The organism is Peribacillus sp. NPDC097895, from assembly GCF_050277555.1.
Classification (GTDB): Bacteria; Bacillota; Bacilli; order Bacillales; family DSM-1321; genus Peribacillus.
Window position 1 is genome coordinate 57,672 of record NZ_JBNNSH010000001.1, and the last position, 57,671, is coordinate 115,342.

Below are 57,671 nucleotides of genomic sequence, written 5' to 3' on the forward strand. Positions count from 1 at the left end.
GCATGGGGCTGTTTTCAGTTTATGTTAATATAAGGATAACATACCCCAATTTTAAAGTAAATATTCAGACACTGAAAAGGGGTGTTACTGAAGCATTATTGCAATAACGTTTAGTTAGCTCTGGAAATGCTGCGTGGCGGTTTTTGTTTTCTTGGGAAGTATCCGTTGCATCACCTCTTTTAAATTCTAAATAAAACATATGATTTACATGCCATTATAAAATATGAAAAAACATTGACTATTTATTACTTATATGGTATGTTAATTCCAATCTAAGAAAAGGTGTGGTGTTTTATGTCGGGAGTAGGTATCAACTAATTTAGTTGAATAAGGTATTTAATCACTGATTGGTCAGTGCATTAAGTATGCCTTTTTTTACAGTGCAATTCTGCATTGTAAATACCTACCTTAAGACTGCTTCCTTTTCCATAAATCGTGTAACATGTAGGTGTTACGACGAAAAGCATGGTGGGATTTGTCCTACCATGCTTTTTTTGTTGTAAGCAGGTCTATTTAGATCTGCCGAATTTGTTATCGATTTTAGGTCTTTATAAGGCCGTGCCCGCAGGAGCTTTCTACTCAAATGGCTTGTTCATTTGTAAAGGTAGGGGGACTTTTGCGGGCATTTTTTGGATTTAAGGAAAATCGCACACTCATTCAAGGAGGATCATGATATGAATTTGATGACATATGAAAAACTACAATATATACAACTGAAAGAAATGGTGAAAAACCATTGTGTAAGTGGTTTAGGAAAAGCATTATTGGATCAGTTAAAGCCAAGCAGCATTTTGAACGTTGTTAAAAATCGGTTAAGCGAGACGACGGAGGCAAGGAATTTGCTGAATGCAGAAAGCCATATTCCCTTAAAGGGCATTTCCCATGTGGGCTACCATATCGACAAACTGGAAAAGGGAATGATTTTGGAGCCCACTGAGTTGGTGGCGATAGCAGACTTCTTAAGAGGCTGCAGGAATATCAAGAAATTCATGAGCGATAAAGAGTTTTTTGCTCCTACCCTGCATTCCTACGCCCGCTCAATGACAGAATTCAGGAGCATCGAGGAAGAGATCCAATTTACCATAAAGGGAAATATCGTCGTTTCCGAAGCCAGCAAGGATCTGAAACGGATTCGGAACCAAATCATCAAGACGGAAAGTAAAATAGAGGAACGGTTGAATAAGTTCTTGAAGAGCGGGGCCAATAAAGAGTTCATTCAGGAGTTTTTCATCAGTAAAAAAGATGATCGCTATACAATCCCGATCAAAGCCTCTTATAAAAATCAGGTGGCCGGAACGATCGTGGAAGTTTCTGCAAAAGGGGCTACCGTGTTCATGGAACCGGCCACGGTGACGAAGTTGAATGTAGAATTGGCTAGTTTAAAAGCGGAAGAATCGATGGAAGAGTATCAACTTTTGGCCACATTATCTGGCACGGTTTTCGAACAGCTGAAGCCGATCAAGATCAATATCGAGCTAATCAGTCAATATGACATGATCTTCGCAAAAGCCAAGTTCAGTAAAAGCGTGGATGCCATCGAACCGAAAATCAATGATCATGGTTATATTCAGTTAAAAGGCTGTAAACATCCTCTTTTGCCACAAGACAGTGTACCTTTGGATTTTGAGATCGGTAAGGATTATCGCAGCTTGATCATTACTGGTCCAAATGCCGGGGGTAAAACAGTCGTCCTGAAAACGATCGGCATCCTTACGTTGGCCGTCATGTCAGGGCTTCATGTTGCCGGAAAAGAGGGGACGGAGCTTGCCGTCTTCGATCAGGTATTCGTCGACATCGGTGACAATCAAAGTATTGAAAATGCGCTGAGCACGTTTTCATCGCATATGAAAAACATCTCGGAAATCATGGGGGCAATAACCAATAACTCCTTGCTGCTGTTCGATGAAATCGGGAGCGGAACGGAACCGAATGAAGGTGCTGCTTTAGCGATTGCCATCCTTGAGGAATTTTATCAGAGGGGCTGCATAACCGTTGCGACGACCCATTATGGTGAAATCAAGCGCTATTCGGAAATACACAGTGATTTCATGAATGCGGCCATGCAGTTCAATAGTGAAACACTTGAGCCAAAGTATAAGCTGTTGATCGGGCAATCCGGGGAAAGCAATGCCCTGTGGATCGCGAAAAAGATGAATGTTCGTGAAAAGGTTTTGCAAAAGGCAAAGCTCTATATCGATAATAAAGACTATGACTTGGGTCGCGTTCAGGAAGGTAAAATCAAAAAAGCGAAAGCGGCAGCCGTTTCAAAAAAAGCTTTGTATGAATTTGAAGTAGGTGACAAGGTAAAGGTAAGCGAACTTGATGGATATGCGATCGTTTATAAGAAGAAGGATTCGTTCAATAATGTCGTTGTGCTTTTTGAAGATACTTTCAAGGAGGTTCATGCCAATAGGCTGGAGCTTGAAATAAAAGCCGTCGACTTATATCCGGAAGGCTATGATCTGAATACCTTATTTGTCGGTTATAAAGAAAGGAAATTGGACCGGGACTTAGAGCGGGGATCGAAAAAGGCGTTAAAGAATGTAGCGGCGGATATACGGAAAAAGCTTAGAGAATAATACAATAATGAACATGAAGGGGAGAAACTTGTTCAACCCAAAAAGGTAGACATCATTAGGGTATGGGTTCTAGCCCATACCCTTTAATTTTTCCTTGATTTCTCTTGTGACTCGTTACCAGTCACGCTTGTAGCGCAGAGAGCTCTTCCGAAAAATTGAAAACATCAAAAGATTGTTAAGGAAAATCAATTAAAAGGTAGATTCAATCCTAAGAAAGAGGATAAGACAAACAATGTATAGAGTGAGTTTTAATAGAGTTGAACGATAAAATAAGAAAGGGATACAAACAATCGAAATAAGGTTGTTAGTATCACCTGAATATTTAGCTTCTTACATTTTTGGAATGATCAAACATCTTTAAAATAAAAATTGCACTTAGAACAAGTACTGGAATTCCTACAACAAAGTAATAAATACCTTTAGGCATATACATATCAAAGAAATATAAAAATAATACTACCCAGATAAATAGGACAATAAATTTTTTTGATTTTTTCATTATTAATCAACCATCCTTTGAATTTAATGAAAATCTATCCAACCATTATTAGGTCTTTTATCTCATTTATCAAGTTGTTTTGCAATTTGAGTTCCTACATCTAAATAATTCAGTGCAATAGTTACACAAGCACCTGTTTCTAAAGCTAATTTTGCCAAAACTACTTATAGATGTTAGTGAACTACACAATAATATTAAAACTGTTAGTATTGAAACCTTCTTAAATAATGACATTTTACTCCCCCTTTAATAAATTATTTAACCCAAAAAAATCTAAGAAATATATTTTGACGGAGCTTTCAGGGGTAAACAGTTAACACAAATGCCTAGAATGATAATCACATGTTTACTTATCCTTGTTTCCACAATAAACTATTTTTTTTAGTTGGTAAGTTTCAAAAATGACCAGTGAAATTTCAGAAATGATACGGCCCTCCATGTTTAGTGGGAGCGATGTCGTCGTGCTTTTTGAAGATACTTTCAAGGAGGTTCATGCCAATAGGCTGGAGCTTGAAATAAAAGCCGTCGATTTATATCCGGAAGGCTATGACCTGAATACCTTATTTGTCAGTTATAAAGAAAGGAAATTGGGCCGTGACCTTGAAAGGGGATCAAAAAAGGCGTTAGGTGAGGAAAAAGAGTTTGCGGTTTTTTTCAGCTTGAGTTAAAATCAATTACAGATATTAAAAGTCTGTAATAGTTTTAATTATGAGGTGCATCAATGAAGTATTCAAAGGCAACCAATTATGCACTCCATACAATGGTGCATTTAACGATGGAACCAAAAGGTCAGACGGTAAGCGTGGATCAGCTGGCGTACATGCAGGATTTGTCTCCGACCTACTTGTCGAAGATTTTGACGAAGCTTGTGAAGGCAGGATTAATTGAATCAGTGCCAGGTGCAAAAGGCGGCTACAGTATTTCACGACGCGCGCAGGACATTTCGTTTCTGGATGTTATAGAAGCGGTGGAGGGTCAGTCGGTGCTGTTCAACTGTGGGTTTGACCATGACGAAAGCGAATGTTTAATTGAGCGCGTGATGATCGAGGCGGAAGGCAACATGAAGAAAGAACTGGCTGAACGAACGATTCAAAGCATTGCGGAGCAGATAGAAAAAAGACATTGTCATGAGAAAAAAAAAGAAAAATAAATTTTTTTACACAAATTAAAGATATTAAGGGTCTTTAATAGATTTTATAAAGAAGGAGTGTTTCATGTGTTGGATTGTGTAATTATTGGTGGAGGACCTGCTGGACTGAATGCCGCGTTGGTCATGGGGCGTGCTGGACGGAAAACAATTTTGTTTGATGAGGATAAACCCCGAAACCGGGTGACGCAGGAGTCGCACGGATTTATCACACAGGATGGGGTAAAGCCTTCAGAGTTCAAGAAGCGGGCAAGAACGGATGTCCAGAAATATCCGTCTGTCTCCATTAAGGAGGAGAGGGTGGAGATTATTGAAAAAGCCAGTGGTGTGTTCCAGATTCAAACGAAAGGCGGAACGGATTACACGGCGAAAAAAGTGCTTCTTGCAACAGGTCTTCGGGATGTTTTGCCGGAGATTCCAGGCATTCAGAGTGTATACGGAACGAGTGTTTTTGGCTGTCCGTTTTGTGACGGCTGGGAAATGCGGGGCCAAGCATTGGCGGTGCTTGCGGAAAATGAACGGGCAATTCATATGGGAAAATTGCTGTCAAACTGGAGCCGAGATGTAATTGTGTTTACAAATGGCTATCAGGTGCTTGATGAGGAGAAGGATATCTTGGCTCGGCAGCACGTGAAAGTCGTGGAAGAAAAGATTGAAGGTCTTAAATCGAATGGAGGGCAGCTGACATCGATCCGGCTGCAAAACGGACAGGAAATCCAAAGGGAGGCAGGAATCGTGGTGACAGACTTGGTGCAGTCTGCTCCTTTTGCGGAACAGCTCGGCTGCGAAATCACTCCAAACGGCGGGATTAAAGTGGATTCATTTGGACGAACAACGGTTGAAGGAGTATATGCATGCGGAGATACATCACTCAGCACGCCATCTCAGCTGGTGATTGCGGCGGCGGAGGGCAATAAAACGGCGGCAGGAGTCATCATGGATTTTGTTGAAGCTGCATTTCTTTTGGAGGCATAAAATCCTGGATAAGAGTATTTTTTGCTGCAAGTTTTAAAGGTACAAAACCTTTTAAAATTCCATAAATGCTGTTCACAGCAAATTAAAGAAGTGGATGAATAGGTTTGTTTAATGGTATTGAATAGATCAGAAACTATATGTACTGGTTCAAATGGCTGGCCCTATTAGGAAATGATAAAGAAGCAATGAAGGTAAAGAATTTTATGGTTCCATGTAACGTAGTCCATGCTTATACAAAAACAGCAGATTTTAAAGAAAGAGGGCTAATATTTGTAAAGGAGATTGAGGTATGACAGAATTCTGGGAATCAAGTTTTATAGAAAATCGAATGATGTGGGGATTTGAACCTTCAGACTCCGCAATCTTGACAAAGGACTTTTTCCTTGAGAATAAAGTTAAGGATATTTTGATTCCTGGTATTGGATATGGAAGAAACGCAAAGGTTTTTATTGATAATGGAATAAATATAACAGGTATTGAGATTTCAAAAACAGCGATTGATTTGGCAAGGGAAAATGGGATTAATTTTAGTGTTTTTCATGGTTCAGTAACCGATATGCCTTTTGATAACAAACTTTATGATGGTATATTTTGTTATGCGCTTATTCACTTATTGAATAATCGTGAGAGAGAGAAGTTTATTAAAGATTGCTATAATCAGTTAAAGCCAAACGGCTATATGATTTTTACTACTATTTCAAAAGAAGCCCCAATGTTTGGAAAGGGTAAACAACTGGATAAAGACTATTTCGAGATAATGGAAGGGGTAAAAATGTTTTTTTATGATTCCGATTCGATAAAACAAGAATTTGGAAAATGTGGATTGATAGAATCTTCGGAAATTTTCGAGCCACATAAGAATATGGAAAATAAACCTCCATTTAAATTTATAATGGTAAAATGTCAAAAAGAATTATAGTTAGACATCGGCAGGGTATGAGTTCTGTATTAACAGAGCTTATACCCTTTAATTTTGCTTTAATCCTTATGGTAGTTTTACTTTCGATGACCGTACTACATACTTTTGCTTTACATTAGCCAGATCTGACTCAATGGTGACTTTTTTCTCCTGTATAACCATCACCCTAATCTATCGATCATCAGGCAATGGACGGCCTAAATCCGGCAAAAAACTGAAAAGAATGGAAATTCTAATTATTTGTTTTTTATCTGCTATAATTCTATTATCTATCAAATTGCACTTTATAGGGTGTCTACAATGAAAATCATAAAGAATTTGTTTCAATTTATTAACCAAAGCATTACGAGAAAATACTTATATATCTTTACATTGGTTTTAATTATTCCAATTATTTTGATCTACAATCTTATAATCGGATATGCGGAGCAAACAATAAAGAATGATATCGTTGCACAAAACCGTTCAAGTACGGATATGATTGTAAAGAGACTAAATACCGAAATGACGGATGTTGTATTACAGCTCCAGTTGATAGCTGGAAAAGATACGGATACACAACTTGATTTGGATCGAATGTATACTCAATCAAAGCAAGCGATAACACAAAGTTCTATTATCCATTCTATCTACTTTTTAGACCAAAGCAGAAAGTTAAGGTTTGAAGCTCCCTTTGATCAAAAGCCGTCTCTTCTATACTATGATTATCCGAATTTTGAGCAAGTGCGCTGGAGCCATAATTATGCTGTTTCAGATAATATTCAAAACTATTGGGGAGTTAATGTGGTAACAATTTCAGTTCCAGTTTTTTCGGAAAATAAAGAATTTCAGGGAGTGCTGATAGCAGAAGTCAGTAAAGATTACTTGTCAGAAGTATTGAAAAGTGTAAGTTTGAGCAAGGGACATTTTAGCTATATTGCCGACAGCTCAGGAAATGTCATTGCTTCGACGACAGAGAATCAAATTGGTCAAAATTTTTCTTTACAAGTGTTAAGCGGCTTTTCAGAGTCGATGGAGATCGATTGGCAAAAAGAACGAAGTGTTGCCGCGTATCAAGCAATGCAAGATGGATGGGACCTCGTCTATGGGGTGCCGGAACAAATAGCCTTTGAACCCATCCAGAAGCTTTCATTTGCATTAAGGATTAGCTTTATTACCATTTTGGTTTTATGTTTATTTTTTACTTGGCTCGGGATGAAAAGTATTTTGTATCCAATCATTCGTTTGACTGATTATGCTCGAACATATCATCCACTTCGTACGTATATCCCTTTAAACGAGAATAAAAAGGAACGGCCAGACGAACTTGGACTGTTGACTAATACGATTATAAATATGGGGAATAGCAATTACGAAAAGCAAAAGATGCTGGAGGAGAAAGAGCGTTATCTTTACGACGTCCTTGAGGGAATTCCTTATGGTATCATCACCATTAATCAAGAGAGTGTCATCACATATGTAAATGTGCAATTTGAAAAAATGGTCCACCATAAACGAAATGACATGATTGGAATTCATCTTAGTGACTTGCCTATCAAATCTGAAACTGGGGACTTTGTCTTATTGCAGACAGTAAACTCTGGAAAACAGGGTGAAGAAATGGAAAGCAATATTGTTGATTCACAAGGCAACAAGAGAATTATTAAAATTACGACCTCTAGGTTTTACAATGAAGACTTGCAAACGATTGGTATTATTGCTGTCATGCAGGATATTTCACAAATGAAACTACTGGAGGCCAGATTAAAACAAAGTGACAAACTGGCATTGATCGGTCAAATTACAGCAGGACTTGCCCATGAAATAAAAAATCCACTTGCTATTTTATACGGATCGGCCGAGATGTTATTGGAAGAAGCAGAGGAAAGCGAATGCTCAGAAGAAATCAAGGAATTATCGGCTGATATTTATGTTGTTATAAATAGAATGAAAGACATTGTAGAGAATTTTCTTAACTTTGCCAAAGTTAATAAGAAACAAAGAGAAAATATATCTCTGCAAAGTATTCTGGAAGAAATTATCCATCTACTGAGAGTAAAGCTAAATGAAACGAAGATCCAAATCATCAAAAATTATGAGGAAGATTCTTATATAAAAGGAGCTTATGATCAATTAATACAAGTATTCTTGAATTTAATTTTAAATGCAATCGAAGCAATGCCTGATGGTGGATCGATTATCATTACGATAAGGGAAGAAAATATAAACGGCCATGGTAATGTATGTGTCATCATTGAGGATACTGGCATTGGAATTAATGAACAAGATTTAGAATGGTTATTCAATCCTTTCTTTTCCACAAAGGAAAGCGGATCAGGTCTTGGACTTACGATTGCCCGAGACATTTTGGCCGAGCATGACGGCGAACTTGGAATGGTAAGTTCCATAGGAAAAGGAACCATCACGACTTGCCGATTTATAAAAGAAGAAATAACGCAAACCACAAATGGAAACATATAAATCTTTGCACAAGCGAGGAGGAGCACAATGACAGTTACTTGGAATGTATTAATCGTGGATGATGAAGGGCAATTATGTAAGTTGATCGCCCGTAAATTACAAAAGGCTCATCTGCGTACTTTTGTTGCACAAAATGGACAAGAAGCTTTAAATATCATAAGTAAAACAAACATCGATGCCGTTATTTTAGATTATATGCTGCCAGATATGACAGGGATAGATGTCTTAAAAGTCATTAAAAAGGAAAAAGATATACCAGTTATCATGTTGACTTCTTATGGAAATGTTGAAAGCGCTGTCTTGGCGATGAAGCTTGGAGCAACTGATTATTTAAATAAGCCGATTGAACTTGAGGAACTAAAAAATATTGTCGTTAAGGTATGTCAGCAACCTCGGGGGGATGACGGTGTTAGGGTGAGTACTCAAAGGTTTGTTTCCCAAAGTGAGAAGATGAATAAAGTGATGGAGCTGGTACAACGTGTAAAGGATACAGAGGCAAGCATTCTTATTCTTGGAGAGAGCGGTGTTGGAAAAACGGCCTTAGCAAAATGGATTCACGAAAACAGTGTTCGTAAGGACAAGCCATTTGTAGCGATTAACTGTGCAGCAATTCCAGAAACGTTACTGGAAAGCGAGTTGTTCGGTTTCCGAAAAGGATCCTTTACTGGAGCGACATCCTCACAAAAAGGTAAGTTTTTGGCAGCAGATGGGGGAACGATTTTCTTGGATGAAATCGGGGAAATATCATTAAGTATGCAAGTTAAACTCCTCCATGTTATTGAAGAAAAGAAAATAATGCAACTTGGGAGCAATGAGTACCATTCATTGGATGTAAGAATTATTGCCGCTACAAATAAAAGCTTGAAAAAATTAGTCCAAGAACAGAAGTTCAGGGAAGATTTATATTACCGTCTTAATTTGATGGAAGTTGAAATTCCTCCATTAAGAGAACGCAAAGAGGATATCATCCCGCTTGTATATCACCAAATTGAAAAACTAAATAAAAAATATAAAAAACAACTTGCGATTCATCCAAAGGTGGTGCAACAATTGTCATCACACCTTTGGCCGGGGAACATTCGGGAGCTTTTAAATACCATAGAGCGGATGCACATCCTAAAGCGTATAGGAACGATCGATTTAGCCGATTTAGAGGACAGCTATACTAACAAGCAATTAATCCATGTTGATCACACACCAACCATCCACAATGAGCAAAAGGCGATAAGCAATAATCTTTCACAAGTATTGGAAGAGGTAGAGGAACAAATGATTAAAAAAGCACTTAATGAAACGAATGATAATCAAACAAAGGCGGCAGAAAAGCTGGGAATTGCACGTCATACTCTTATTTATAAAATGAAAAAAATGGGGATTAAACCATGACTCTTATATCGAGGAAGAGGATATCTTGAGCAGTTTTTTTAAAGTGTGCAGAGTTTTCGTGATGTTTATATGCTGCCTATTTTTATTGTCCTGTAACGACTCCCATTCAATAGATTCAACGAAAAAAGAAAACCAGCTAAAACCAGAAGAAGCATCCGAAAAGCCAGTTATACAGATCGGGTCCAAATCCTTAACAGAACAATATTTGCTAATGAAAATGACTGCATTGCTATTAAAATATGAAGGTTTTAGGGTAAAAGAAATTCGCTTTCTAGACAGTCCTTCCATTAGACAAGCGCTTGAACAAGGATATATTGATATGTACTGGGAATACACAAATACAGCTAGAATGTACTATCATAAAAAGTCTCCTGTTTATAATGGGGATCAATTATATAATCTCGTAAAAGAAGAAGATGCGATGAGCGGGATCACCTGGTTAAATCGCAGTGACTTTAATAGTAGCTGGAGACTTATCGTTACCCGTAGCTTCGTGGAAAAACATCATATTCATACCATTAGCGATCTGATGAAATATATACAAAGAGAAGAAAAGAAAATAAAGATTGCAACAAACGAAGAGTTTTTGATTAGAGAAGACGGTTTTAAGCGTTTAAACGAAGCTTATCATATAGACATGGGGAAAGAGAATGTGATTGCCCTTGATTCGAAAATTCTTCCATTGGCAGTAAAAGAGGGAAGAGTGGATGTGGCTGTAGGGATGGGATCAGACAGCCATATTGAGGAATATGGTTTAGTTGTATTAAAGGAGGATAAAGTGGTGTTTCCACCTTATCATGCTGCGCCGGTCATGTTAACGAAAACAATGAAAGAATATCCTATCGTTAGTGAAAAATTAAACGGCCTTTCAGCAGAATTAACAAATGAAAAGATACATCAATTAGTCTATAAAGTAGATATTCTTCATCAAGATGTATCTAAGGTAGCCTATGATTTCTTAGTTGCAAATGAATTGATTCAAAAATGAGCCTGCAAATGCGAGGCTTATTTTTTTTGAGTACGGATTTGCAGAAATCAATTTTTTGTAGAGAACATATACACTGTAGGAATTTTCTACAGTCATTGTGTAGAAAATTTATACAATTCGAAGTATTTGTACTAATCAAGGCTGATATGGCGCCACACAAAAAGTTGGCATGGTACTTGCAATATTAATTTGGCAAAAAGACGTTCATAGGAGGCGTAAACATGAAAATTACAGGTATTGAGATCAAGCATTATTTATTGCCACTAGATCCACCATTTAAGGCAGCGTGGGATCCGGAACCGAGAAAAAAGTTTGCATCAACTGTGGTGTATGTTCATACGGATGAAGGCATTACCGGTGTTGGATCTGGAGATCTAATGATGGGGTTTGAGGGTCATGAGCATTTATTTATCGGTCAAGATCCATTTGCAATAGAACGCCATTCACAAGTCATTCAAAATATAGACTTTCATTATGGACGTTGTTGGCCTCTGGATTTAGCACTTTGGGACTTAATTGGAAAAGCGACAGGACAACCAGTTTATAAATTACTTGGTGGTCGTTCAAATAAATTGCTCGCTTATGCTTCGACAGGTGAAATAGTCACCCCGGAAGAGCGTGCAGAACGTGCCGTTTCTTTTGTGGAACAAGGTTTCAAAGCAATGAAAATTCGCTTTCACCATAAAGACGTAAAAGATGATATTAAAGTGGTGGAAGCTGTACGAAAAGCAATTGGGAATAAATTGGAAATTATGGTTGATGCGAATCAAGGTTGGAAAATGCCATGGGATGTTGAACGCACCTGGGATTTGAAAATGGCCTATCAAGTCGCAAAAGAGCTTGAACAGTTAAATGTTTTTTGGTTAGAGGAACCACTTCCATCACATCATTTTGAATTAATGGCAAAATTGCGTGACATGGTCGGAATTCGTATCGCAGGCGGAGAAATGAATCGAAATTGGCATGATTTTAGAGAAATGAATAAGAGTCATTCACTTGATGTATATCAACCGGATGTTGCTTTATCAGGAGGAATTACACAAACGAAAAAAATTGCGGAGCTTGTACAAGGAAGTGGTGCGTGGTTCAGTCCCCATACGTGGACTAATGGCGTTGGTCTTCTAGCCAACTTACATCTAGCTGCAGCAATTAGTCATTGTCCATATTTGGAATTTCCTTATGATCCGCCAGCATGGTCGAATGACCGCCGCGATTATATTCAAAAGGACCGCTTAATGATTGACGCCGAAGGCTATCTAGTCGCTCCTGAAAAACCAGGCTTAGGGATTGTGTTAGACGAAGAAGCATTAAGCAAGTATGAAGTGAATCATTTTTATGTAGGAGAAAGTCATAAAGTCTCTATTTAATATGGTATTCGCTTTCTAAATATGAAACTACGAAAGAAGGGTGAACAGAAACGTGAAACAATACCAAGCATATATTCAAGGACAATTTATCCATAGTGAAGACTATATGGATGTCACATACCCGGCAACTGGTCAAGTAGTTGCTCAAGTTTCATCTTGTACAAAGGAAGAAGCCGAACAAGCCATTCATGGTACAAAACAAGCGTTTCCTTCATGGAAAGGGTTACCTTCATACAGAAGAGCAGAGTTCGTCATGAATCTTTTAAACGAAATGCGAAAAGAAGGACCATTGACTGAAATTGCCACAGCTATTACTCAGGAGATGGGAAAACCACTGTCTGCTGCAAAGTCGGAAGTCTACTATGCAGCGGATTTAGGTGAATACCAAGCGCAGTGGGCACGACGCATTGAAGGGGACGTAGTTGATAGTGATAATACAAATGAAAAAATCATTTCCTATAAGGAACCGCTTGGTGTTGTTTTAGTCATAGTTCCATGGAATTTTCCCATTTACGTATTAATGAGAAAGATCATTCCAGCACTTATTTGCGGTAATACGGTTGTCATCAAACCGAGCGTGAAATCACCCTTATCCGCCTTAGAACTTGCACAATGCATTCATCAAGCAGGCTTCCCGGAAGGGGTTATTAATATCGTGACAGGGACTGACGATGTTGTAGGTGAAACATTAAGTTCTTCGGATCAAATCAATATGGTGACTTTTACCGGAAGTACGAGAGTAGGAAAAAGCATCATGGAAAAAGCATCTCGTCAAATGGTCCGTACCTCGCTCGAACTTGGCGGTAAAGCACCTGCCATTGTGATGGAAGATGCGGATATAGACTTGGCTGTACAGGCCATAAAGGGCGGCCGGCTTGCAAACTCTGGTCAAGTCTGTAATAACACCGAGCGTGTATATGTCCATCGGGACATTAAAGAAACATTCACAAAAAAACTAGTCGAAGCTTTTCAATCCGTTCGAATGGGTGATGGGCTTATCGATCCTGATGTTGAAATGAGTTGTTTAATAAGCGCTCATGACGTTTTGCGTGTTCACAATATGGTACTAAGGGCCGTTGATGAAGGAGCCGCAATTTTATGCGGTGGCAGCTTAGTAGAAGGAATGACTGATAGTTTTTATCCTCCAACCCTTTTAGATCACTGTACTCAGCAAATGAATATCGTTCATGATGAAATTTTCGGCCCTGTGCTGCCGATTATTACTTTTGATACGTTAGAAGAAGTCATAGAATTGGCTAACGACTCACAATATGGCTTAACGGCAAACGTGTACTCAAACAATTATCAATATGTGATGGAACTAACAACGAAGTTAGAATGTGGCGAAGTATATGTAAACCGTCAACAAGGCGAAGCATATCAAGGGTATCATGCAGGTTGGAAGCAATCAGGTATTGGCGGCGACGATGGAAAACATGGGTTTGAAGAATTTTTACAAATCAAAACGGTTTATCTTAAGTTTTAATTGATGAAGCTTTAATAAATGGACAAGGTGTGCATTTTGTAAGTAAAAGGATCGAACCTGTAAGATGCACAGTTCCTTTTTTTTGAAAGTGAAGTGCAAGGCTTTATCGTCGTAAAAAATAGTAGGAATCATAACCAAACCATTCGTTCACCAGATGAATGGATGAGCCATCAAAGATGAAAAAGTAGGAGGTTATATCGTGAGTATTTCTTTTGAATTCATACCTAAAACGCAGATTGCATTCGGAATTGACCGCTCTTTACAAATTGGAACAGATGTAAAAAGAATGAGTGGTCAGAATAAAGTTGTTCTTATTACAGACCCCGGTGTAATGAAAGTTGGCCTTTCTGATATCATCTTGAAGGCCCTCGAGAATGATGGTGTAGAAACCCTTGTCTTTAGTAATGTGCAAAGTGATCCAACAGCAGCGTCTATTGATGAAGCGGCAGAACTTATTCGCCGGTCCGGTGCTAAATGTGTAATTGGTCTGGGTGGGGGTTCTGCAATGGATGTAGCAAAAATGGCCTCACTTGTAGCAGGAGCAGAACATCCGACAATACATTATGCGCTTATGGCACATCCATTTGCACCAAAGAGCATTAAAGCGATTATGATTCCCACAACTTCTGGAACAGGAGCAGAAGTGACAAGTACGGTTGTCTTTTCTACGGACGAAAAAAGAAAGGTATGGGGATGGGATGCGGATATGGCACCGGAACTGGCCATTTTAGAACCGAAATTCACTGTAGCCTTGCCGGACTTTTTAACAGCGGCTACAACCCTCGATGCCCTTGTTCATTCGATTGAAGCCTGCGCTGGAAAAAGATCGAATCCATTTATTGAAGCATTAAGCTTACAATCGATTCGATTAATTGCCAAACATTTTGAAACAGCGCTGCAAAACCCTGCCGACCTAGAGGCGCGAGGAAATCTCGCACTTGCAGCAACCCTCGCAGGCATGGCCATCGAGCAAGGTGGTACCGGAATTGCTCATTGCATCGGTCATGCGCTCGGAACTCTAGGAAGGATTCATCATGGACGTGCTGTCTCCATTGCTTTAACTGCTGCATATTCTTGGAACGCAGAAGAATCCACCCAAATCCATGCTGAAATCGCCCGTGCTCTCGGTGTTAAAGAAGAAGGATTGACAGAGAAAGAACTAGCTCTTGCAGGAGCAAATGTGTTTAACCGGTTAGTGGAAAACAGCGGATTAAAGATTTCACTTCAAGATGATGGTTTAAGCTTTGCTGACATTGATCGACTTGTTGAAATCGCCTTATCAAAGGAAAATACGCCAATGCGTTTAAATAATTGCCGCGTGGCAACTAAAGAAGAATTGAAAGAGTTTGCCAGCAAGATCTTAACACCTTCACCGGTTAATGCATAAAAAGAAAATTGGTATTTTGGAAGTTTCTTATTTTTATCATTTCGAAATGGATGAATCTAATGCATCCATTTCGAAACGGGAGATGTAAGCGTTTTCTGCGTAGATGGATTAGGAGGGGAAATATGAAAAATATCCGACACTTAGTGTTCTGGCCGCCGTTTTTATTACTGTTAGGTGCCGTTATACTTAGCTTTACCAATAAAGAAGCGTTTATAAAAATAACGACCGATGCAAACAATTGGGTCATTGCAAACCTAGGAGGAGTATTTAGTATAAGCGGGTTACTCATGGTAATAGCGTGTATCGCCACTTACTTTTCTCCACTAGGAAAAGTTAAAATTGGCGGTGCAAATGCTAAACCCATCTTGAGTTTCAAAAACTGGTTTGCCATCACATTAACCACAACCATTGCTTCTGGTTTAACATTCTGGGGTATCGTTGAGCCTGTGTACCATGTATCAGCACCACCAGAATCCTTGGGAATTGAACCAAATAGCCCCGCAGCGGCTATCTTTGCCATGTCAACGATGTACCTTCATTGGACAATTACACCTTATGCCATCTATTGTGTACCAATTATTGTTTTTGCGTTTACTTATTATAATATGCGCAAACCATATAGCTTATCGTCTACATTATCACCTGTTCTAGGTAAGAAATTGGAAGGGAAAAGCGGACAAGTGATTGATGCCGTCTGCCTATATACTTTGGCTTTGGGGATGGCAGCTTCCATGGGTACAAGTACGATGAGTCTAGCAGGTGGAATCAAAAGCCTGACTGGAATACAAAGTACACCCGTTGTTTGGGGAATTATTACTCTTGTCGGAACAGCCATTTTTATTGTTTCTGCATCAAGTGGATTGACAAATGGAATCCGAATTTTATCGAATATTAACGTTAAAGCTTTCTATGCTGTTGCCTTATTCCTTCTTATTGCAGGCCCGACTTCTTATATGTTGAATTTAGGAACGGAATCATTCGGTTACTACTTAACACACTTCTTTGAGAAGAGCTTATTTACAGGAGCTGCCGCTGGAGATCAATGGCCACAATGGTGGACAACGTTTTATTGGGCTAACTGGTTTTCATGGGCAGCGATTACGGCTTTATTTCTAGGGAGGATCGCTTATGGATATACGGTAAAAACAGTAATCTTTGTCAACTTTATTTTGCCGGCGTTATTCGGCGGCATCTGGATGACGATTTTTAGTGGAACATCGATTAAGATGCAAATGGAAGGGGGAGCACTCGCAGGAGTATTGAATGACAGTGGTCCTGAATCGGTTTTATATGCCGTATTTGAGGCGCTGCCTTTCGCTCAAATTGTGATTCCTTTTTATTTATTCATCGTATTCCTTTCCTTTGTTTCGGGGGCGGATGCAAATACCGCAGCAATGGGTGGCATCAGTTCGACTGGCATCTCTCCAAAAAGTCCCGAACCAGGACTTTTAATTAAAGCTACTTGGGGAATAACCGTAAGCTTTGTTTCATGGATGATGATCAGCTTTGCGAAAATTGACGGGATTAAAATGCTCTCTAATCTTGGTGGTGTACCAGCTCTTTTATTGGAGCTCGGTGTATTGATTGCACTATACAAAATCGCAAAATCTCCTGCAAAATATGATGTTACTGATCAAAAGAAAATCGAAGAAGACCAAGACTTAATAGATTTAGAGAAAAAAAGTGAAGTCAGTTAACCAACTATAAAAGTGAAGAAAACCGAGGCAAGGATGCTGCCCCGGTTTTCCTGCGTAAAATGGAATGGGATAATTGATTTATCCTTCTTTTGCTTACAGACACGGTTTTGCCAAAAGTCCATATTACTGAATTCTTTTACTTCTATCATGATATAGATTAATTAATTCTGCATTTTGCTTATTCATTTTTTTTACATTCTTATTAATCGTGGCCAATTCCCATAGTACAGCTAATCCAAAGATTAGTATAAGCGTTAATAAATCCATTGTTGCCCTCCTATTAATGTTGTGTACCTTTAATTAAATGATTTTTTTCAATTTCCTTGGATTCAATTTCTCAACTTGGGAAGGCAAGTTTTTTCTTTGATAATAATTGTTTTGAAACAATGCATATGTCACTAAAAAAGTTCCCAGTAATTCGAATGATGATAGTGATTTTCCTTGGATAAAAACGATGACCAACGTGGTTATTGGAACTAAATTGATAAATAGGATCCCGTTGATCGGCGTTAGAAGTTTAATACCTAAATTCCAGCTTAGAAGGGCTATGGCACCGGGAAAAATAATCATGAAAATCATCTCGCCATAAATGGATTGCATAACCTCTGCTGTAGGGACTGACAGGCCCATTGCAGTTGCGAAGAATGTTATGATTGCGGACACAGTTGTTCCTAAAATGCACGTTAAAGTCGAATAGCGGAGTGTTGACCATCCATTGAATTGGTCGCCGCCCATCGTATAAATAACCCATCCTATAACCCCGATAAGAATGAAAAGGATAGGGATGATGCTATCTTTCAATAAAAATAGGAATGATATGTTGCCATTGGTAATGACAAGAATGGCCCCGATCAAGGCAAGGAACATGCTGGCGATGGTATATTTCATGGGTCTGGCATTTTTGAAAACCCACATTATTAAAATTGAAATCATGGGCATTAATGATTCCATGATGGAAGCAACAATTACCCCGTTATGTCCCAGTAAGTCTTGACCGGCGAAAATGAGAAAGTTGTATACAGTAAACGCCATCGTTCCAAAAAACAATAATTTCTTACCTTTCCCTTCCAGGCTAAATGACTCCTTCCCCTCTTTAATTAAAAGCAATATCCCTAAAATTACGCTAACAGCTAAATATCGCAGAAAAGAGAAATAAAAAGGATCAATATACATTAGGGCCCTTTCTGCAACTGGAAACATGGCTCCCCAAGAAATACTGGCTATCAAACATAAAAGTGCACCGATTAAAACTTGATTTTTTTTCATAAAAGCTTCCCTTCAAAAATAATGATTGATTAAATTCCTATACACACCTTATGATAAAGTCATTATCATGTAAAATGACTTAAAATGAATATAATCATCATTATTAATGATAGTTGAGAAAGGGGTCACTTTTTTGGAAATGCGGGATTTACAAATATTCCAGTGCGTCGCTAAATATGGAAGCGTAAGTAAGGCGGCTGTTGAGTTGAATTACGTCCAATCCAATGTAACGGCGAGGATTAAGCATTTAGAGCAGGAGTTACGGACGCCTTTATTCAATCGACATAAACGTGGTATGTCTTTAACTGCAGAAGCTAGAAAAATGCTGGAGTATGTAAACAAAATTTTGCTTGATGTGGAAGAACTCAAGCAAGTATTCCTGGATAGTGAAACACCTACAGGGATATTGAACATCGGTACAGTTGAAACGGTCAGCGGCCTTCCTATGATTCTAGCCTCTTATCATAAACAGTATCCAAATGTCGATTTATCCATAAAGGCGGGATTAACCGAAGACCTAATTAAAGATGTCATCGAACATAGGCTGGATGGCGCTTTTGTTACAGGACCAATTAAACATCCGCTCATTCAGCCATACGATGTATGTACTGAAAAACTTGTATTAGTTACAAGAAATGAAACATTTGACCTTGAAGAAATAATAACAGAACCATTTTTAGTATTCAGTCAGGGTTGTGGATATCGCCATAAACTGGAACAATGGCTGAAAGAAGAAGAAGTGATGCCCAAAAGGATCATGGAGTTCAATGTATTGGAAACAATCTTAACCAGCGTAACACTGGGCCTTGGCATTACCCTCGTACCACAATCAGCGGTAACTCACCTTGCAGCCAATGAAAAAGTGCACGTGCATGCAATTCCGGAAGAATTCGGCAATATCTCGACTATCTTCATACACCGTAAAGATGCTTATATGACAAACTCCATGCAAAGCTTCTTACAAACGATTGAAGCTCATCATGACAACCGATTTAATCTTGGAACAATTCCTGAGCTAATATGAGGGAAGGGGGGCGGCATAACTCTTTACATAGAAGGATAGAGGATCGCTGAAACCGTTGATTATTAGGATGCGAAACTATTAGGGGTGGCGAAAACGTATGGATGAAAAAGATTGTTTAATTTTGCAATATTTATATAAAGATCAGAATCTAACAAAAGCTGCAGAACGACTTTACATGACCCAGCCTGCCTTAACGTATCGCGTAAGACAAATTGAAAAGGAATTTCAGACAGAGATATTGTCCAAAAATGGAAAGAATATTAAAATGACTCCTGCTGGTGAATATTTGGTAAGCTATGCGAAAAAAATACTCATCGATTTGCGCCATACAAAAGAATATGTATTGAATATGGGAAGTGAAACGAAGGGGAGTTTGAAATTAGGCATAAGCAGCCATTTCGGGCTTTATAACCTACCTTCCATTTTAGAAGAGTACATGGTCAATTATCCTATGGTCCATTTAAATGTTGATACGGGCTTTAGTACGGAAATGATGGAATTGCTCATCCAAGGGGAGATTGATGTTGCGATTGTAAAAGGCGATTATGAATGGTTCGATGAAAAGTATCTTCTGGCGGAAGAAAAAATATGCATCATTTCAAAAGATGAGATACCTGTTGATAGCCTTCCAGAATTTCCGATGATTAATCGCAAAGAACCGAATGTCTTGCTAAAATATAGAAATATATCGCAAATTCCCTCTGAAAAAGGTATAGACTATTGGTGGAATGAAAGGTTTACATCACCTCCTTTCATGATGATGCAAGTAGATAGCTATGAGACATGCAGGGAAATGGTAAAAAGAGGGCTTGGGTATTCCATTATTCCCCGTGTGTTTCTACAAAAAAATGATGGCTTGTACTCCCATGATTTGGTTTTAAAAAATGGTGAAGAACTAAAAAGAAGAACTTGGATGCTATACCGACAATCATCCTTACAATTAGCCAGTGTTTCCAAGTTTGTGAGTGAGATCAAAAAGCTATTTTACTAACATATATATACAAAGGAGAACACCTACTTTTGGTTGTTCTCCTTTTTGTGTTTGTGACCAATGAATTTATAAATATTCATGATGATTATTATTTAAACTATAAAAATTTTTTTTAGTTTCATAAAAAAACCTTAATTTTACTTATCAATAAAGTGAACGTAATATTATAAAAAAGAAACACTTAATTTTCTGAATTTTTTGGAGGTTGTATATTTATGTCAATGCATGTAGTGGAAGGAAAGAAATCGATTCAATCCGCGGTTGACGCCCGTGATGCTGAATTACGTGAGCTTGCATTAAAGATTCATGCTCATCCAGAACTTAGTTTCCATGAATACGAGGCAATGAAATGGTTGATGGAGCCATTAGAGACAGCAGGCTTCTCGATTGAAAAAGGTATTGCAAATTTAGAAACTTCATTCAGGGCAACATGGGAGGGGCACCCTGGTGGTCCGACGATTGCCATTTTAGCTGAATATGATGCACTGGCAGGGCTTGGTCATGGATGCGGCCATAATATTATTGGGACATCAGCCATTGGCGCAGCATTGGCACTGAAAGATGCCCACCCTGACCTTCCGGGGAAAATCATCGTATTAGGGACGCCTGCAGAAGAGGAAGGCGGAGGGAAAATTTTAATGGTAGAGGATGGGGTTTTCGATCATGTGGATGTAGCCATGATGTGTCATCCGCAAAAACAGACCATGGTATTACGTGGTGGATTAGCATGTGTGGATGCATCCTTTACGTTTCATGGAAAAGCATCACACGCGTCTTCTGCTCCCGAAAAAGGAATTAGTGCTCTGGATGCAGTCATTAATACTTTTGTTGCCGTCAATTCGTTGCGTCAGTTTTTTAAAGATGATGTAAGAATCCATGGAATCATAACAAAAGGCGGGGATGCAACAAATGTAGTTCCTGCTTATTGCGAGGCTGAGTTTTTACTGAGAGCCAGTACTGTGGAAGAATTAAATGTCGTTCGTGAGAAAGTATATGCTGCAGCTCGTCATGCTACAGAAGCTGTAGGTGCAAGAATCGAGATAACCGAAGGTCTCGTATATGCGGAACGAAATAATAATAAAGCACTAGCCGCCTTATTTAAAGACAATCTAGAGATGTTAGGGGAGGTAGTATGCGACCCGCCTGCAAAAGGAGGAATCGGTTCATCTGATATTGGTAATGTTGGACAAGTAACTGCAACGATTCATCCGTACATCAAAATAACGGATGACGCAATCACCCATACTCCGGAGTTTGTACAAGCAGCAGCTTCAGAGAAGGGGATGATCGGTTTAAATAAAGCAGCAAAGGCTTTAGCAATGACGGCATATGAAGTATGTATGAACCCTCAATACATTCATGAAATTCGAGAAGAGTTCGAAGTCTGGAAAGCTAATAAATCATGTAAATGAAGATAAGGGAAGATTCCGTTTTGCGGGGGATCCAGGTAAAAATAATGTAAAAGGTGGTACAAAAAGTGAGTAAAGCTAGTGCTGAAAAAATAAAGAGTGAACCCCCATTCAAAAAAAGTAAAATGAAAATGCCACACACATTTGTCATTATTATTTGTATGATCCTAGTTGCAGCAGCATTAAGCTATTTAGTGCCCGCAGGTGAGTTTGACAGAGTGGAAGATAAAAAAACAGGGAATACGGTAGTAGTCGAGAATTCGTACCATTCGGTAGAGGACAACCCCATTGGCATATTTGAAATTCCTTTAGCCATTGTACATGGCCTTATTGATGCAAGTGATACTGTATTCTTTATTTTCATTGTCGGCGGAGTATTTCAAATCATTAATTCCACAGGTACGATTGAGGCCGTGGCTGCAAGGGTTGGAAAGACTTTCATGAACCAAGGAATTGTCATTATTCCTATTTTTTTAACTTTATTTTCAATAGGGGGATTCACCATTGGCATGTCGGCTGAAGTCATGGCGTTTGTACCAATTGGCATTGCGATTGCAAGGTCATTAGGCTATGATGCCATGACTGGAACTGCCATGGTGATGCTCGGTGCAGCAGTAGGCTTTACAGCTGGTCTTCTTAATCCTTTCAATGTAGGAATTGCTCAAGCCATTGCTGAAGTTCCGATGTTCTCCGGGATGTGGTTACGTGGGATCATCTTGGTTGTATTATTAATTGTCACGAGCATTTATATCATTAGATATGCAAAAAAAGTGAAGAATAATCCACGTGCCGGTATTGTGTATGACTTAGAAAAAGAAGAAAAGCATGAGAATTTGGATATATCCTCTTTATCTTCCATGAATCCTAGACATTACTTAACGATTATTGTCGTGTTGATAGGATTTAGCTTCTTGATTTGGGGCGTTTCCAAAAAAGGCTGGTGGATGGAAGAATTAGCTGCATTTTTCTTATCTTTAGGTGTTGTTGTTGGGTTTTTATCAAAATATGGTCCGAGCAAAATTGCAAGCGAGTTTGTACAGGGGGCAAGGGATATTACATTCGGAGCCTTTATTGTTGGGCTTGCAAAGGGAGTAGTCGTGGTGCTAGAGCAAGGACATGTCATTGATTCGGTGGTTAACGGACTTGCCGCAACTGTAGGCCATTTGCCTAGTTCGATCCAAGTTCTTGGCATGTATATATTTCAAACCATCATGAATGTGTTCATTACTTCAGGAACGGGTATGGCAGCAACGACCATGCCGATTTTAACACCACTTTCCGATTTGATCGGTGTTACAAGACAAACGACCATCCTCACTTATCAGTTAGGAGATGGTCTATCAAACTGCATTCTCCCTACCTCTGCCATGCTTATGGGAAGTTTAGCAGTCTCTAAAATCAAATATCAAGAATGGGTAAAATTTTTCTGGCCCTTGTTAGCGATATGGATCGTTATAGGTGCGGTATTTATATTAATAGCTGATTTCATTAGGTACTAAAACTTATCATTTATGGAATGATAAGTGGTGAATGGATGTATATCTGGATAAACAGAATTAGAACGATGGGGAGCAGCTCTTTGGCTGCTCTTTTTTTGAATTAATCAGGTGAAGAAGGATAAATGATTGGCTTAGAGAATAGTTATGGAAGGTGTCATCCGTTCGAATCTTGATTGTTCTTCATATCCTCAAGCATGGAGTGTATCTTAGTTGCTAATCTATGCAATCCTAGAAAACAACGGGCATCAAAAATCAGATACATATCAGCGACATTTGGGAGATAATGAAAACTATAACTTGAATTACATCATATCCAAAGGAAATGTCATTCTACAAATTTGATAGAAAATAGGTGAAGCAAGTGGAGTTGGATACATTATATAAGACATATCAACCTTTTCTTTTTTCCATCGCATACCGGATGCTTGGATCTGTTACCGACGCAGAAGATATCGTTCATGATTTATTCCTGCAGCTTAAGCTTGATACAGAACAAATTAAGGACATGAAAGCATATCTTGCGAAAATGACGACAAATCGCTGTCTGAACTTTTTAAGTTCAGCCCGTAAGAGAAGGGAGGTTTACACAGGACCTTGGTTGCCTGAACCTCGGGTAAACGAAACAGAGCAGCCTTTGGATAAGGTTGTAACGGATGAAACGGTTGCTTATGCCTTCCTCGTTTTACTGGAACAACTTTCACCTGTTGAAAGAGCTGTTTTCGTACTTAGAGAAGCATTTGCTTACAACTATGAGGATATTGCCGAGATGCTCGAAAAGAATGAAGTGAACTGCAGAAAGATCTACAGCAGGGCTAAGCGGAAATTACAGAATGATATGCCAGTGCATCCGGAGGATACTAAACAAGTCGATCTTTTGGCAAAAAAATTCATTAAAGCATCTACGACAGGGAACTTTGAGGAGTTTTTGGATATTCTTACGGAAGATGTTGTACTTGTGACTGACGGCGGAGGAAAAGTGATTTCTGCATTAAATCCAATTGTAAATAAACAGCGTGTCTCCTCCTTTCTTAAAGGAATTTCCGCTAAAGGAAGCTTCATAGGAGAATTGCTTCCAGTAATGGTCAATGGTCAGAAAGGGATATTACAAGTAAAAGACGGGCATCCCATCAAAGTCATCTGCTTTGAACTAGATTCAAAACAACAAAATATCCAGAAAATCTTTATTGTTTCAAATCCGGATAAATTAGATCATATTCCCGTTCCCTAATAAGGATAGACTGTGAGCTCAAATGTGGGCTCTCTTTTTTTATGTCACAAATCAATCTTCTATTTTGTCTTATAAGTGGAACCTAAAACGATTTAATGGAGGAGATATACATGGAACAACGCATTAATTACATGAAGACGAATCGGGAAGTAGTCAAATTAATGATTGAATTGGAGGAGTACAAGAAAACGACGGGAATTGATGGTAAATTAATCGAATTGATTAAAATTCGTGCTTCTCAAATCAATGGCTGTGCGTACTGCTTGGATATGCACACAAAGGATGCCCGGGCAATGGGCGAAACTGAACAACGAATTTACTGTTTGAGTGCTTGGCGTGAATCACCATTCTATCTAGAGTCGGAAAGGGCAGCGCTAGAATTGACAGAGGCGGTCACGACCATTTCGGCAAACGGTGTACCAGACGATCTATATGAACGGGTACGCCTTCATTTTGATGAAAAACAATATATCGATCTCGTTACCATAATCATCACGATCAACGGCTGGAACCGATTGGCCATTTCAGCCAAAAGCATACCCGGACACTATAAGCCTGTAACAGTTAAATAATCTTGTGAATCCCTTGTATTCTTAATGGATACAAGGGGTTTTTTTCGTGGATTCTGAACAGTCTACCCTCATTTTTTTATGAACCTCTGTATATACCAGTAGTCTTATTATTTTCGTCCATCCAATGTTCTCTATTTGAATTTGAGCGATAATGATAAGTACTAAACCTAATATAAACAAAGAAATTGAAAGATTTTACATAGCCTGTTGGGAACAGTGCAGCACCAAAGTAATGAGATTATCACTAGTCTCCGGAAGAGACAGTTGAAGATATGCGAAGTGATGAATTTGGGGTTAGTGAATAGTGAACTCCCTGGAGCATTGGATCTGCATCCATTCCTATTCAGAAGCTAAACCTAAAGCAAAATTCGACAATGATTTCTTTGCTGTTGTAAGATGAATGAAAAAGCCAGTAAAGGGGTGAATGATTTGGTTCTATTATTACCGTCGTTGATTGAAAAAGTAGGGATCATCGTGATTGCTGCATTCTTGCTTTCTTATATGAAGCCCTTTCGGCAAATGATCGGTCATGAACAACAAATGTCAAAGAAAATCATACTCATCGCCCTTTTTGGAACTTTCGGCATCATAAGTAACTATACAGGGATCGAAATCGGAAATCATGCCATATCAGAGGGGGATTGGCATACTGAAATAGCACCCGAAAACGCCATTGCGAATACGCGGGTCATGGGCGTGGCAATCGGTGGTTTGCTGGGCGGCCCAATTGTTGGTTTGGGAGTCGGTTTGATTGCAGGGCTTCACCGTTATTCTCTCGGGGGGTTTACAGCAGGGGCTTGTGCCATTGCTGCCATTTTGGCTGGTGTCTTATCGGGTTTTTTGGGGAAAAGGCGTCAAAAGCATGGGACAATCACCCCATGGTTTGCCATCCCCATTTGTATGGCGTTGGAAGCAATCCAAATGGGGATCATACTAGTTACGGCCAAACCATTTGAAAGGGCGTGGGAGCTCGTACAAGTAATCGGACTCCCGATGATTTTCATCAACGGGTTTGGGACTTTACTATTCATGCTCATCATTCAATCGATTACGAGGGACGAAGCGCGGACACGGGCCGTACAGACGAACCTTGCTTTCCTGATTGCGGATCAGACATTGCCTTATTTCCGACAAGGATTGAATCAAACTTCCTGTAAGAAAATAGCTGAAATCATCTTGGAGCTCACTGAAGCCGATGCCGTGGCCATAACCAATGAGCATAGCGTACTTGCTCATGTGGGTGCTGCGTCCGATCACCATGTCCCAAAGGAGGGAATAGCAACCGGCTTAACGAAAAAGGCCCTTGAACAAGGTAAAATCATCGTGGCCAAAACTAGAAAGGATATTTATTGTTTCCATGATTCTTGTCCATTGGAAGCAGCCGTAGTCCTGCCATTGCAAGTCCAACAGAAAACGGTTGGGACTTTGAAAATGTATTTCAAATATCCAGATAAATTAAGCCTAGTGGAACAAGAGTTGGCGGAGGGGTTGGCGAAACTATTCTCCACGCAATTGGAACTTGCCAAAGCGGAAATGCAAACGAAATTATTGAAAGATGCTGAAATCAAGGCTTTGCAGGCACAAGTCCATCCTCATTTTTTGTTCAATGCAATCAATACGATATCCGTTTTATGCCGGACGGATGTGGAGAAAGCAAGAAATTTATTATTGGAGTTGAGTGCCTTCTTTCGCAGCAATTTACAAGGGGCCAGGCAAATACTGGTGCCGCTTGAAAAGGAATTAGAGCATGTGAACGCTTATTTATCACTGGAGCAGGCACGATTTCCAGATAAATATCATATCGTCTATCGCATTGAACCAAGCCTTAAGGAAGTTCTATTACCCCCATTCACGTTACAGCCACTTGTAGAAAATGCGATACACCATGCGTTACCAAATGTGAAAAACAAAGGTGAAATCATCATTCACGCATACTTTAGAAACGATACGATGTGCATTGTTGTAGAAGATAACGGGAAAGGGATTTCAAGCGGAAGATTAGATGAATTGGGCAAGAATGCTGTAAAATCTAATAAAGGTACAGGAACTGCCCTTCATAATATTAGTGAACGGCTGGAAGGCATCTATAATGGACAGGCAAGCCTCACTATAGAAAGTGAAACCGGACACGGAACACAAGTGAAGATATCAATACCACTCAAGGAAAAAGGAGTATATGTCAACGATGATGAAAGCATTTATCGTAGAAGATGAACCACTGGCAAGAGATGAATTGAAATATCTTCTGAAGAGAAGCAGACAAGTTGAAGTGGTGGGAGAGGCTGAAGGGATAGAAGATGCCATGAGCGATATCCCCCGATTGAACCCTGATCTTGTCTTTTTGGATATTGAGCTGGCAGAGGGCAATGGTTTACAATTGGCGAAGCAATTGGCAGAACTTGACCCTGCACCTGCGCTCATTTTTGCGACGGCCTATGACGAGTTTGCCCTGCAGGCTTTCGAATTATATGCATTTGATTATCTATTAAAGCCATTTGATGAGAAAAGGATTCGCCAAACATTGGATAAGCTTGTGAAGCTGCGTAAAATCGGGGAAGACGAATCCAGGACAAAGTCTCCTCTAAGAACCTCGGCAGAACAGACAGGTAAATTGGCTGTACTCATAGATGACCGGATCGTTTTGATCGACCGGGACACCATTTTATTCATAGGACTCATAGAAGGAAAGACGATCATTAAAACCGAAGAAAATGAATATAAAATGGGTGACCCTCTCATTGTGCTAGAAAGGAAGCTCGATAACCGCTCCTTTTTACGGGTGCATCGCGGTTTTATCGTGAATGTTACACATATATCAGAAATACAGCCTTGGTTCAATTCAACCTATAACCTCATTATGAGTGACGGATCTAACATTCCCGTAAGCCGTACGTATGTGAAAGAACTTAAGCAGCTGATTGGTTTTTGAAAAATTTTCATAATTCTGCATTTTAGCTCCTTCATAATGCAGCCCATCCCTCAATATATGCATTATAAATTGAAAACACATTGAATCCGTTTTCATTGTGATATCATCATTTTACGATGTGAGAAATAGAGGGGGTTCAAATATGAATGCGGTTACAATCGTCATAGGCTCCATTTGTATATTAATGATTGCCTACCGTTTATACGGTACATTCATAGCACTTAAAGTATTAAAACTCGATGATTCCAAGCCGACTCCGGCCCATAAATTAGAAGATGGAAAAGATTATGTTCCAACAAATAAATGGGTGGCATTCGGCCACCATTTTGCAGCCATTGCAGCGGCTGGTCCATTGGTGGGTCCGATCCTTGCTGCACAATTCGGCTATTTGCCAAGTTTATTATGGCTTTTAATCGGAGCAGTAATCGGGGGAGCCGTCCATGACGCCGTGGTGCTTTTCGCGTCGATGCGTAAAGACGGTAAATCCCTATCGGAAGTTGCAAAAGAAGAACTTGGACCTGTAGCAGGCTTTTGTACAGGACTCGCGATGCTTTTTATCATTACCATTACGATGGCAGGACTTTCAATGGTCGTTCTGCATGCTTTGGAAAATAATCCATGGGGTACGTTTGCTGTTGGGATCACGATTCCCATCGCCATGGGTGTTGGGCTTTATCATAAAAAAACGGGTAATTTAAAAGGTGCGACCATTGTCGGGTTCGCGCTTATCATGGCCGCGATTTTACTTGGGCCGAACATTCAAGGAACGGCACTTGGTGAAATATTAACACTGGAAGCCAGTACACTTGCGATCATTTTGCCAATTTATGCGTTCTTCGCAGCCGCATTGCCTGTTTGGCTGCTGCTCGCACCACGTGATTACTTAAGTACATTTATGAAAATCGGTGTATTTGCCGCATTGATCATAGGCGTTTTCGTAGTGAATCCAGAGATTCAATTTCCTGCTTTTACAGAATTCATTAATGGCGGAGGTCCGATTGTCGCTGGTCCTGTTTGGCCATTCATTTCCATAACCATTGCCTGTGGGGCGATCTCAGGTTTCCATGCATTTGTTGGGTCCGGAACAACTCCAAAAATGTTAAATCGTTGGAGCGATATCAAATCGGTTGGTTTCGGAGCGATGCTTGTAGAATGTGTAGTTGCCATCATGGCATTGATTGCTGCAGTTTCCCTGCAACCAGGAGATTATTTTGCCATTAACTCCTCACCTGAAGTATTTCAAACATTAGGGATGGAAACCGTACACCTTAAAGAACTAAGTGAAGAAATCGGCATTAATCTTGAAGGTCGGACAGGCGGGGCAGTTACCCTTGCTGTCGGCATGACTTATATTTTTACCGAAATTCCCTTCTTTGACAAATTAGCATCATTTTTCTTCCAATTTGTCATCATGTTCGAGGCGGTTTTCATATTAACTGCCATCGATTCGGGGACTCGTGTTGCACGTTATTTGATCCAGGACTTCTTCGGAGAATTCTATAAACCATTAAAAAGAGTCGACTGGTTACCGGGTAACATCTTCGCCAGTGCATTAGCCTGCTTTATATGGGGCTATCTACTCTACTCTGGTGATATTGGTTCAATCTGGGCACTCTTTGGTGTATCCAACCAGCTTATGGCTTCAATCGGACTCATCATCGGTGCGACCGTCGTCTTGAAAATTGCAGACAAACGTTGGTATGTCTGGACATGCCTCATCCCACTTGCCTACTTATATGTAACCGTTAATGTAGCTGGATACTGGATGGTGAAAAACGTATATTTAAACCCAGATTCAACAGGATTCAGCATCCTGAATGGAATATTATCAATCACCATGTTATGCCTAGGCTTGGTCATACTCATTTCGGCCTTGAAAAAATGGCGCGAGCTTTGGCAAATCCCGCAAGCAGAACTACTGAAAAGATCAGCATGATAACAAAATCCGGGCGGAAGCTGCCCGGTTTTTTTTGCGCCAAGCAATGCGAATGAAATTCTTTCATAAACCATTGAAAAAGCGCTTTACTCGTGAAATTGTGCCCTCCATTATACGAGTTAGGGGGCTAAAAAAATGGATGAACCTAAAAAAGGAAAGTATCAATAACCTCAATTTTGTTAATGATAGCAAATGAGGAGGTGTGATACGATGGCAAAAGATGTTCTATGTGAAGTGAATAATTGTAAATATTGGGATTCTGGAAACAAATGTAGTGCAGATGCTATTTATGTTGTCAGTCATAAAGGGAACCAAGCATCCAATAGCAAAGAAACGGATTGCAAAACATTTGATCCAGAAATTTAAATCAACGGGGGTAACCATCTAACTGGTTACCCTTCTTCCATTTTATTATTGATAATAATAATCATTTTCATTCAAGAATATAGAAATTTTTTTATTTTTCTTCATGACTTCGTGAGTTTGAGCGATAAAATGGAAAGTTTAATCGATATATACGTGAGTTAGGGCAATATACACGTAAATTTAAGTGTTTTACCCATGATTCAATCTTACACGTGCACTACATACCTTCAAACTCCATTTCAATCCTTCATTTCTTTACTTTTGAAATGGTCAGCCCATCCCCGATTGGAATGAGCAGGGATTCTAATTGAGGATGATTGGCCACAGTTTCATTGAATTTTTTCATTAATTCAGTATAATGTTTAGGTTTGGCACTCTGGTCTGCTACACTGCCGCCTGCAAGTACGTTATCAGAAACGATTAAAGCACCTGATTCCGCCAGTTTAATGCAATATTGCAGGTAATTTTCATAGTTGTCCTTGTCAGCATCTATAAAGAAAAAATCAAATCTCTTGTTATCATTTACAAGTTTTTCAAGGCTTTGCAATGCTGCTCCGGTACTATAAGAAACTTGGTCGCCAAAGCCAGCTTTAGATAAATTACTTTGTGCTAACTTTGCGTATTTCTCCTCTAATTCAAGGGAAGTTAATTTTCCTTCTTTACCGAATCCTCTGGCAAGGCAAATTCCGCTATAGCCCCCAAGAGCTCCTATTTCCAGAACATTTTTTGCTCCTGAAATCGATATAAGCATAGTAAGAAGTTTTCCAGAAGAGGGAGATACCGATATGGAGGGCATACCGTTTTCTTTTATGGTTGAAATGACTTCTTCCAAAAGATCATCTTGGTTATTAAACACCGTATCGATATAACTGTTAATTTTTTTCATTGATTTCCATTCCTTTCCCATCATTATTGAAAGGTTCCTCTTCTTCACTTTTCTTATCGGCAGCTTCACTTTCTTGTATTTCAAATAATTGTATGAATTCGTTGATTAACATATCAATGGCTTTTAATTCACCGACTAAGATTTGATTAATGGATTGAAATTCTGGTTTATCTAACTGTTCCTTAATGGTTGAACGTTTAAGATTCATCATTTCTAAAAAAGCAATTGCCCTTCCGCGGCGAAACGTTTTGGGGCCACGATGGTGTGAACCATGGTCTTTTCCTTTGTTATGCCCACCACCGTGATGTCCATCTTTCTTAAAATCGTTGAATTTCTCATTTTTCATGTTAAAACCTCTTTCTGTGTATACGATTGTATACACTATATTTCCTGTGTTAAATGTATACGCATGTATACAAAATGTCAACGTTCATTTTCCTGGATTAGTAAAAAATAGTATGTCTAAATCGTGAGTTATATAAAGAGGCAAAAAAGTACTTACATTCAAAGAACTTTTTTTGTTATAGTAACAAATAGACCGGTTGGTATAATGGGGGTGTGCTACGGAGATGGATACAACATCGTTGATAATCGATCATGCAACGATTCTTTTTCAACAGCTAATCGTCCATAAAGGGAAAGCACGATTACGGGTTACAGCATTTAGCAGCATGGGAAGTGAAATGGCCTCATTAAGTGATCCTGGACGAAGGGCTTGCGTTTATCTCAAAATGAAATTCAAGGGACGGATGGTGGCTTGCTAATTCTATCGAAAGGGCCATGATGCTTTGTTTGGCCTGGACATTGGCTGAGCCTCAAAAAAACAATTTCGCAATTGTTACCAATTATATTGAAGGAGTTTTAACAAGTGAATAAACAAATAAAAACAGGACCCATAATGGCTGCTCTTTTAGTGGCAGGATTTGTTGGGTTATTTAGTGAAACCGCATTAAACATCGCATTAGGTGAATTAAGCCATATTTTTGCCGTGGATGCGACGACCATACAGTGGCTGGCAACAGGCTACTTTTTAACGCTTGGTATTTTGGTCCCGGTAACCGGAATTCTAATGCAAAAGTTTACAACACGCCAAATGTTCATGGCGTCTTTATTTTTTTCCATTATCGGAACGGTCATTGCTGCAGTAGCACCAGTGTTTAGCGTGTTATTAACAGCGCGTGTCATTCAAGCAGCTGGCTTGGCGATTATTTTGCCATTGACACAAAATGTCATTTTCACGATTTTCCCGCCGCATAAACGTGGTGGGGCAATGGGTGTCATGGGCTTAGTCATTCTAGCTGGTCCGGCCTTCGGTCCTACATTGGCCGGGATGATTTTAGATACGATATCGTGGCATTTTATATTCTGGTTTACGATTCCGTTCTTAATATTCTCCCTTATCTTTGGCTTTATCTATATTCCGAATGTCAATGAAACTCGAGATGTATCCATCGATATCCTGTCAGTTGCATTATCGACGATTGGATTTGGAGGGGTTGTATACGGTGTAAGTGCAGGCGGGGATCTAGGCTGGACGAATATGATGGTTATTGGCACAATCATCGTTGGGTTGATCGCCCTCATTTTCTTTGCAATCCGTCAAACGAAGATGGAAAACCCCATGTTGAATTTAAAAGCATTCAAGCACCCTCTATTTGTACTTGGCCTTGTGATGAATATCATTACGTTCTTAAACATGTTATCGATGCTTGTTGTGTTACCGATGTATATGCAAATGGCGTTATTGGTGTCTGCGTTCTCTACTGGGCTGATTATGCTCCCAGGTAGTTTATTAAATTGTGTATTTGCCCCAATAATAGGCCGGCTTTTCGATAAATATGGTCCTCGTGCCATAATCACACCCGGAACGATTTTGGTTGCGATTGGTTATGGGCTATATGCAATGTACGGGACAGAAACATCACTATGGATCATGGTTGTAACGCATATCGTGATGATGCTTGGTATTGGTATGGTACTTGCTTCAGTTCAAACGAATACATTAAATGCATTGCCAAAGCAATTCTATCCAGATGGTATTGCGATTACCCAAACATCTCAACAAGTAGCAGGGGCCATTGGTATTGCGGTCATGGTTTCGCTATTCTCTGCGAAGCAAAATGGCTACTTAACTGATGTGGCCAATGATGTACCGGCAGCTGCTGCCTCAGGTTCCTCACTTGTATTTAAGATTAGCTTAATTTTCGCCATCGTGAATGTGGTGCTTTCATTGTTAATGAAAAAACCGAAATAACACATTTAATGATATCAAATCATAGTAAATTGACTTCAATAAAAGCAGTTAGCATTCTAGCAAACTGCTTTTATTGTTAGATGGTGTCGAACAATTGGGGTGCAGTTCAACATATGTTTTTGGAATGAATTTACTTTTGCGGCCACTTGCTTCTCTTCCTACAAAAGGAAGAGGATTACAGAAAGAAGACTATTAGAGGCAGTCTTTAACGATGCAATTGATTATGCTTCCTTTCATCTAGCTTTACTAAGTCATTACTCTAGTTTACTCATATAGATAATGCAGTAAAAAGGTTATTAATTAATAATGAATGAGAGCTGTTCTTAGACGGCTTTTTTTTGAATTGAAAATGTCCAGATTAGTGAATAGGAGGCATTGACTTAATCAATAGAAAACCAAGCCCTTTAGGGTCAAGTAGTGGCGGTTTGTTAGGTTCATCTATTTTAAAACTATGAAGTAATATTTTTACACCAAATTGTTGTAAGTAGCGGGAAAAAGTATATAAATATATAATTAAAATTATTTTAGTATATTCAATTTTTTAACTATTTTAGAATATTTAGTATCGTTATTTGGAATTAAAGCACTTACATTTCCTATTATCTGTGTACAATTACCTGAAAATATAGAATTATCTTTTAATTAAAGTGATTCAGTGTTATTATTTTATAAGAATATTCAAACTATTAAATTGGAAGGTGAGGACACTCATATGTCACAGATGTTGGCTTTAGTTATTGTTATTTTTATTTTATTTGTAGGAGACATAGTGGCGGTTCGAACAAAAGCCTGGGTACCTTCCGTTTTTATTTCAGCGATCTTATTTCTATGTGGGTATTGGACATTCTTCCCTCACGACATCGTTTCAATAGCTGGTGTTCCACCGGTAGTTGCAACTATGATGATGTACCTATTGATCACAAACATGGGAACATTGCTTTCAATACGAGAATTGGTAAATCAGTGGAAAACGATTGTCATCTCTCTATCTGGTATTCTGGGAATTATAGGTATATTATTTGGGATAGGCACACTTATTTTTGATCTACAAACAGTTCTTGTGGCGATTCCACCTTTAGTGGGCGGAATGGTTTCTTCATTAATTATGTCAGAAGGAGCGGCAGACGCAGGACTTACAAGTTTGTCCGTTTTTGCCATCGTTATTTATGTGATGCAAGGCTTTGCTGGATATCCTTTAACATCAATTGTCTTGAAAAAAGAGGGGAAGAAGCTGCTGGAGCAATATCGCAATGGACAATTAACGGTAAAAAAGGACGATTCAGCATCTGTTAAGGAAGGTATGGCGGAACTTAAACTGTTTAAAAAACTTCCTGAAAAATATAATACGGAATACTTTAAATTTTTCAGGCTTGCGGTCGTTGCTTTTCTCGCCTATCTTGTTTCGACTGCATTAGCACCGATTATATCTATAAATGCATTTGTTCTTTGCTTACTTTTCGGAGTTATCGCGAAAAGTATTGGTTTCTTAGAAAGGCAGACTCTGCAAAAAGCAAATGGATTTGGTTTTGCTATCATGGCCCTTATGCTCTTCGTCTTTGACGGTTTAAAAAGTGCAACACCAAGTATGATGATGGAGATTCTTTACCCACTTGTTGTTTGCATATTCTTAGCTGTGATTGGTATGTATATATTCTCATTCATTGCAGGGAAATTGTTAAAAGTAAGCAAAGGAATGGCGTTTGCAGTATCTTTAACAGCATTATACGGTTTTCCAGCCGATTACATTATTACCAATGAAGTCGTCAATTCATTAACAAAAGATGAGAATGAAAAAGAAGCATTGCTCAGCCATATGCTGCCGCCAATGCTTGTCGGTGGATTTATATCGGTTACCATCGTGTCGGTTATTTTAGCGGGAATTTTCGTGCAATTCTTGTAAAATAGGAGGGGTTCTAAGTGAGTCTTAGCGAACGTATAGAAAAGCAAATAAATGATTTGAGCGAATTTACATCAACACCCGGTAACGGGACTACCCGGCTTACGTATAGCAAGGAAGACTTACTAACACGTAATTATATTAAAAATAAAATGATAGAATACGGTCTAACCGTACATGAAGATGGATTAGGAAATATTTTTGGAAAGCTTGAGGGTACTTTAAAAGATGCGCCAAGCGTTCTGGTCGGTTCACATTTTGATTCCGTACCAAATGGTGGTGCGTATGACGGACCAGCTGGGGTAATTGTCGCTCTTGAAGTGGCTGCCCTTTTTGCCGAGAATCAATTAACACCTAAATATCCATTGGAAATCGTAGCCTTAATTGAAGAAGAGGGCTCACGATTTGGCGGTGGACTAATGGGGTCGAGAGGAATAGTTGGATCACTTAGTGAGGAAAATTTTAAAAATTTAAAGGATAAAGAAGGTATCACAACAGTAGAAGCGATGTCAGAAATTGGACTGGATTCTTCTCTTCCGAAAAGGAGAAATCCCAATAGCATTAAATCATTCCTCGAATTGCATATAGAACAAGGACCGATCCTTGAAGAGAAGAATATCCCCATTGGTGTTGTAGAAGCGATTGTCGGATTAACGCAATTAGAAATAACCATTGAAGGAAAGGCAGGACATGCTGGCACAACCCCGATGGATCGCCGTACGGATGCATTGGTTGCAGCCGCCCAGATTATTTCTCAATTACCGAGCTTTGCAGTGGAGGAAGGAGAAGGAACGGTTATCACGACGGGGCGCCTACATGTTTTACCAAATGGGGCCAACGTCATTCCAAATAAAGTGGTATTTTCGATAGATATTCGATCTAGCAAGGAAGAACATATTAACAATGTCATAAAGCGGATACTAGAATTAATCGAATCCTTTCATGAACAAGGGATCCATACATCTGCTGAACAGCTGTTATATATGCCACCAAAGGTATTGAGCAATGAGATTAAAGCATTATTAAAAGATAAAAGTGCCGATTTAGATATACCATACTGTTCCATTAATAGTGGAGCAGGTCATGATGCGATGGTTTTTTCCGATGTGACAGATGTTGGCATGCTCTTTGTTCCAAGTAAAGCGGGACTAAGTCATTGTCCAGAGGAATGGTCGGATGCACGTCATTTAGCAAATGGAGTGCAAATATTTTACGAAGTGGCAAAATGCTTGACGGAGGTAGAATAAGAATGATTAATCAAACCATAAAAGAAGCGATTCAAAACCATAGTGATGAATTAACAGAAATACGAAGAAAACTTCATAGCGAACCGGAGTTATCATGGGAAGAAGAAAATACAACTGCCTTTGTTTGTGACTACCTTGATAACTTAGGGATTACTTATCGAAAAGCAGAACCAACAGGTGTTATTGCAGAAATTAAAGGCGGTAAGACAGGAAAGACGGTAGCATTAAGAGCAGATATGGACGCCCTTTCTGTAGAAGAATTGAATAAAGACTTGCCGTATGCTTCAAAAGAAGAGGGAAAAATGCATGCATGTGGACATGATGCACACACATCCATGCTATTAATTGCAGCGAAGGCACTCAACGAAATAAAAGAAGAATTACCTGGGAATGTACGATTAATATTTCAACCAGCCGAAGAAGTAGCAACAGGTGCTAGGGAAATGGTTAAACAAGGGGCTGTTGAAGGTGTTGATAATGTTTTTGGCATACATATTTGGTCGCAAATGCCAACAAACAAGGTTGCTTGTACTCAAGGACCTTCATTCGCTTCAGCAGATATCTTTACAGTAACGTTTAAAGGAAGAGGGGGACACGGTGCAATGCCACAGGATTGTATCGACGCAACTATTGTTGCCTCTTCATTCGTCATGAATGTACAGTCTGTCGTATCAAGAACGGTTGACCCACAAAATCCGGCTGTTTTGACAGTTGGAAAAATGGTTGTTGGGACACGATTTAATGTCATTGCAGAAAATGCCGTTATTGAAGGGACTGTCCGTTGTTTTGATCATGAAACACGTGACCATATTGAAAAACAGCTCCAGATTTATGCGGATAATGTTGCCAATATTTACGGTGCGACCGCCAAGGTTGAGTATTACCGTGGAACACAAGCAGTCATTAATGATGAATACAGTGCCAAATTAGTACAAAAAGTGGCTTCAAATGCGTTTGGCGAAGACGCAGTATATAATGAAAAGCCAACAATGGGTGGAGAAGACTTTAGCTTCTATTTAGATGAAGTACCTGGAAGCTTCGCTTTAGTTGGATCTGGGAATTCTGAAAAAGATACGGAATGGGCCCATCATCACGGGAAATTCAACATCGACGAGGATGCGCTTGCTACCGGTGCAGAACTTTATGCTCAATATGCATGGGCATATTTAAACGAATAATGGACTGATAAAAAGAGGGAACCTGGTAATTACTAAAAGGTGCTTTAATGCCAGAAGGCCGCCAATTGGCGGCCTTCTTTCTATTATCATAATCTGTTCAGAAAGGGGTAGACATTTTTGGGTACACCCTGTCAGGGGATGTTGATATGTAGTAAAAACGTATTATTCAATGGAACGTGTTTATGCTTTATATACATTAAGTTGGAGACCATTAAATTTGAAAATCAAGAATTCAATCTAATCAAAAAACATTGGAACTTCCTTTTGTCCCCTCTTATTTTTTATGAACATCTCCATTGTTTTCATCCTCCAGCTTCACCCCGGACCCCTTTTTTACGCTCGGTCTCATGACCTCACTGTGCCTCCCAACTAAAAATTGTTATATACATAGTAGACTATATTTCAACCTGATTATGCATTCCAATATCCTCTTCATAATTAGTCTGTTGAAGTCTGCCTGTTTTTAATTCGGTCATTTTTATTCAATAGTAATCACATGAACGAAAAATGTCTTAAGCAAGGATGCCGTATTGTGCACAAATGTGTGAAGAGTATATTATTGTGCAGTACCTATGACAACATTCGGACTTAGAAATGCTACATTTATAATAAGAAGTGAGATATCGTAGAAGCAGGGAGAGGGATTGAGAATGTTTTTAGATGAAAGAAGCGCCAATTTACTAAAACTATTACAGCATTCGCCCATTTCGAAAATGAAAGAACTTGAAGCCCAAACAGGTCTGACGAGAAGGCAAATACAATATGGTCTGAGCAAAGCGAATGACTGGCTCCAATTTCATGGATATCAACCGATTCAATATAATCGTGAAATGGGCTACTCCTTTTCTGAAACAATCAGGGATGAAGAATTGAATGTAAAACTGACAAAACGCAATTATATATTTTCAGAGACAGATAGGGAAAAAGTTTTTTACCTCATGATCCTGTTAAGCCGAGAAGAATTGTCCGTCTATCATTTCCAAACGATCACCGGGCTTTCACGAAATACCGTGTTGAAGGATTTAAAAAGGCTTAAAGAGAAAAACTGGGACATAGCGCTCAAGATCCAGTATTCCAAACAAGATGGCTATGTGGTAATGGGGGAAAGTCGAGTTAAGAGATATATCATCGAACGTCTCGTACATGATGTACTGAACAGTTCCAATAGTGAATTGATCATGGAGTGCATATGGGGAAATCATGAAAATGAAATCAGCTCGATCCGATTACAGCTTGAAAGGATAGAGCGTAAATTAGGCATCACCTTTACGGATGAACGACTTCATGAACTGAGTTATTTATTTTTAAGTACAGATCGGCTCATAGGAAAAGGTGAAGAGTTACAAGCCGACCAGAGCTGGGCTCCGTTTGTTGCAACGGAAGAATACAAGATGGTTGAGGAAATGACCAAAACGGATGCCTTTCAATCAGTTTGGAGCGAAACGGAAAACTTATACGCAACCTTACATTTACTGAGCATGAATCGAACGAAGGACATTTCCCCTCTTAAGGATGATGAAATGATTCAACATCTTTTGCAGGAAATCGTGGAAGAGTTCGAGAGGCTGGCATTTGTTCACTTGCAGGACAAAGAACAGCTATGCCAACAATTATACGTCCATTTTAAACCGGCATATCATCGCCTGCGGTATGGACTCCCGCAAATGAATCCGATGACGGGACGGGTGCAGAAGGTCTATCCCGAACTGCATCATTTGACTAAAAAATCGCTGTGGGTGTTAGAGAAAGAGATTGGCTGTCCGGTATCGGAAGAGGAAGTGGCCTACTTCACGATCTATTTTGGCGGATGGCTGCGCAGGCAAGGAACCACATTGGATGATAGAAAAAGGGCGATTGTCGTTTGTCCGAATGGGATTGGAATCAGTAATATCCTCATCTATACATTGAGGGAGTTATTTCCGGATATTTTGTTCCTCGATGTCCTGTCCGTTCGAAAATCGGCAGAATACACACTTTCGTACGATCTGGTTTTTTCAACGGTGCATATGAGAACAAATGCGGCTTTATTCGTTGTACCGCCCATTTTGGAAATGCAGGATAAACATACATTGCGTCAGCAAGTCATGCAGGAATTGTATGGATATACGACGGAAAGTGCAGATGTTGCCGCATTAGTGAAAATCATTTCCAAGTATGCAACCATCCATGAACTGGATCAGCTCGAAAAAGCATTGCAGTCGAATATGTATAATCATACGCCAAAAGTAACCCAATTTTCTTTAAAGGAGGCAGAGAAGCCTGTGTTAGAAGAACTGCTCAATATGCAAACGATACAATTACAGCCGCATGTTTCTGATTGGAAAGAAGGCATTCAAGTTGCGGCCAAGCCTCTCGTGGATTTAGGAACGGTCGAAGAACGATATGTGGATGCGATGATCGAGGCCATAGAAACGAATGGTCCATATGTTGTCATCACGCCTGGAGTGGCGATTCCCCATGCTCGTCCGGAGCAGGGGGTCAGGTCTTTATCCATGAGTTTACTGAAGTTGGATGAAGCCGTGGACTTTGCGCCAAATAAACCGGTACGTCTGATCATCATTTTGGCCGCCGTAGATAACGATTCGCATTTGCGGGCATTGATCCAGCTCACGCAATTATTGAATGAACCAGCTAATATCGAAGAAATGTTACGCACGTCGGATAAATCAATCCTTATGGAGTACGTCCATAAATATTCGAAGGAGGAAGCGGAATGAAAATCATGGTAGTATGCGGGAACGGATTGGGCAGCAGTTTCATCATGGAGATGAATGTGAAGAAAGCATTGACGGAAATGGGAAAAACGGCAGAGGTGGATCATACGGATCTTACATCCGCAAAAACGGTTCAGGCGGATATTTTCCTAGGGGCAGCGGATATTGTCGGTCAGCTTGACGATGGAACCAGAACGATCGTAACGCTGGAAAACATGATGAGCATCCCTGAAATCAAATCTAAATTGGAAAAACATGTAGGATAAAAAAAGGAGAGATTGATATGAAGAAAATCATGGTAGTATGCGGGAACGGATTGGGCAGCAGCTTCATCATGGAGATGAATGTGAAGAAAGCATTGACGGAAATGGGGAAAACGGCAGAGGTGGATCATACGGATCTTACATCGGCAAAAACGGTTCAGGCGGATATTTTCCTAGGGGCAGCAGATATTGTCGGACAGCTTGATGATGGAACCAGAACGATCGTAACGCTGGAAAACATGATGAGCATTCCTGAAATCACATCGAAATTAGCATCACATTTATAAAAATAAAAAACATAAAGAAGAGGGGGAGAGGCAATGTTGGAACTTATCATGAATGACATCCTGGGTACACCTTCCATACTAGTAGGGCTGTTTGCTCTCATTGGGTTGCTGTTACAGCGGAAAACAGCAGCCGATGTTGTATCTGGAACGCTAAAAACCGTTATGGGCTTCATTATCATTGGAGCGGGAGCGGCAGTGCTTATTGGCGCCCTTGATATATTCAGTCAAATGTTCGATCATGCATTCAATGTTCAAGGAGTCATTCCGAATAACGAAGCCATTGTCGCGGCTGCACAAAGTGATTTTGGAACTTCGACTGCACTTATTATGGTTTTTGGTATGGTTGTCAATGTTTTACTGGCTCGTTTCACGCCATTTAAATATATATTCCTAACGGGGCACCATACCTTATTCATGGCTTGCCTACTTGCAGTCACCCTATCGGTCGGCGGGCTTAACGGGGCTCCGCTTATCTTGGTCGGTTCCATACTATTGGGGTTATGCATGGTGTTGTTCCCGGCCCTTCTTCAACCATACGTACGGAAGATTACTGGAAGCGATGATTTTGCCATCGGCCACTTCGGTTCGATCGGATATTTTGTTTCCGCGACGGTTGGAAAATGGTTTGGAAATAAGGAAAAGACGACGGAGCAGATCAAAGTTCCTAAATCCTTGGGATTCTTGAGGGACACATCTGTCGCTGTATCGCTTACGATGACGATGTTCTTCGTGATCGTCGCCTTGTTTGCCGGACAGAACTATATTGAAACGGAATTATCCGGCGGCTCGAACTTCATCGTATTTTCTTTCATCCAGGCGATAACATTTGCGGCAGGCGTCTACATCATCCTTGCGGGGGTACGGATGTTAATTGCTGAAATCGTCCCTGCATTCAAAGGGATTGCCGATAAAGTGGCACCGAATACAAAACCTGCATTGGACTGTCCGACAATCTTTCCATTCGCTCCAAACGCCGTGATCATCGGGTTCCTATTCAGTTTCTTGGCTGGACTATTATCCATGTTCCTTCTACCGGCAATTGGATTGAAAGTCATCGTTCCGGGGCTCGTACCGCATTTCTTCACTGGAGCGGCAGCCGGTGTATTTGGAAATGCAACAGGAGGCAGACGCGGAGCGATGCTTGGGTCATTTGCCAATGGGATCATCATTAGTTTCCTTCCTGCGATACTCCTCGTTTTCCTGGGAGATGTAGGATTTGAAGGCACCACGTTTGGTGATTCGGACTTCGGTGTGGTCGGTCTCTTCATTTTAAGCGTCATGAAACTTTTAGGATTATCCTAAACTGTTATACTGATATGAAAGATGAAGAAAAATAAATGAATGAAACCAGCAGCCTAAGATCTTTTTAGATAATGGGCTGTTGGCATTTGCATCATTCGAAACTTTGAGGTGGCTTACATGATTAATAAGGCAATTGTGCTGGATCTGGATGGCACGACATTGAACGAAATGAATACGGTGAATGAGACGCTCGAACAGTACATAGGCGAGCTTAGGGAAAGAGGAAAACTGGTTTTCATTGCAACAGGAAGAACGTTAGAAGAAGTGAGGGACGTTTTGCCGTCTGGCATGGAAGTTGATGGAATGGTGACTGCGAATGGAATGTCTGCATTCATCGGAAAGAAGCAGATTGTCGAACACGCCCTGCCGCCTGAACTTGTGGAACAATTGGTCGCAAAAGCAGGAGCGGAAGAGATGTATTACGAAGTTCATCCGAACGATGGTTTACGGATCGCCTTACTTAAAGATAAAGACTATATGGCTAAACAAGGCATGGTACCCAAGCCCGAGACAGTTGAAGAAAATGAATGGCTATCAAGACAGGATGCCATGGAAGATAAAATAAAATGGGCAGAACAGTTGAATATCAACAGCGTCGCCAAAATCTACTTCTTCAGCAATGAAATGAACACGATAGGGAAATGGAAAGAGGATCTGGAGGAAATCAAGCAGAACATCGCCTTTACTACAGCATCCTCCACCCATCACAATGTGGAAGTCACTGTTGAAGGCGTTTCAAAAGCAACAGGCGTTCAAATATTACTGAAGCATTTCCAGCTGGAACCTGAAAATATTCTAGCTATAGGCGATGGTGAAAATGACCTTCCGCTATTTAAACTAGCTGGGCGCTGCATTGCCATGAAAAACGCCACAGACCTGGTCAAAGAACAAGCCGATGAAGTGACGGAGTATTCCTATAGAGAAGATGGTCTGTATCGTTTTTTGAGGAAAAAGTTTCAATGATCAATAAAAAAATCAGGGAAGAAAACCAAAAACAAAGGTTTGGATAGGTGTCTAATTAATCTAGTCAATCTAATGAAAAAACCACCTAAATAGGTGGTTTTTTTATTGTTTTACATCGCGTATATTGTTTTTGCAATTATAATGTTTTTAAATTATAAATCTGTTCCAATTAAGTATGGAGCTATTTCTTATTATCTGGTTAGTTTATGAGCTTGTATGAAGTTCAAAACACAAAAATAATGGATGATTATCTAAGATGTAAAACAAAGCTGTCATGTAAACCTAAGATGAATAACGTATACAACGTATTTTTCCTTCATGTCACATGATAAAATAAGGTAAACAGAACCCTTTAATATATATTGAACTAAAGACAGCAGAACATTAGAGTTTACGATAACATGACTTACATTAAACCAGGATATTTACTAGAACAATGATTATATTACTGAGGATAAAGGAAGTCGAATACAAGATGTATAAAATCGGACTAGTCGGTCTAAAAACTTCTGTAGAACAGATTTTAAACTTGGCAGAAGAATATAAACATGAATTGGAATTCATCTCTTTGCCCTATGAAAAGATCGAAGAGGTAGAGAATATTGTAAAAGAACATAAACCTTACGTACATGCATGGCTTTTTTCTGGTCCAATTCCCTATGAAATTGCGAAAAAAACACTAGGTACAGATAAAATAATGGTCCATGTTCCTGCTACGGAATCAGGTTTTTATAAATCTTTTTTAGAGATGATCTACGAACAAGGGAAAATTATCGAGCATCTAAGTATTGATACTATGTCCTCAAATAATATTAGTGAAGAAGCTTTGTCACAGTTAAATATAAAAACCCCAAAGGTTTATACGAAAGTGTTTGAGTCAGATGTTGATACGAATGAATTGGTGCATTTTCACTTAAATTTATGGAATAAGGGAAGGACAGAAGGCGCGTTATCTTGTTTTCCGTCTGTGTGTGAAGCTTTAAGGGAATACGGGATTCCATCCTACCGGATGTCAATAAGTAAGATGGAAGTGCGACAAACACTTCGAATTCTTTCTGAAAAAGTAAAGACTTCCTACTTTAAAGACACACAAATCGGAGTAGAAATCATTGAAGTTGAATATTTTAACAAAGTGGCAGAGGAAATGAAAACTCCTTATCATTTACAGTACTTGGAGCTCCGGCTAAAAGAAATGTTAATTCAACTTGGTGAAAAAATAAATGGTTCCTTTTCAGAGAAAGGGAATGGAAGATACATGATTTTTAGTTCTCGCGGCGCAATTGAACGAGAAATCATTACCCTCGAAGATACCATCCAAAAATTGGCGTTTGAAGCAGATACAACCGTTGCCGTTGGAATTGGCTTCGGCGAGACTGCCTATTCGGCGGAAATCAATGCTTTTCGTGCTATTCAACATTCAAAAGAGATGAAGAAGCGAGAAATTGTGATTATTCAAGATGATGGCAAAATTATCGAATCACCAGGCAAAAAGAAAGAACTGCAATATGATACCCGTACCCACAATAAACCCCTTATAGAAAAGTTGAAAAACGGAAATGTCAGTGTTAAAACGTATAAGAAGATATCGGCTCTCGTTCAAAGAATGGGCTGGAGTGATTTTACTACAAAGGACTTAGCGACACATCTTGAGATGACAGAGCGCAATGTGCGGCGTATTGTTGCGGATATGTGCGAAGTTGATTTGGCACAATGCGTTGGTGAAGAGGCTCAAGCCACACGAGGAAGGCCGAGTAAAATTTATCGATTATTATAAGCACCCAAAATTGGGTGCTTTTTTATTTTGCATGTTAAAGCACTAAAAGGAGAACTTCCACCATTAAATCTAGTAATCAGATAAAATAGTTTAGAATTTTCAAAAAACATTGAAATAAAGAACACGGGATATTATACTCTATTTAAGGAATTTATTCCTTAAACTAACCGAAAATAAAAGTTGCCATGTAAATTGAATGAAAAGGGGATGTATTGGGTGTCTCAAACGATAATGATTGATGATTTAATCGAGGCTGTGAAAGATGAAGTGATTGGATGGCGAAGATATTTACATATGTATCCCGAGCTTTCTTTTGAAGAAGTAAAAACAGCACAATTTGTTTATGAAACGCTACAAACTTTCGGTGATTTGGAAATTTCACGTCCGACAAAAACGAGTATTGTAGCTCGTTTGATTGGCCAGCATCCTGGGAAGATTATTGCACTGCGGGCAGATATGGATGCGCTTCCAATTGAAGAAGAGAATGATTATGACTTTGTGTCAAAGAATTCAGGCGTGATGCATGCTTGCGGACATGACGGGCATACGGCGATGCTGCTTGGTGCGGCAAAGATTCTAACACAGTTAAAGGATCATATTAAAGGGGAGGTGCGCTTTGTATTTCAACATGCCGAGGAACTGCCGCCCGGTGGAGCCCAAGAAATGGTGAAAGCCGGTGTGCTTGATGGAGTGGATATGATTATTGGCACGCATCTCTTGTCGACCCTTCCTTTAGGGAAAATTGGTTTGAGTTACGGTCCAACGATGGCTGGAGCTGATACTTTTGCAATTACCGTGGTGGGTAAGGGGGGGCACGCCTCACAGCCTGAACTTACCGTTGATCCCATTGCCATTGGAACTCAGGTTGTATCAAATCTCCAACACATTGTATCGAGGTATCGAGATGCCCAGGAAGCACTTGTGATTTCAGTGACTCAGTTCCATGCGGGAAGTGCGATTAATGTTATTCCAAGTAAGGTAAGCATTGGTGGCTCCGTTCGAAGCTTTAATCAGGAACTGAGGGAAAAAATTCCAACCTTTATCGAACGCATAGTAAAAGGAATTACGGAAGCGCATGGAGCTACTTATGAATTCGATTATCAATTCGGTTATGCTCCGACCATTAATGATGAAGAAGTTACCCGGTTGATGGACGAAACCGTCTGTGAAGTATTTGGTGAAGAGAGTCGAGAGATTTTAAAGCCGATTATGGGAAGTGAAGATTTCTCTGCTTTTCAAAAAGTAGTTCCGGGATCTTACATTGTAATCGGAGCTCGTAATGAAGAAAAAGGGATTATATATCCTCACCATCATCCCAAATTTACTGTTGATGAACAGGCTTTACAATATGGGGTGAAGTTATTTGTTCATGGAACTTTTAAAATGTTAAATCTAACAAACTAGGGGGGGATGAGAATGAAAAAAATTTATTGGCTCGGAATTATCCCTTTTCTTGGTTTTATTGTAGGAGCTTTGTTTACAAATAAAGTGACTCCCTATGTTCTAGGAATGCCATTTTTTCACTTTTGGATTGTACTCTGGTCTGTACTAACAACAGGTATTATGGGGATTATCTATCTATTAGATCCTGCTAATCAGAAGGGAGATCCCAGATGAATATTGCCGTGTTATTCATCCTGTTTTTTTTCATCATTTCTGTTTTGATTGGTATCCAGGCTAAAAAAGGGAAAGAAATGAACTTAGAACAGTGGTCAGTTGGGGGACGCGGAATGGGAGCCCTTTTGATTTTCCTCTTGTCCGCAGGTGAAATGTATACGACCTTTACCTTTTTAGGTGCAAGTGGATCGGCTTATGGGGAAGGAGGTTCAATCTTTAGTATCGTATCATACGGCTGTCTGGCTACAGTCATCTCCTACTGGACATTTCCTGCTATCTGGAGGTATGCCAAGAAACACCAATTAGTTTCCCAATCAGATTTTTTTGTAAAAAAATATCAAAGTCCTTATCTTGGTGTGCTTGTCGCTGTAATAGGTGTCATAGCTTGTACTTGCTACTTAGTCCTGCAATTGAAGGGGTTAGGATATATCGTTTCTGCAACATCCTATGGGGCCATTTCTTCTACAGCTGCCATTTGGGTAGGAGCAATTGGTGTAACCATTTTTGTAATGGTTTCCGGTATCCACGGTTCTGCCAGGACAGCTATTTTGAAGGATATTCTGATTCTTGGCATTGTCGTATTTTTAGGAGTCTATTTCCCTCTTCATTATTATGGCGGTCTTCAGCCTATGTATGAGGCCATTGAAAATGCAAAGCCGAACTATACCATACTTCCGGATCAAGGAATGAGTGCTTCGTGGTATATATCGACCGTTATATTAAGCTCTATTGGATTTTATATGTGGCCGCATGGGTTTTCTCCTATTTATGCTGCTTCTAGCGAAAAAGCCCTACGGAAAAATGCAATCCTAATGCCGATGTACCAATTGATATTGTTGTTTGCCTTTTTTGTCGGATTTGCAGCTATCTTACAGACGCCTGGATTAAAAGGCAGCGAAGCCGATCTTATCTTGCTGCAGCTTTCTAAACAGAATTTTGATCCATGGTTTGTAGGCTTAATTGGTGGAACTGGCGTGTTAGCCGCTCTAGTGCCAAGTTCCATGCTGCTGATGTCCATATCAACATTGCTTGCAAAAAATGTATATAGCGTATTCACTCCATCGGCAACGGAAAATCAAATTGCTAAACTGGTAAAATACTTGGTTCCCCTCATTTCTCTTGTAGGGATTTACTTGACCTTTAAAGGTGGAAACACCCTCTTTAGTCTAGCTTTAATCGCCTATAATTTCATTACACAACTTGCTCCTGCCTTTTTCGCAAGTTTGATGAGAAAGAATTTTGTATCCAAACAAGGAGCATTTGCCGGGATTATAACAGGAGGAGTGCTAGTCTCTATTATGGAACTAGGGAACATCAAAATCAGTCAGCTGTTTCCTTATCTGCCTCAAGCAATTAAAGACTTGAATGTAGGAATTATCGCCCTATTTGTTAATGTCGTAGTTTTAGTGGTTGTCAGTGTGATGACAAAAAACAATACTAATACTCATGAAGATCATGATATTTTGGAGACAACAACAGTGGAGCACAAGGTAGTAATGCAAAAAGAATCAAATAGCTAACACAACATGAATATTAGCTACTCCGAAAGCGAGTGCCTGGAGTGGAGATCTTGTTCAAATTTTAAACATCCAAAAAAATTTTCGAGTAGTCTATAGTCTGGGAGATAGTCATAAATGACTATCTCTTTTTTTTCGATCAGATAGACGTCAAATCGAGAAAGCCGATGATATGACGAAAAATCCAAGTCTACTTCAAGCCATTCTGCTTACTTCACGAATCAGAGGTTGTTGTGAATAATTAAAAATATATAGGATGTCTTAATGGACATAATGATTTTTATTCACAAAATCTTATTAATATTGACGGTATTAATCTATGACTTTATCATAACAGCAGGATAATGATAATCATTTTCAATTATGATCCACTCGTTGAATATGAAATATTACATAGGTAGATGACAGAAAGGGTGCAAAAAATGCGGGAATCTAAAAAAGTAAGAACATTTGGGGGAGGAATATTAATCCTGTTATTCACGATTATGATGGTGTTATCAGGATGTAATACCTCTCAAACTAAAGAAGCGGAGAAGACATCTACTGAAACAAAGAATCAAGAAACAAGAACGATTAAGCATGAAATGGGAGAAACGGAAATTAAAAATACTCCTAAAAAAATAGTTACCCTTGAGTTATCTTTCGTTGATTCTTTAAATGCTCTAGGATTGAAACCTATTGGAATTTCAGATGACAACAAAAAAGATATGATTACAAAACTTGTAGGTCACGAAATAGAGTATACTTCTGTAGGAACGCGTGAACAGCCTAATTTAGAGGTCATCAGTTCTTTACAGCCTGATTTAATCATTGCAGATGCTGAGCGTCATAAAGGTATTTATAAAGATTTACAGCAGATTGCTCCTACCGTTATCTTGAAAAGTCGTGAATCTACCTATCAAGAAAACTTGGATTCTTTTAAAACGATTGCAAAGGCAGTAAATCACGAAGAGGCTGCTGAAAAAAGATTAAGCGAGCATGAAAAAACGATTGAGGAACTTAAAGCAAAACTTAATGTCGATTCAAATATGACGGTTTTACCTGCAGTCGTACGGGATACTTCGTTCCAAGCCCATACTTCTTCTTCATATGATGGAGAATTGCTTGAACGTATGGGATTGAAAAATGCGATTCAGCAGGATCAGCCACATGCTGAAATGAATCTGGAGCAGCTTGTCGAGATTGATCCAGATGTGCTGCTTTTGGCGAACAATGAGGGTAAGTTACTTACTGATGAGTGGAAAGACAATCCTCTTTGGAAAGACCTAAAGGCTGTAAAAAACGGACAAGTTTATAGTGTTGATCGTGATTTATGGACGAGATACCGTGGTGTTGTATCCGCAGAGGCCATTGCTAAAGATACGTTAAAAATGCTTGGTGAAGAATAAAGAAACAAAAGAGAAGTAAGAGATCTAATTCTTACTTCTCTTTCCATTATAAATTTTGTTAGGAAGTGTGTTGTATAGTCAATGGAAAATGTAGTTAGAAGTAAATTGAGAGTGCATAGTACAGCAATAGCTGGTATGGTTTTGTTGATTTTAGGAGTCATAACAAGTATTTCTGTGGGAGCGGCCGATATAGATGTATCAATGGTTATGAAGTCCTTTTTTGAGGTGGACTCGTCCAAAGAACAGACTATTATAAGGACTCTTCGATTACCTAGAGCTTTAGTTGGAGCATTAGTCGGTGCTAATTTAGCAGTGGCAGGCGCTCTCATGCAGGCTATTACCCGGAATTCATTAGCTTCTCCACAAGTATTTGGTGTTAATGCCGGTGCTTCATTTTTTATTGTGTCCGCTTTTGTTTTCTTTCCTAACCTATCTTCCGTCTCTCTTGTTTGCCTTGCATTTGTTGGTGCAGCAGTCGGAGGGATGGCAGTCTATTCTTTTGCTTCGGGAGGAGGAATGACACAAGTAAAGCTGGCATTGGCTGGAATGGCTGTTCACTTTTTTTTATCTTCTTTAACGCAAGGAATGATCATCTTTAATGAACAAGCGAAAGATGTGCTCTATTGGTTAGTTGGGTCTATTAATGGAAAAACCTGGACGCATGTTAACATGATTCTTCCCTGGTCTCTTTCCGGGCTATTTGTTGCTACCTTGTTCTCTCGGTCTGTTTCCATTCTTGTATTAGGAGAAAACATGGCGCAAGGACTTGGGCAACGGGTGTATCGAATCCGTATTTTAGCAGGAATATTGGTGATTATTTTGGCAGGATCTTCGGTTGCCGTCGCTGGCCCAGTGGGTTTTGTTGGATTGATCGTTCCTCATATCGTCCGGAGACTGGTGGGCGGGGATTATCGAAGAATCATCCCTTTTTCTGCATTATTCGGCGCTTTACTCTTAGTTTACGCCGATATTCTTGCCCGGTTTATCGCTTATCCTTTTGAGTCGCCAGTAGGAATCGTAACAGCTATTATCGGTGCGCCATTCTTCCTTTATTTAGCGAAGAGAGGGAGGAATATTAAGCAATGAAACTAAAACGGATATTTGGGTCGAAATCACCTTTACACCCTTATGCAATACTCCTGATGCTGACAATAACTATGCTAATTTTATCAATGGTGAGCCTGGGGTTAGGCGCCATTTATATCTCGCCTTTAGAAATCATCGAAAATTTCCTTGGTAATGGCATACAGGGTCAGACATTTATTCTGCACAACTATCGTATACCACGGATTGTAATTGCTGTGATAGTGGGAGCCGGATTGGCAACGGCTGGAGCTATTTTGCAAGGAGTCCTTCGAAATCCATTGGCTTCTCCCGATGTGATTGGGGTAACAAAGGGGGCGGGATTGGCAGCTGTTATAGTGATAGTTTTGTTTCCACAATCGCCCATTATCATTCTGCCCCTTTCAGCTTTCATCGGAGCAGCGATCATGGCGGCGATTTTGATGATATTCGTTTATAAAAAAGGAGCTCAACCAAATACAATAGCTCTTGTGGGAATTGCTTTAGGGGCAATATGTCAAGCGGGCATAGAGTATTTCATGGTCAAGTTCCCGGATGATGTAAATACGACACTTCTTTGGTTGACAGGCAGTCTATGGGGAAGAGGATGGGACCAAGTATTCTTTTTGCTTCCATGTCTTGTTCTTGTCCCGGTATTAATTGCATTAACGTCTAAAATGGATGTACTGAGTCTTGGAGACGAAATAGCTACAGGTCTCGGTGAAAGATCAAAATTACTGCGTTATATATTGTTAAGTGTTTCTGTCATTTTAATCGGAGTATGTGTAGCTGCAGTTGGTTCCATCGGGTTTATTGGTTTAATCGCCCCCCATATTGCCCGGAGAGTGGTAGGGTCTAAATTTAAGGTTTTACTTCCTGCTTCAGCTCTCTTCGGTTCTATCTTTCTACTCGTTGCCGATAGTCTTGGAAGAGGATTATTCCCTCCAGTAGAAATACCCGCCGGAATTATCACTGCTGTGATTGGAGTACCATATTTTTTATATCTATTACGTCGTGAACGAAAAATAACATAAGGAAGGCTGAATATCATGACAACATTATCAGCAGAGCATCTTTCTCTCTCTTATGGATCAACTCAAATCATTGATAATATCGATTTAGAAATTCCTGAAGGTAAGATCAGTATAATCATTGGTTCCAATGGTTGTGGCAAATCTACCATTCTACGGTCTTTAGCTAGATTATTAATACCTCAAGAAGGCACGATCTATTTAGATGGAAAAGCTATTCATCAGCAATCTTCCAAGGAAGTGGCAAAGAAATTGGCTATCTTACCCCAAGCTCCGGAAGCTCCTGAAGATATAACCGTTAAAGAGCTATGCTATTATGGCAGGCATCCGCACAAAGGCTTATTTTCCAGACAAACCCCAGAAGATCATGCTATTGTCGACCGTGCATTATCAGCAACAAAAATGACGGAATTTGCTGATCGGACATTGGATGCATTATCTGGAGGACAAAGGCAAAGAGCATGGATTTCGATGGCTTTAGTACAAGAAACCGACCTTTTACTATTAGATGAACCGACGACCTATCTGGACTTAGCACACCAAATTGAAATATTGGAGTTACTGCGCGATTTAAATGTAACTTATGGGCGCACGATTGTCATGGTTCTACATGATTTGAATCAAGCGGCACAGTATGCCGATCATCTAATTAGCATCGTTAAGGGAAAAATCTATAAAGAAGGACCGCCTGAAACGGTCTTTACAAAAGATATGATCAAGGACGTCTTCAGACTGGAATGCTGTATTATTGAAAATCCAGTTGATCAAACGCCTCTATGCATTCCAATTGGTTTATCTCAAGATCATTAAAAGTAGTTTTTTCCCAATTAATAGATCAAGACGTTAGCGGTAGATTTTTATATTTATCCAACCAACATTAAAGCGGCATTCCTTCAAAAGGGGATGCCTTTTGTTTTTTCACAATAGGCACAGTTACATACATTCGAAGCCCAAATCATAAGACTACCATAAGGCTTATCCCTTTATAATGCCAAAAAGAGGTGCCTTTTGATGGAAAAACGAACGATTAATCAAATGGACGGGTATGTGCCACAACCTATCCCGATAACGACGAGTGGCAGTATTACCTTACTGGAAAAGGACGCATGACAGTATTTACTGGAAACGGTACAGCTCGTACATTTGATTATAGAGCAGGTGATGTCGGACATGTACCCTTTGATACTGGGCACTATATTCAGAACACCGGTACCGAAACGTTATGGTTTTTAGAAATGTTCAAAAGTAATCGCTTTGTAGACGCATCTCTAAACCAGTGGATGGCACTGACTCCTAAAGAACTAGTTCAAAGCAACTTGAATGTTGGGTCAGAATTACTCAATTCACTACGAAAAGAGAAATGGCCTGTTGTGAAATATCCCGGGTCAAATGCCGAATTAAACTGATAGGGGTTTTATATTAGAAAAGTTATGAATAAATTCTTATTTAACAAAAGAATGTTTACTTCAAAACCTGGGTTGCCGCGGCAACCTTTTTTTATTAACTCGTGGAAAACCACAATACATTCATTCCAGAGTTAACAGCTCTTTATGTTTTTTAGAATACTGGCCAGGTTCAGTTAAATGATAAAATAGATAGACTTATATATTAAAGGAGACTTATTATTTTGGAAGCCAAATGTGTTAAATTCTATGAGTTTGGGAATCCGCAAAAGGTTTTAAAAGTTGAAAATAAATTTATTCAAAAACCATTCGAGGGGGAAGTCCTCGTTCGGATGACCACACGTCCCATTAACCCTTCTGACTTGCTGCCCATTCGTGGTGCATATTCCCACCGAATTCCCTTGCCTTCCATACCTGGTTATGAAGGGGTCGGCATTGTAGAAGATGTGGGTCCATCGGTTTCGAAAGAGCTGATAGGCAAGCGTGTTCTGCCTTTGCGAGGTGAAGGGACCTGGCAGGAGTATGTTAAAACATCTGCGGAGTTGGCCATCGTCATTCCGGATTCGATCGAGGATAATATAGCAGCGCAATTATATATAAATCCGATTACCGCATGGTTAATTTGTACAGAAGTATTAGCATTGAAACCGGATGATGTATTACTCGTAAATGCTTGCGGATCTTCCATTGGCCGTATCTTTACCCAGTTTTCCAAGATTCTTGGATTTAAGCTGATTGCTGTAACGAGAAACAATAAGTATACGGAAGAACTGTTTAAACTTGGTGCGTCATATGTGATCGATACGTCCCAATCATCATTGCATGATACAGTGATGGAATGGACGAATGGGCGCGGAGCGAAAGCGGCCATTGACTCAGTGGGCGGCATCGATGGTTCAGAGCTAGCCTTTTGCGTTCGGCCTAATGGCATCTTATTAACGATTGGCCTTTTATCAGGACAGTCTGTAAATTGGGCGGGAATTTCCCAAAGTACAAAAGTGAATGTTGAAATGTTTCATCTTCGGCATTGGAATCAGAAGGCTTCCGTTCAAACTTGGCATGAAACGTTTAACCTTTTGATGGGGTTCATTAATGATAAAAGGTTGAAGTTCATGATGCCGGATTCCTTCTACAGCCTTGAAGATGTGCAAGATGCCATTATTGTCACCGATACCCCTGAGAGCAATAGAGGGAAGCTTTTTTTAAACAATTGATTTTGCCTCCTGAATGGCAATGGTGGTTTGCTGATTGAACGGAGATTAAAGATAGCAATCATCTTGGAGCTCTTCCAATAGGTTCCTAAGGTAAATGGAAATGGCCCCTGATAATATGGAATTACTTGATTACCTATATGGTGCTAGTTTAGAATGCGGAATAGAACATGTTGATCAATGAGACGACTTTGGAGGAAATATTAATGAAAACAATATATGTGAATGCTACCTTTTTTACGATGGACAAGGAAAATCAAATCTTTGAAAACGGCATGATGATTGTAAAAGACCAAACCATATCCTACATGGGCCAGCATGATGAACAACAATTGGCAGATGCAGATCAAGTGGTTAACCTTGGCGGAAAATGGATCATGCCAGGCCTTGTGAATGCCCATTCGCATATTGTAATGACCCTTTTACGCGGTATCGGGGACGATATGCTGCTGAAGCCATGGCTTGAAACGAAAATATGGCCGATTGAAAGCCAGTTTACAACGGAAATCGCCTCTGTAAGCTCTCAGCTTGGCATTATGGAAATGATGAAATCAGGAACCACGACATTTTCGGATATGTTTAACCCTAATGGAATAGACGCAGGTGCTGTCATGGAAACGATAGGCGAAACAGGAATGCGCGGAGCCTTTTCCTATACGATCTTCAGCTTAGGTACGGAAAAAGATCAAAAAGCGAACCTCATGGGGGCTGAGCAGTTTTCAAAAAACTATAAAACGTTTGCCGATGGCCGCCTCACTACCATGGTCGCACCACACAGCCCATATGCCTGCACACCTGAAGCGATTCTGGAAAGTGCACGGATTGCAAAAGAGAATGATTTGATGGTACACATTCACGTATCGGAAACGGACTTTGAAATCCTCGACATCGAAAAACGTTACGGATCCCGTCCTGTCGAGCACCTTCGCCGTCTAGGGCTGTTCGATCAGCCAACCGTAATGGCACATGGAGTGGTTCTCAATGATGAAGAGCGGGCGATACTAAAACAACACGATGTACGCGTTGCCCATAATCCTATCAGTAACCTGAAGCTCGGATCTGGAATAGCAGACGTCGTCAGCCTACTTGATGCAGGCATTAAAGTGGGAGTTGCAACGGATGGCGTCGCCTCCAATAACAACTTCGATATGTTCGAAGAAATGAGGACAGCTGCATTACTGCAAAAAGGAATCTATAAGGATGCCACTAAATTCCCGGCACAAACGGCACTCGCCATGGCCACGAGAATGGGCGCCGAAGCGATAGGCATGGGTCATACAGGATCACTGGAAGCTGGTAAAAAAGCAGATTTCATCACCATTTACCCATATAACAAAGAACACCTGCAGCCATTGAGTGAAGCCTATTCGCACCTGCTTTATGCAGCACGCGGAAATGATGTATGCGATGTATACATTGATGGCAAAATGGTCGTAAAAGATGGCGGCTGCTTAACGATCGATGAAGAAAAAGTAATTGCCGAAACGAATCGTCTGCAAGGTACCCTATCACGATAGGAAAACAAACGGATGCACAGAAGAAGGAGCTGCAAATGGCAGCTCTTTTTTTATGGTTTCCATGATGAAGGGCCTAGAATAGGGTGTAGGACGAATTATTTTGACTTAGGATGGAATAATCGGTTGTAGGGCGAATTAATTCGATTTAGGTCGGAATAATCTGATTTAGGTCGAATTATTCCGAAGTAGGACGAATTATATGGGTTTGGGACTAAATATTCCACATTACTGCCAGTCAAAAAGGAATTACCGCCAGTAATGTGGAATAATCGTAAGAAACTCTAAGCCTTTGCCTTCGTGAGTCCAGTTTCTTAGAAATATGGAAACAAAGTAAGCCGGTTGAAAATATTAATAAGAAAATAGGTATGGCAAAAAAGGTTAAAAACGAAAAGATGAAAAAAATGATGCTGAACGCAAATATTAACCAACTAATAATCAGCAAAGAGCTGGATAAAAAATCTTTGACAGCATGAACCTCCGTATGAAAGTCTATGTATAAATTATACACCATTTTCCAATTAGGTTGAAAAGCAGTCGAATTTCAAGGGAGAAGGAGGTCAAGATGAATGGAAAATGAAGCCTCGGTGTTAAAAGCGCATTTGTACCAGCTGGAGGAGAAATTATTAAAATCTGAAATCCGTACATCTTCAGAAGAGCTTCAATCATTATTGAAAGATGATTTCTTTGAGTTCGGCAGTTCGGGTAACATATGGTCCAAAAGCGATTTTATGGGGCAAGAGGGAGCAGGAGCGGTGAAAATGAAACTCAGTCATTTTGATATGCATCAATTGTCTGATGATACCGTGTTGACCACGTACCGGATTTTTGATGAAGATAAAGTGGAACATACCTTAAGAAGTTCAATCTGGAAATGTACGAATGGCAGATGGCAAATGTTTTTTCATCAAGGCACAAGAACGAAAGGCGATTGAATCGCCTTATCAAGAGGGGCCCCAATATAGTGTTTCATCAAAAAAAGTGTGAGTTGCCTATTGAATTACTATTTCACTAAAATGATAGAGGTGAATGAAGTTGATCTTTCGTCCCATTGATATTGACAAAGATAAAGATATCATCGTTACATTCAGGAAGGATTCCTTTGTTGTAAGTTTTGGATCGGAAGAAGGCTTTGGGGATGAACATACTTATCTAATTCGAATGAAAGAAAGGGTCCGCAAATTTCCGGATGGACAAGTGATCATTGAAAAGGACCTAAAACCAATTGGGCAAATGGAACTTCAAATTCGGGAGTACGAAGGGAATGAGATTGGCTATGTGAATCTATATTATCTTGTTCCCGAATACCGCAATAAAGGCCTTGGCAAGGAATTGGTTCGCTATGCAGAAAACTTTTTCAGGCAATTTACTGTATCCGAATATCATTTAAGAGTTTCTCCAGATAATCAGAGGGCGATTCAATTATATACAAAATCTGGAATGGTAAAGATAAGGGAAGAAAATGAAAAGTATCCTGTATGGAGAATGAGCAAATTATTATAAAAAATACGGAGCTAGCAGTGAAATAATTTAGATAAACTATATTAATATAATAATTTAATGTTTAAATAACTATACTATGAAAATATTTAGAACGATAAAAATTATGTTGACTTTAGTGAAAATTGAATATATAGTGAAGAACATAATTAAATATAACGTTAATTCTTATCAAGAGATGTGGAGGGACTTGGCCCTATGATACCTCGGCAGCGGGTTTTTACTTTTGTAAAAATACTGTGCTAATTCCAGCGGACGAAAGTTTGAAAGATAAGAAGGAGCTTTTCTTAGATAATTAAATTAAGAGTTTACTCTTTTTTATTTCTAAAGGAGGCCTCTTCTGTCTGATGACGGAAGAGGCCTCTTTTGTTTATTCACAATGAATATGGTTGTCATTTGGGAAAATGGTGCATTAACTCGTGAGTTTGGCTTTCAAAGCACGGGATCATCAAACGAATGTAACCCTATCATTTTGAAACTTTGCAAAGCTCTTCTCTGATAATGAATTTGTAGAAATTAACAACATGGGGGGAGATAGGATGATTGAGTTTCA

The 57,671-nt window shown here is 39.6% G+C and carries 48 protein-coding genes, 3 pseudogenes and 1 riboswitch (1 of these 52 only partly in view); of the genes and pseudogenes, 47 read left to right on the forward strand and 4 right to left on the reverse strand.

Going from position 1 to position 57,671, the window contains the following annotated elements; translation table 11 throughout:
- Positions 1-674: 674 nt before the first annotated feature.
- From ACQKMH_RS00265 to ACQKMH_RS00325, 13 genes and pseudogenes are all read left to right on the forward strand, one after another.
- Entirely contained in the window at positions 675-2,579 is a 1,905-nt protein-coding gene (locus ACQKMH_RS00265; protein WP_427585551.1) for an endonuclease MutS2, read from the forward strand.
- Positions 2,580-3,530: 951 nt separating this feature from the next.
- Positions 3,531-3,746: pseudogene (locus ACQKMH_RS00270) on the forward strand (hypothetical protein); the annotation flags it as partial.
- A 53-nt stretch (positions 3,747-3,799) separates the two neighbouring features.
- On the forward strand, positions 3,800-4,228 hold the full coding sequence (locus ACQKMH_RS00275) for an Rrf2 family transcriptional regulator (protein WP_144480763.1): 429 nt from the start codon (positions 3,800-3,802) through the stop codon (positions 4,226-4,228).
- Between the two features lie 66 nt (positions 4,229-4,294).
- Positions 4,295-5,200, forward strand: coding sequence for an NAD(P)/FAD-dependent oxidoreductase (locus tag ACQKMH_RS00280; RefSeq protein WP_427585552.1), 906 nt, complete (start codon positions 4,295-4,297; stop codon positions 5,198-5,200).
- A gap of 61 nt (positions 5,201-5,261) precedes the next feature.
- Positions 5,262-5,493, forward strand: a pseudogene (locus ACQKMH_RS00285) (IS1595 family transposase); the annotation flags it as partial.
- Positions 5,490-6,119: a class I SAM-dependent methyltransferase gene (locus tag ACQKMH_RS00290; RefSeq protein WP_427585553.1), complete on the forward strand. Its 630-nt coding sequence runs from the start codon at positions 5,490-5,492 to the stop codon at positions 6,117-6,119. The pseudogene ACQKMH_RS00285 and the gene ACQKMH_RS00290, both read left to right, overlap by 4 nt.
- Positions 6,120-6,419: 300 nt before the next feature.
- Positions 6,420-8,579 (forward strand): sensor histidine kinase, encoded by a 2,160-nt coding sequence (locus ACQKMH_RS00295; protein ID WP_427585554.1) that lies wholly within the window; start codon positions 6,420-6,422, stop codon positions 8,577-8,579.
- Positions 8,580-8,606: 27 nt separating this feature from the next.
- Positions 8,607-9,965, forward strand: a complete 1,359-nt coding sequence (locus ACQKMH_RS00300) for a sigma-54-dependent transcriptional regulator (protein ID WP_427585555.1) — start codon at positions 8,607-8,609, stop codon at positions 9,963-9,965.
- A 25-nt stretch (positions 9,966-9,990) separates the two neighbouring features.
- Positions 9,991-10,953, forward strand: a complete 963-nt coding sequence (locus ACQKMH_RS00305) for a glycine betaine ABC transporter substrate-binding protein (protein WP_427585556.1) — start codon at positions 9,991-9,993, stop codon at positions 10,951-10,953.
- A 221-nt stretch (positions 10,954-11,174) separates the two neighbouring features.
- The gene (locus ACQKMH_RS00310; RefSeq protein ID WP_427585557.1) at positions 11,175-12,320 is read left to right on the forward strand and encodes a mandelate racemase/muconate lactonizing enzyme family protein; all 1,146 of its coding nucleotides are present in this window, start codon (positions 11,175-11,177) and stop codon (positions 12,318-12,320) included.
- Positions 12,321-12,372: 52 nt separating this feature from the next.
- Complete coding sequence (aldA, locus tag ACQKMH_RS00315) at positions 12,373-13,806, forward strand: aldehyde dehydrogenase (protein ID WP_427585558.1); 1,434 nt, start codon at positions 12,373-12,375, stop codon at positions 13,804-13,806.
- Positions 13,807-14,005: 199 nt separating this feature from the next.
- Complete coding sequence (locus ACQKMH_RS00320; protein WP_427585559.1) at positions 14,006-15,193, forward strand: iron-containing alcohol dehydrogenase; 1,188 nt, start codon at positions 14,006-14,008, stop codon at positions 15,191-15,193.
- Positions 15,194-15,315: 122 nt separating this feature from the next.
- Positions 15,316-16,890: a BCCT family transporter gene (locus ACQKMH_RS00325; RefSeq protein ID WP_427585560.1), complete on the forward strand. Its 1,575-nt coding sequence runs from the start codon at positions 15,316-15,318 to the stop codon at positions 16,888-16,890.
- Positions 16,891-17,013: 123 nt separating this feature from the next.
- Here ACQKMH_RS00325 and ACQKMH_RS00330 read toward each other — a convergent pair whose 3' ends face one another.
- Both ACQKMH_RS00330 and ACQKMH_RS00335 read right to left on the reverse strand, forming a co-directional pair.
- On the reverse strand, positions 17,014-17,157 hold the full coding sequence (locus tag ACQKMH_RS00330) for a YrzO family protein (RefSeq protein ID WP_427585561.1): 144 nt from the start codon (positions 17,155-17,157) through the stop codon (positions 17,014-17,016).
- Between the two features lie 33 nt (positions 17,158-17,190).
- Positions 17,191-18,156, reverse strand: a complete 966-nt coding sequence (locus ACQKMH_RS00335) for a DMT family transporter (protein WP_427585562.1) — start codon at positions 18,154-18,156, stop codon at positions 17,191-17,193.
- Positions 18,157-18,289: 133 nt separating this feature from the next.
- Between ACQKMH_RS00335 and ACQKMH_RS00340 the strand changes: the two genes are divergently transcribed.
- The 10 genes from ACQKMH_RS00340 (at position 18,290) to ACQKMH_RS00385 (ending at position 30,110) form a co-directional block, all read left to right on the forward strand.
- Positions 18,290-19,180, forward strand: a complete 891-nt coding sequence (locus ACQKMH_RS00340; protein WP_427585563.1) for a LysR family transcriptional regulator — start codon at positions 18,290-18,292, stop codon at positions 19,178-19,180.
- A 97-nt stretch (positions 19,181-19,277) separates the two neighbouring features.
- A complete protein-coding gene (locus ACQKMH_RS00345) occupies positions 19,278-20,171 on the forward strand; it encodes a LysR family transcriptional regulator (RefSeq protein WP_427585564.1) in 894 nt (297 codons plus the stop codon).
- A gap of 215 nt (positions 20,172-20,386) precedes the next feature.
- Complete coding sequence (locus ACQKMH_RS00350) at positions 20,387-21,583, forward strand: M20 family metallopeptidase (RefSeq protein ID WP_427585565.1); 1,197 nt, start codon at positions 20,387-20,389, stop codon at positions 21,581-21,583.
- Positions 21,584-21,648: 65 nt separating this feature from the next.
- The gene (locus tag ACQKMH_RS00355; RefSeq protein ID WP_427585566.1) at positions 21,649-23,079 is read left to right on the forward strand and encodes a YfcC family protein; all 1,431 of its coding nucleotides are present in this window, start codon (positions 21,649-21,651) and stop codon (positions 23,077-23,079) included.
- Positions 23,080-23,440: 361 nt separating this feature from the next.
- On the forward strand, positions 23,441-24,307 hold the full coding sequence (locus ACQKMH_RS00360; protein ID WP_427585567.1) for an RNA polymerase sigma-70 factor: 867 nt from the start codon (positions 23,441-23,443) through the stop codon (positions 24,305-24,307).
- Positions 24,308-24,417: 110 nt separating this feature from the next.
- Entirely contained in the window at positions 24,418-24,879 is a 462-nt protein-coding gene (locus tag ACQKMH_RS00365; RefSeq protein ID WP_230160672.1) for a carboxymuconolactone decarboxylase family protein, read from the forward strand.
- Positions 24,880-25,308: 429 nt separating this feature from the next.
- On the forward strand, positions 25,309-27,093 hold the full coding sequence (locus ACQKMH_RS00370; RefSeq protein WP_427585568.1) for a LytS/YhcK type 5TM receptor domain-containing protein: 1,785 nt from the start codon (positions 25,309-25,311) through the stop codon (positions 27,091-27,093).
- Positions 27,065-27,808, forward strand: a complete 744-nt coding sequence (locus ACQKMH_RS00375) for a LytR/AlgR family response regulator transcription factor (protein ID WP_427585569.1) — start codon at positions 27,065-27,067, stop codon at positions 27,806-27,808. The genes ACQKMH_RS00370 and ACQKMH_RS00375 overlap by 29 nt, the downstream gene beginning before the upstream one ends.
- Positions 27,809-27,950: 142 nt before the next feature.
- Positions 27,951-29,744, forward strand: coding sequence for a carbon starvation protein CstA (gene cstA / locus ACQKMH_RS00380; protein ID WP_427585570.1), 1,794 nt, complete (start codon positions 27,951-27,953; stop codon positions 29,742-29,744).
- Positions 29,745-29,954: 210 nt separating this feature from the next.
- Positions 29,955-30,110, forward strand: a complete 156-nt coding sequence (locus ACQKMH_RS00385; RefSeq protein ID WP_065310844.1) for a DUF1540 domain-containing protein — start codon at positions 29,955-29,957, stop codon at positions 30,108-30,110.
- 247 nt (positions 30,111-30,357) lie between these two features.
- On the opposite strand, the gene ACQKMH_RS00390 is transcribed toward ACQKMH_RS00385, so the two are convergent.
- A complete protein-coding gene (locus ACQKMH_RS00390) occupies positions 30,358-30,996 on the reverse strand; it encodes an O-methyltransferase (protein WP_427585571.1) in 639 nt (212 codons plus the stop codon).
- Positions 30,983-31,342, reverse strand: coding sequence for a hypothetical protein (locus ACQKMH_RS00395; protein ID WP_427585572.1), 360 nt, complete (start codon positions 31,340-31,342; stop codon positions 30,983-30,985). The genes ACQKMH_RS00390 and ACQKMH_RS00395 overlap by 14 nt, the downstream gene beginning before the upstream one ends.
- Positions 31,343-31,565: 223 nt before the next feature.
- On the opposite strand from ACQKMH_RS00395, the gene ACQKMH_RS00400 reads away from it, so the two are divergent.
- The 24 genes and pseudogenes from ACQKMH_RS00400 to ACQKMH_RS00515 all read left to right on the forward strand — a co-directional run.
- Complete coding sequence (locus ACQKMH_RS00400; RefSeq protein WP_427585573.1) at positions 31,566-31,760, forward strand: hypothetical protein; 195 nt, start codon at positions 31,566-31,568, stop codon at positions 31,758-31,760.
- A 104-nt stretch (positions 31,761-31,864) separates the two neighbouring features.
- The gene (locus ACQKMH_RS00405) at positions 31,865-33,250 is read left to right on the forward strand and encodes a DHA2 family efflux MFS transporter permease subunit (RefSeq protein ID WP_427585574.1); all 1,386 of its coding nucleotides are present in this window, start codon (positions 31,865-31,867) and stop codon (positions 33,248-33,250) included.
- A gap of 712 nt (positions 33,251-33,962) precedes the next feature.
- Positions 33,963-35,150, forward strand: coding sequence for a hypothetical protein (locus ACQKMH_RS00410; RefSeq protein WP_427585575.1), 1,188 nt, complete (start codon positions 33,963-33,965; stop codon positions 35,148-35,150).
- A gap of 17 nt (positions 35,151-35,167) precedes the next feature.
- Positions 35,168-36,394, forward strand: a complete 1,227-nt coding sequence (locus tag ACQKMH_RS00415) for a Zn-dependent hydrolase (RefSeq protein ID WP_427585576.1) — start codon at positions 35,168-35,170, stop codon at positions 36,392-36,394.
- Positions 36,395-36,396: 2 nt separating this feature from the next.
- The gene (locus ACQKMH_RS00420; RefSeq protein WP_427585577.1) at positions 36,397-37,572 is read left to right on the forward strand and encodes an amidohydrolase; all 1,176 of its coding nucleotides are present in this window, start codon (positions 36,397-36,399) and stop codon (positions 37,570-37,572) included.
- Positions 37,573-38,222: 650 nt separating this feature from the next.
- The gene (locus ACQKMH_RS00425) at positions 38,223-40,289 is read left to right on the forward strand and encodes a BglG family transcription antiterminator (protein ID WP_427585578.1); all 2,067 of its coding nucleotides are present in this window, start codon (positions 38,223-38,225) and stop codon (positions 40,287-40,289) included.
- Positions 40,286-40,552 carry a PTS sugar transporter subunit IIB gene (locus tag ACQKMH_RS00430; RefSeq protein WP_427585579.1) on the forward strand — a complete coding sequence of 89 codons (267 nt, stop codon included), beginning with the start codon at positions 40,286-40,288 and terminating at the stop codon, positions 40,550-40,552. The genes ACQKMH_RS00425 and ACQKMH_RS00430 overlap by 4 nt, the downstream gene beginning before the upstream one ends.
- Positions 40,553-40,569: 17 nt before the next feature.
- Positions 40,570-40,836, forward strand: a complete 267-nt coding sequence (locus tag ACQKMH_RS00435) for a PTS sugar transporter subunit IIB (RefSeq protein WP_053347686.1) — start codon at positions 40,570-40,572, stop codon at positions 40,834-40,836.
- A 33-nt stretch (positions 40,837-40,869) separates the two neighbouring features.
- Positions 40,870-42,138 (forward strand): PTS ascorbate transporter subunit IIC, encoded by a 1,269-nt coding sequence (locus ACQKMH_RS00440; RefSeq protein WP_230160646.1) that lies wholly within the window; start codon positions 40,870-40,872, stop codon positions 42,136-42,138.
- 117 nt (positions 42,139-42,255) lie between these two features.
- Entirely contained in the window at positions 42,256-43,101 is an 846-nt protein-coding gene (locus ACQKMH_RS00445) for an HAD family hydrolase (protein ID WP_427585580.1), read from the forward strand.
- A 475-nt stretch (positions 43,102-43,576) separates the two neighbouring features.
- Positions 43,577-44,875: a hypothetical protein gene (locus ACQKMH_RS00450; protein WP_427585581.1), complete on the forward strand. Its 1,299-nt coding sequence runs from the start codon at positions 43,577-43,579 to the stop codon at positions 44,873-44,875.
- Between the two features lie 231 nt (positions 44,876-45,106).
- Positions 45,107-46,279 carry a M20 family metallopeptidase gene (locus ACQKMH_RS00455; protein ID WP_427587464.1) on the forward strand — a complete coding sequence of 391 codons (1,173 nt, stop codon included), beginning with the start codon at positions 45,107-45,109 and terminating at the stop codon, positions 46,277-46,279.
- Positions 46,280-46,291: 12 nt separating this feature from the next.
- Positions 46,292-46,492: a DUF3311 domain-containing protein gene (locus ACQKMH_RS00460; RefSeq protein ID WP_427585582.1), complete on the forward strand. Its 201-nt coding sequence runs from the start codon at positions 46,292-46,294 to the stop codon at positions 46,490-46,492.
- A complete protein-coding gene (locus ACQKMH_RS00465) occupies positions 46,489-48,012 on the forward strand; it encodes a sodium:solute symporter family protein (RefSeq protein ID WP_427585583.1) in 1,524 nt (507 codons plus the stop codon). The genes ACQKMH_RS00460 and ACQKMH_RS00465 overlap by 4 nt, the downstream gene beginning before the upstream one ends.
- Before the next feature lie 419 nt (positions 48,013-48,431).
- The gene (locus ACQKMH_RS00470) at positions 48,432-49,397 is read left to right on the forward strand and encodes an ABC transporter substrate-binding protein (RefSeq protein ID WP_427585584.1); all 966 of its coding nucleotides are present in this window, start codon (positions 48,432-48,434) and stop codon (positions 49,395-49,397) included.
- Between the two features lie 81 nt (positions 49,398-49,478).
- On the forward strand, positions 49,479-50,483 hold the full coding sequence (locus tag ACQKMH_RS00475; RefSeq protein ID WP_427585585.1) for a FecCD family ABC transporter permease: 1,005 nt from the start codon (positions 49,479-49,481) through the stop codon (positions 50,481-50,483).
- Complete coding sequence (locus ACQKMH_RS00480) at positions 50,480-51,493, forward strand: FecCD family ABC transporter permease (RefSeq protein WP_427585586.1); 1,014 nt, start codon at positions 50,480-50,482, stop codon at positions 51,491-51,493. Before ACQKMH_RS00475 ends, ACQKMH_RS00480 begins: the two co-directional genes overlap by 4 nt.
- A gap of 15 nt (positions 51,494-51,508) precedes the next feature.
- The gene (locus ACQKMH_RS00485) at positions 51,509-52,300 is read left to right on the forward strand and encodes an ABC transporter ATP-binding protein (protein WP_427585587.1); all 792 of its coding nucleotides are present in this window, start codon (positions 51,509-51,511) and stop codon (positions 52,298-52,300) included.
- A gap of 248 nt (positions 52,301-52,548) precedes the next feature.
- Positions 52,549-52,896: pseudogene (locus ACQKMH_RS00490) on the forward strand (cupin domain-containing protein); the annotation flags it as partial.
- Positions 52,897-53,117: 221 nt separating this feature from the next.
- Positions 53,118-54,107, forward strand: coding sequence for a zinc-dependent alcohol dehydrogenase family protein (locus ACQKMH_RS00495; protein ID WP_427585588.1), 990 nt, complete (start codon positions 53,118-53,120; stop codon positions 54,105-54,107).
- 203 nt (positions 54,108-54,310) lie between these two features.
- Positions 54,311-55,621: an amidohydrolase family protein gene (locus tag ACQKMH_RS00500; protein WP_427585589.1), complete on the forward strand. Its 1,311-nt coding sequence runs from the start codon at positions 54,311-54,313 to the stop codon at positions 55,619-55,621.
- 566 nt (positions 55,622-56,187) lie between these two features.
- The gene (locus tag ACQKMH_RS00505) at positions 56,188-56,553 is read left to right on the forward strand and encodes a DUF4440 domain-containing protein (protein ID WP_427585590.1); all 366 of its coding nucleotides are present in this window, start codon (positions 56,188-56,190) and stop codon (positions 56,551-56,553) included.
- Positions 56,554-56,647: 94 nt separating this feature from the next.
- Positions 56,648-57,121: a GNAT family N-acetyltransferase gene (locus ACQKMH_RS00510; RefSeq protein ID WP_427585591.1), complete on the forward strand. Its 474-nt coding sequence runs from the start codon at positions 56,648-56,650 to the stop codon at positions 57,119-57,121.
- A 162-nt stretch (positions 57,122-57,283) separates the two neighbouring features.
- Positions 57,284-57,395: riboswitch (SAM riboswitch) on the forward strand.
- Between the two features lie 262 nt (positions 57,396-57,657).
- Positions 57,658-57,671, forward strand: the 5' end (the start) of a protein-coding gene (locus ACQKMH_RS00515) for a methionine ABC transporter ATP-binding protein (RefSeq protein ID WP_427585592.1). Its footprint extends 1,009 nt past the window's final position; only the first 14 of its 1,023 coding nucleotides appear in the window; its start codon is at positions 57,658-57,660; its stop codon lies off the right edge, out of view.

Bases quoted from the DNA above. Each gene is read 5' to 3' on its own strand.
- ACQKMH_RS00310 (WP_427585557.1), top strand. From the start codon at position 11,175: ATGAAAATTACAGGTATTGAGATCAAGCATTATTTATTGCCACTAGAT.
- ACQKMH_RS00505 (WP_427585590.1), top strand. From the start codon at position 56,188: ATGGAAAATGAAGCCTCGGTGTTAAAAGCGCATTTGTACCAGCTGGAG.
- ACQKMH_RS00435 (WP_053347686.1), top strand. From the start codon at position 40,570: ATGAAGAAAATCATGGTAGTATGCGGGAACGGATTGGGCAGCAGCTTC.
- ACQKMH_RS00265 (WP_427585551.1), top strand. From the start codon at position 675: ATGAATTTGATGACATATGAAAAACTACAATATATACAACTGAAAGAA.
- ACQKMH_RS00485 (WP_427585587.1), top strand. From the start codon at position 51,509: ATGACAACATTATCAGCAGAGCATCTTTCTCTCTCTTATGGATCAACT.
- ACQKMH_RS00275 (WP_144480763.1), top strand. From the start codon at position 3,800: ATGAAGTATTCAAAGGCAACCAATTATGCACTCCATACAATGGTGCAT.
- ACQKMH_RS00460 (WP_427585582.1), top strand. From the start codon at position 46,292: ATGAAAAAAATTTATTGGCTCGGAATTATCCCTTTTCTTGGTTTTATT.
- ACQKMH_RS00420 (WP_427585577.1), top strand. From the start codon at position 36,397: ATGATTAATCAAACCATAAAAGAAGCGATTCAAAACCATAGTGATGAA.
- ACQKMH_RS00345 (WP_427585564.1), top strand. From the start codon at position 19,278: ATGGATGAAAAAGATTGTTTAATTTTGCAATATTTATATAAAGATCAG.
- ACQKMH_RS00510 (WP_427585591.1), top strand. From the start codon at position 56,648: ATGAAGTTGATCTTTCGTCCCATTGATATTGACAAAGATAAAGATATC.
- ACQKMH_RS00470 (WP_427585584.1), top strand. From the start codon at position 48,432: ATGCGGGAATCTAAAAAAGTAAGAACATTTGGGGGAGGAATATTAATC.
- ACQKMH_RS00375 (WP_427585569.1), top strand. From the start codon at position 27,065: ATGATGAAAGCATTTATCGTAGAAGATGAACCACTGGCAAGAGATGAA.
- ACQKMH_RS00330 (WP_427585561.1), bottom strand. From the start codon at position 17,157: ATGGATTTATTAACGCTTATACTAATCTTTGGATTAGCTGTACTATGG.
- ACQKMH_RS00480 (WP_427585586.1), top strand. From the start codon at position 50,480: ATGAAACTAAAACGGATATTTGGGTCGAAATCACCTTTACACCCTTAT.
- ACQKMH_RS00390 (WP_427585571.1), bottom strand. From the start codon at position 30,996: ATGAAAAAAATTAACAGTTATATCGATACGGTGTTTAATAACCAAGAT.
- ACQKMH_RS00455 (WP_427587464.1), top strand. From the start codon at position 45,107: ATGATTGATGATTTAATCGAGGCTGTGAAAGATGAAGTGATTGGATGG.
- ACQKMH_RS00325 (WP_427585560.1), top strand. From the start codon at position 15,316: ATGAAAAATATCCGACACTTAGTGTTCTGGCCGCCGTTTTTATTACTG.
- ACQKMH_RS00300 (WP_427585555.1), top strand. From the start codon at position 8,607: ATGACAGTTACTTGGAATGTATTAATCGTGGATGATGAAGGGCAATTA.
- ACQKMH_RS00500 (WP_427585589.1), top strand. From the start codon at position 54,311: ATGAAAACAATATATGTGAATGCTACCTTTTTTACGATGGACAAGGAA.
- ACQKMH_RS00295 (WP_427585554.1), top strand. From the start codon at position 6,420: ATGAAAATCATAAAGAATTTGTTTCAATTTATTAACCAAAGCATTACG.
- ACQKMH_RS00465 (WP_427585583.1), top strand. From the start codon at position 46,489: ATGAATATTGCCGTGTTATTCATCCTGTTTTTTTTCATCATTTCTGTT.
- ACQKMH_RS00430 (WP_427585579.1), top strand. From the start codon at position 40,286: ATGAAAATCATGGTAGTATGCGGGAACGGATTGGGCAGCAGTTTCATC.
- ACQKMH_RS00395 (WP_427585572.1), bottom strand. From the start codon at position 31,342: ATGAAAAATGAGAAATTCAACGATTTTAAGAAAGATGGACATCACGGT.
- ACQKMH_RS00440 (WP_230160646.1), top strand. From the start codon at position 40,870: ATGTTGGAACTTATCATGAATGACATCCTGGGTACACCTTCCATACTA.
- ACQKMH_RS00335 (WP_427585562.1), bottom strand. From the start codon at position 18,156: ATGAAAAAAAATCAAGTTTTAATCGGTGCACTTTTATGTTTGATAGCC.
- ACQKMH_RS00475 (WP_427585585.1), top strand. From the start codon at position 49,479: ATGGAAAATGTAGTTAGAAGTAAATTGAGAGTGCATAGTACAGCAATA.
- ACQKMH_RS00290 (WP_427585553.1), top strand. From the start codon at position 5,490: ATGACAGAATTCTGGGAATCAAGTTTTATAGAAAATCGAATGATGTGG.
- ACQKMH_RS00400 (WP_427585573.1), top strand. From the start codon at position 31,566: ATGGATACAACATCGTTGATAATCGATCATGCAACGATTCTTTTTCAA.
- ACQKMH_RS00350 (WP_427585565.1), top strand. From the start codon at position 20,387: ATGTCAATGCATGTAGTGGAAGGAAAGAAATCGATTCAATCCGCGGTT.
- cstA (WP_427585570.1), top strand. From the start codon at position 27,951: ATGAATGCGGTTACAATCGTCATAGGCTCCATTTGTATATTAATGATT.
- ACQKMH_RS00410 (WP_427585575.1), top strand. From the start codon at position 33,963: ATGTCACAGATGTTGGCTTTAGTTATTGTTATTTTTATTTTATTTGTA.
- ACQKMH_RS00365 (WP_230160672.1), top strand. From the start codon at position 24,418: ATGGAACAACGCATTAATTACATGAAGACGAATCGGGAAGTAGTCAAA.
- ACQKMH_RS00385 (WP_065310844.1), top strand. From the start codon at position 29,955: ATGGCAAAAGATGTTCTATGTGAAGTGAATAATTGTAAATATTGGGAT.
- ACQKMH_RS00450 (WP_427585581.1), top strand. From the start codon at position 43,577: ATGTATAAAATCGGACTAGTCGGTCTAAAAACTTCTGTAGAACAGATT.
- ACQKMH_RS00445 (WP_427585580.1), top strand. From the start codon at position 42,256: ATGATTAATAAGGCAATTGTGCTGGATCTGGATGGCACGACATTGAAC.
- ACQKMH_RS00425 (WP_427585578.1), top strand. From the start codon at position 38,223: ATGTTTTTAGATGAAAGAAGCGCCAATTTACTAAAACTATTACAGCAT.